Raw genomic sequence first — 56,965 nt, 5'->3', positions numbered from 1 at the left:
GTGGCGGAATTCACCTTTGGCCTGATCCTGGCCAGCGCGCGTTGCCTGTTGCAGGGCGATGCCTTCGTTCGCAGCGGCCGCTGGCAGGGCAACGCCGTCGAGCGCATGCCCCAGGTGCCGGGCCTGGCCGGGCGCCGACTGGGCATCTATGGCCTGGGCGAGATCGGTCGGCGCATCGCCCGGCGTGGCGAGGCTTTCGACATGGAGATCGGCTACTTCAATCGCTCGCCCCGTGCGGAACTGGACTACCTCTACCACGGCAGCCTATTGGAGCTGGCGCGCTGGAGCGATGTGCTGGTGGTAGCGGTACGCGCCAGCGCCGAAACCGTGGGCGCGGTGGATGCCGAGGTCCTGGCCGCACTTGGAGAGGAGGGCCATCTGGTCAACATCTCCCGTGGCAGCGTGGTCGACGAAGAGGCCCTGGCGGCGGCCCTGGAGCAGCAGGTCATCGCCGGTGCGGCGCTGGATGTCTTCGCCCGCGAACCCGAGGTGCCCGAACGCCTGCGCCAGCAGCCCAACCTGGTGCTCAGCCCCCATGTCGCGGCCAATGCGGCTTCGGCCCAACAGGCCCAGCAACAGGTGATGCTGGCTAACCTCGAAGCGATGGTGCAGGGAGGCGAATTGCGCAATCGCATCGCCTGAGCCGCCGGTCGGCTTGGGTTGTGGCCCCCGGTGGCCACTCCCATATTGAGCGCATGACCTCGAACTCGCCTGCCGCCGTCCTGGCGGACTTTCACGACGCGCCGCGCAGCTGGTTCACGACGCGCTTTCCCGCCCCGACCGAGGCGCAACTGCAGGCCTGGCCGGCCATTCGCGCCGGCGCCTCGGTACTGGTGGCGGCCCCCACCGGTTCGGGCAAGACCCTGACCGCCTTCTTTGCGGTGCTGGATGGCCTGGTGCAGGAGGCATTGCAGGAGGGTGGCCTGCCCGAGGCCTGCCTCTGGCTCTATGTGTCGCCGCTCAAGGCCCTGTCCAACGACATCCGCCTCAATCTCGAAGACCCCCTGGCTGGCATCAGCGCGGCGCTGGAGGCGCAAAACCTACCGCCCCTGGCGTTACGCACGGCGGTGCGCACCGGAGACACGCCACAAAAGGAGCGGGCCGCCATGCGCCGGAGGCCGCCGCATCTGTTGGTCACCACCCCAGAATCCCTCTATGTGCTGCTGGGTTCGGACTCCGGGCGGCGGATGCTGGCCAGCGTGCGTGGCGTCATCGTCGACGAGATCCATGCCATCGCCGACGTCAAGCGCGGCAGTCACCTGACCCTAAGCCTGGCGCGACTGGAGACCCTCACCGGGCGTCCGCTGCAACGCATCGGCCTATCCGCCACCCAGAAGCCGCTGGCCGCGGTGGCTGCCTTTCTGGTCGGCCGCGATGCCCAGGGGCAGGCCCGGCCCTGTACGGTGATCGACATCGGCCACCAGCGTGCTCGCGATCTGGCCCTGGAGGTGCCGCCCATTCCCCTGGAGGCAATGCTCTCCACCCAGGCCTGGGAGCTGGTCTACGACCGCCTGGCCGAGCTGGCCGAGGCACACCGCACCACCCTGGTGTTCGTCAACACCCGCCGCCTGGCCGAGCGCATGGCGCGCCTGCTCTCGGACCGCCTCGGCAACGCCCAGGTCGCCGCCCACCACGGCAGCCTGGCCAAGGAACAGCGACTGGACGCCGAACAGCGCCTCAAGCGCGGCGAATTGCGCCTGCTGCTGGCGACCGCCTCCCTGGAGCTGGGCATCGACATCGGCGATGTCGATCTGGTCTGCCAGATCGGCTCGCCAGGCTCCATCGCCGCCTTTCTGCAACGGGTCGGGCGGGCCAACCACCAGGTCGGCGGCCTACCCAAGGGCCGGCTGTTTCCCACCTCGCGGGACGACCTGGTCGAGTGCGTGGCGCTGCTCGACTGCGTGCGCCGTGGTGACCTGGATACCCTGCACATCCCGGTGGCGCCGCTGGATGTACTGGCGCAGCAGCTGGTGGCCGAGGTGGCCTGCCAGGAGTGGTCCGAAGCCGGCCTGCTGGCCGTGCTGCGCCAGGCCGAGCCCTATGCCGATCTGCGCGAAGCCGACTACCGAGCCGTGGTGGAGATGCTTAGCCAGGGCTATACGGATCGCCGCGGTCCGCGGGCGGCCTACGTCCATCGGGATGCGGTCAATGGGCTTCTGCGCGGCCGCCGGGGCGGCAAAGCGACTGCGGTGATGAGCGGCGGCACCATCCCGGAGAGCGGCGACTTCAGTGTGCTGCTCGAACCCCAGGGCCATACCGTCGGCAGCGTCAACGAGGATTTCGCCTTCGAAAGCCTGGTGGGCGACGTCTTCCAGCTGGGTAACACCGCGTATCGCATCGTCAAGATCGAAGGCAGCAAGGTGCGGGTGGAGGATGCCCAGGGGCAGCCGCCCAACATCCCTTTCTGGCACGGCGAGGCCCCAGGACGTAGCGATGAATTGTCTGCAGGCCTGGCGCGGCTGCGGGCGGAGCTCGAACCGCTGCTGCCCGGTGCCGAAGAGCCGCCGGAACCGGCCATCGTCCGCATCGGCGCGGCCTATGCGCTGGAGGAGGGCGCGGCCCGTCAACTGGTGGACTATCTGGGTCGGGCGCGCCAGGCGCTGGGCGCCTTGCCGACCCAACAGACCCTGGTAATGGAGCGCTTCTTCGACCAGGCCGGCGGGATGCAGCTGATCATCCATGCGCCCTTCGGCAGCCGCATCAACCGCGCCTGGGGCCTGGCCCTGCGCAAGCGATTCTGCCGCAACTTCAATGTTGAGCTGCAGGCGGCGGCCACGGAGAATGCCCTGATCCTCTCGCTGGCGACGAGCCACAGCTTCGTCCTCGACGAGGTCTGGCGCTACCTGCATCCGGCCACCGCCGAAACCGTGCTGATCCAGGCGCTGCTCGACGCCCCCTTGTTCGCCGTGCGCTGGCGCTGGAATGCCACCACGGCCCTGGCCCTGCCGCGCTTCAGCGCCGGGCGCAAGGTGGCGACCCAGGTGCAGCGCATGCGCAGCGAAGACCTCCTGGCTACGGTCTTTCCCGACCAGGTCGCCTGCCTGGAGAATCTCGCCGGCGAGCGCCAGGTACCTGATCACCCGCTGGTCCGCCAGACCCTCGACGACTGCCTCCACGAGTCCCTCGACAGCCGTGGCTGGCTGGCGCTGCTGGCGCGCATCGCCTCTGGCCAGCTGACCCTGCTCACCCGCGACCTGCCCGGGCCGTCACCACTGGCCGCCGAGGTGCTCACGGCCAAGCCCTATGCCTATCTGGACGATGCCCCGGTCGAGGAGCGGCGGACGCTCGCGGTGCAGAATCGCCGCTTCGGCGGCGCCGAGCCCGACGAGTTGGGCGCCCTGGATCCCGCCGCGATCGCTCTAGTGCGCGAAGAAGCCTGGCCACGGCTGGAAAGTGCCGACAACCTGCATGAAGCCCTGTTGGGCGTCGGCTTTCTCACCGAGGCCGAGTTGGCACCGCACCAGACCCAGGCCCGCCAGCTGGTCAAAGCCGGCCGAGCCGGGCGGCTGCGGCTGCCGGAGCTCACCCTGTGGATCGCGGCCGAGCGCCTGCCGCTCTTTCAGGTGCTGTTTCCCGATACCCCCACGGAGCCGCTGCTCAGTCCTCCGCCCGGATTCAAGGCGCCGGTGGATCCTGAGGGGGCGCTGGTGGAACTCCTGCGCGCGCGCCTGACCGCCCTCGGTCCGGTGGACCAGCACCAGCTGGCCGCCAGCCTCGGGCTCCTGCCGGCGCGTCTCACGCCGGCCCTGCTGGCCCTGCAGGGCGAAGGCTATGTGCTGCAGGGGCGCTTCACCGAGGCAGGCAGCGCCGTGGAGTGGTGCGAGCGCCATCTCCTGGCGCGGATCCATCGCTATACCCTGGGGCGACTGCGCAAGGCCATCGAGCCGGTGCCCCTGGCCGACTACCTGAGATTCTTGTTGGAGCACCACCATCTGACCGGTCCGGCGACCCTGAGAGGTAACGAGGGCCTTGAGCAGGTCATCGGCCTGCTGGAGGGCTTCGAGGTCGCCGCCGCCGGCTGGGAAGGGGAGGTCCTGCCCAGTCGTCTACCGGGTTACCAGTTTACCCACCTCGATGATCTCTGCCGCGCTGGTCGGGTCGTCTGGCTGCGCCTGCCGCAACCCGGACGCGGTGGCGGCGGCCCGGTCAAGGGGTCACCCATCGTCCTGCTGCCCCGGCGCCACCTGGCCGATTGGAACAGCCTCACCGCGCGCCCGTTGGCCGAGGCCCTGTCGCCCAAGGGGCAGCGGGTGCTGGAGGTGCTCACGCGTCGCGGTGCCTCCTTCTTCGATGAGCTGCTCGGCGAGGCGCGCCTGTTGCGCAGCGAGCTGGAAACGGCCCTGGGCGAGCTGGTTGGTAGGGGCGCGATCAACGCCGATAGCTTCGCCGGTCTGCGCGCCCTGTTGCTACCGGCAGCCAAGCGCGGCAGCCGCACCGGTCTGCGCCGCGGGCGAATGCCTCTTTATGGCGGCATGGACGACGCCGGGCGCTGGGCGGCCTTGCGACTAGCCGAGGCCCCTACCGAGGAGCGGTTGCCGGATGCCCTGCTGGAGCGGCTGGTCGGGCTGTTGCTGCGCCGCTATGGCGTGCTCTGCTGGCAACTGCTGCAGCGTGAGAGCGAGGTGTTGCCCCCCTGGCGCGATCTCTTGCGCGCCTGCCATCGTCTGGAGGCCCGTGGCGAGATCCGGGGTGGTCGCTTCATCGCCGGCTTGTCCGGCGAGCAGTTCGCCGATCCGGCCGCCATCGCACCCTTGCGGGAATGGCGCCAGCGGCCGCCGGAGGATCTGTGGGTATGCGTGTCGGCGCTGGATCCGCTCAATCTGGTCGGCACCTTGCTGCCGGGCGCCAAGGTGCCTGCCGTGGCCGGCAATCGCCTGCTCTATCGCGATGGCGTACCCATCGCCACCCGGGTAGGGGCGAAGATCAATTGGCTGGTCGAGCTGGAGGCCGGGGAACAGGTGCGGGCGCGGCAGGCCCTGCAGCAACTGGGGCGGGAACGTCCCCAGGTGGGGCTTGGGCGCAGTCTATTGCGGCAGTAGCGGACAGCTGTGGTGTTTAGAAGAAGGGGTGAGAGGCCTTGAGCATCAGGGCGCTGTCGCAATAGGTGTTGTGGCCCGAATACACCGAGCAGTCGGCGCCTCTCAGGCTGGTGCCGCTGTAGGTCAGGTTGAATAGGGTGTTCACCCATTTGCGACTCAGATTCACCGACCAGTCATTGAAGCTGCGTACCATGCCGCCGCTGTCGAGGGTGGTGGGCATGTCCAGCACATAGTTGGTGTACTTGAGCGAGACCCCGGTCTTGATCAACGGCAGGGTACCCAGGTCGGCGTAGAGCGAGGCGTTCTGGCGTCCAGGGTCATTGGCAAAGGCTGCGCCCAGGCGCTTGCCATAGACGGTCATGCCGGAATACAGCTCACGGCTGGGATCGACGTTCTGGATCAGGTTGCTGTAGTTGATCACACCCAGTTCGTAGCCGTAGCCGGGCGCGAAGCGATGCTTGTAGCCCGCATAGGTATCCATCTCCAGCAGGGGCGCTTCTGCGGACGAGGCGTTGTTGGTCGTCCACTGGCCGAAGTACAGACCGCTGTCATGGGTGAGATCGAAGCCGCCGCCCATGCCGGCGGAGTTCGGCGCGACCAGGCCCTGAGCCATGCTGCGGGACGGCGCCGTGCTCATCTTCAGAGCGAAATCCCCCACCTCGCGCTGCATGCCCCAACTGGCCGCCATCACCGGGCTGCCCAGGAGTCCGAGGACGAGAAATAGAGGTAAGGATCTGTTCATGGAAGCACTCCCGCCGTGCTGGTGACGCGCCTGATAGAAGTAATGGAGATAACAACAAGCAGGGAAAACATCGGAGTGCGAACACCCTGATGACATCGTTGTTATTGGATGAGGAACCGCGGCTAACCCGTTATCACTCTGGGATGATAACCAACGAAGGCAGTGTTTTTTCACCATTCGTCAGGTTTCGAGAGGTGGATTAAACTCGCCACGCAGATCAAGACAGACAGATTTGTTATGGGTTCCAATAACAATCGGCATCTGGCCAATCAGTGACGTCTGCTAGCTGACATCTCTGGCAGGCAGCCTAGAGACATACTTTCTGACAAAGCTCAGCCCTGTTGCGACGAACAACCGCAGCCCTGTGGATTGAATCGGTCGGTGAAGACTCAATATTGTGGAGGAGGGCAGCAAACCTTGCCCGCTGTAGCTGTCCCTGACTGAGCGCTGGCTCGAGGAGTTTCCATGAACGACCGTATACAAGCTCTGATGCTGGACCTGCTCGCCCGACTCGGCCTGGTGAAGGCCATCCCGATTCCCAGCCGCGAGCGCGAGCAGCTGGCTGCCCAACGGCGTCGCGCGCAGCAGCGTCGCTAAGCCTCCTCGGCAGCGGCGGGTGCGAACCTGGGTGGCTGGCGCCGCCTGGTTCGCACGGGGTCCCCAGGCAGGGACCCGAGGCCTACTTGAGATTGCCGCTGAGGAACTGGCGCAGACGTTCGCTCCGTGGACTCGCCAGTACCTCGCTTGGCGGACCTTCTTCCTCCACCACCCCCTGGTGCAGGAACAGCACCTGGGAAGACACCTCGCGGGCGAAGGCCATTTCGTGGGTCACCATGAGCATGGTGCGGCCTTCTTCCGCCAAGGCACGAATGACCTTGAGCACCTCGCCGACCAATTCCGGGTCGAGCGCCGAGGTGGGTTCATCGAACAACATGATCTCCGGTTCCATCGCCAGGGCGCGGGCGATGGCGACCCGCTGCTGCTGACCACCGGAGAGGAAGGCTGGATATTGGTCAGCCACGCGTGCCGGTAGACCGACCTTCTCCAGATAGGTGCGTGCACGGTCCTCGGCTTCCGCCTTGCCCACACCCAGGGCCTTGCGCGGGGCCAGGGTGATGTTGTCCAGCACGCTCAGGTGACTCCAGAGATTGAAATGCTGGAAGACCATGGCCAGGCGCGTGCGTAGATTCTGCAACTGGGCGGCATCGGCCACCCGGACGGCGCCGCGATCCTCGGCCATGCGGACGGGCTCGCCGTCCAGGGTCATGGTCACGGCGTTGGGCTGCTCGAGGAAGTTGATGCAGCGCAGGAAGGTGCTCTTGCCCGAGCCACTGGCGCCGATCAGGCTGACCACATCACCGGTCTTGGCCTTGAGCGAGACGCCCTTGAGCACTTCGTGGTCGCCGTAACGCTTGTGCAGGCCTTCGACGGTCAGTTTGTACATGGATAGGGATTCCACAGCTGAAAAGGGGTAGGGGTCACGGCGAGAGCAGGTAGCCGCTGCGATAGGCCTCGGTGCCCGCCACGTGGGCGATCACCATGCCAGCCGTGGCCATGCGGCGATTGGAGCGCGCATAGAGGATGCCAGCGACGGCGCTGCGGACCTCCTCCATGCGATCGCTGATGGGGTCGATGACCTGCGCCAGCACCTGACCGACCTCGATGCGCTCGCCTACCTGGGCCTTGAGTACCAGCACGCCCCCCTGGGCGCTCGCCACGGGCTCGACCGCCGCCAGGGGCGTGGCCGGTTGCAGCAGGGGCGGCAGCGGTGCGGCGACGCCGCTCAGGAAGCCCTGATGACGTAGGTAGTTGACGATGGCCTCGGCGTCCGCCGCGGCGAGTTCGTCGCGCACGTCCAGCTGGCCGCGCAGTTCCAGGGTCACCGACAGGCTGCCCAGCGGCAGCCGCTCGCCGAAGCGCTGATGGAGATTCCACCAGAGCAGGGTGAAGCATTCGTCGAAGGACTGGCCGCCCGAATCGGTGGCGAGCAGGCTGGCTTCGGAACCGAAGTAGCGTGCCAGCGGCTCGACCTGGGGCCAGGCTTCCGGGGTGGTGTAGAGATGGGCCACGGCGTCGAAGTCGCAGTGCAGGTCGAGTACCACCTCGGCGTCGCAGGCCAGGCGCTGCAGGGTCAGGCGCTGACTGTCGAGCTGGGTGGTGGCGGATTCCGCGGCCAGGGCCTCGCGGAAGGCCGCGCGGACCAGGGCCTGGTTGGCGGCCACGTCATCGCCGAGGCGCTCGGCGATGACCGTCTCTACTTGGGCGGTCATGTCGCGGAAGCGGCGATTGAAGTTCTGCCCCGTCTCCAGCTCGTAGCGACCGAGGTGGACGTCGGCGACCTGCTGGTCCTGGCCGATGGGGTTGGCTACCGGCACCAGCACCACTTCCGCCAGGAGTTCACCGGCGGCTTCCAGCGCCTTGAGGCGCTGCTTGAGGTGCCAGGCGGTGAGCATGCCGGGCAATTCATCGGCATGCAGCGAGGCCTGGATGTAGACCTTGCGACCGCTGTCGGCGGGGCCGAAGTGGAAGCTGTGGATGCAGCGCTCGGTGCCCGGGACCGGGGCGACCAGCGGATGGCTGAGATGGCGCATGACAACTCCGGGGCCGCGCCGGGCGCGGCCGCTTGGGTCAGTGGGTCGGGCCGAGGAAGGCCAGCCAGCGGCGCTCCGCCAGGCGGAACAGGCCGATCAGGATGAAGGACACCGCCAGGTACAGCAACGCGGCCAGGCCGAAGGCCTGGAAGGTCAGGAAGGTGGCGGTGTTGGCGTCGCGGGCGATCTTGAGCAGGTCCGGCACCGTGGCGGTAAAGGCCAGGGTGGTGGAGTGCAGCATCATGATGACCTCGTTGCTGTAGAACGGCAGCGAACGGCGCAGCGCCGAGGGCAGGATAACGTGCACATAGAGGCGCCAGCCGTCCAGGCCATAGGCCTTGGCCGCCTCGACCTCGCCATGGGGGGTGTTGCGGATGGCCCCGGCAAAGATCTCGGTGGTGTAGGCGCAGGTGTTCAGGGCGAAGGCCAGGATGGTGCAGTTCAGGCCGTCGCGGAAGAAGCTGCCCAGCATCGGCTGGTCGCGCACGAAGCCCAGGCTGTAGATGCCGGTGTAGCAGATCAGCAGCTGCAGATAGAGCGGGGTGCCGCGAAAGACGTAGGTGTAGAAGCCGATCGGCCAGCGCAGCCAGCGACGCTCCGAGACCCGGGCCACCGACAGCGGCACCGAGACGATGAAGCCGATCACCACCGAGGCCACCAGCAGCCAGAGGGTCATGGCCAGGCCGGTGATGTGGTAGCCGTCGGTCCACAGCAGCGGTTTCCAGTATTGCTGCAGGAGTTCGATCATCGCTTGGCCTCCCGCACGCCGACGTGATAGCGCCGTTCCAGCGCCCCGAGGATGGCGTTGGTCACGGCGGTGATGAGCAGATAGATGACGCCGGCGACGATCAGGAAGTAGAACAGCTTGAAGGTGCCCTTGCCGGCCTCCTGGGAGGCGCGGACCAGATCGGCCAGGCCGATGATGGAGACCAGCGCGGTGGCCTTGAGCAGCACCTGCCAGTTGTTGCCGATGCCGGGCAGGGCGAATCTCATCATCTGCGGAAAGGTGATCAGGGTGAAGGTCTGCCAGCGGGTCAGGCCGTAGGCCAGGGCCGCTTCGCCCTGGCCGCGTGGCACGGCGAGGATGGCGCCGCGAAAGGTCTCGGTGAAGTAGGCGCCATAGATGAAGCCGAGGGTGGCGATACCGGCGGCCATGGGATCGATGTCGATGTAATCCCAGCCCATGTAGTCGGTGAGGGCGCCCAGCCAGTTCTGCAGGCTGTAGAAGATCAGCAGCATCAGCACCAGATCGGGCACGCCCCGGATCAGGGTGGTGTAGCTCTGGGCAATGAAGCGCAGGGGCGCGAGGCGCGACAGCTTGGCCGAGGCGCCGAGCAGGCCGAGGATGACCGCCACGATCAGCGCGAAGCCGGCGAGCTTGAGGGTCGTCAGGGTGCCTTCCAGGATCAGCGGGCCGTAGCCATGCAGGCTGAGCGTGCCCAGTCCGATGGACTGCAAGAAGGAGTCGAAGGAATTCTGCTGCATGCGTCTTGGGAGAATCGCCTGGTGAGGCCGCGGGCGCCACGAGCGCCAGCGGTCATACGTAAAACGCCCCCGGTGGCACCGGGGGCGTCTGCCGAACCGACCTTACTTGGGATCGTAGAGGTTCAGGTCGCCGAAGTACTTCTTCTGGATCTTGTCGTAGGTGCCGTCGGCGTGGATGGCCGCGATGCCCTTGTTGACGAAGGTCTTGAACTCGTCGTTGCCCTTGCGGATACCGACGGCGGTATCGGCCGGCAGCAGCTCGTCGTGGATGGCGGTGTTGGTGTAGCCCTTGCCCTGGGGCGACTTCATGAAGCCACCTTCGGCCTGCAGCATGTCCTGCATGGCGACGTCGATACGACCGGACACCAGGTCGGCATAGACCTGATCCTGGTTCTGGTAGCTCTGGACGTTGACGCCGTTGGGCGCCAGCTTCTGCTTGGCGAAGGTTTCCTGGATGGTGCCCTGCTGCACGCCGACGGTCTTGCCCTTCAGGCTTTCCGCGGTGGCCTGCAGGTTGGCGCCTTCCTTGGTGACCATGGAGGAGGGACCCGACCACAGCAGGTCGGAGAAGTCGATCTGCTCGGCACGCGCCGGGGTCTTGGTCAGCGAGGACAGGATGCCGTCGAACTTGCGCGCGCGCAGGCCGGGGATCAGGCCGTCGAAGTCACTCACCACCCACTTGCACTTCACTTCCAGCTTTTCGCAGATGGCGTTGCCCAGCTCGATGTCGAAGCCGACGAAGCTGCCATCGACGGCCTGGGATTCGAAGGGCGGATAGGTGGTATCCACACCGAAGCGGATCTCTTTCCATTCCTTGGCCATCGCCGAACCGGCGGCCAGACACAGGGCGAGCGCAGAGAGAGTCAGCCAGCTTTTTTTCATGTCGGATCCTAGTGCGAATGTGGATGAAATCATGGCGCCAGTACGACGCCCGTGCCCTCGCGGGAGCAATAAGCTTACCAGTCGGCGAAGATCGTCCCAAATCTGTACGCGGTTGCCGCGTTGGTTACATCCTGTAGCAGCCGACCCAGCCAAACGGCGCGCATTATGCACCGGAAAGGCGCGGCTTTCCTGCCCGGGGCGGACGAACGCACTGCTTTGGGTCTAAAAAGATACGCGTGCGCCAAAGGTGGGCAGAAAGGTAGCAGAAGACCCGATTCGATAAGACATCGTATCTGCTCGGTAGCAATAGCGGCGTGCGGCTGTGTGCAAAGGAAACGGGAGCGAGGCGAGATGACCTGTCGGGAAAAGGCGATGACCGCTGGCGTGCTCTACCTGGTTGAGATCAACGACCGCCACGGTCTGCAAGACTGCGGCTTTCTGCCGCGACCGTTGGGAACGGGGCTGCACAGCTACCACAAGGCCCTGGGCTAGCCGGTGGCGAGCGGCCTGGGCAGGCTACTGGCGCTGATCGCCCTGGCCGCGCTCTATGGGGCGCTGCATGATCAGGTCAGCTATGGCCTGGGTCCAGATTACTTCACCTGCCTGAAATTTCCGCAATTCGGCCTGCTCGACACGGCGCTGGCGCCGCGTTGGCGAGCGGCCAGGGTCGGCCTGCAGGCCGGTGCGGTGGCCGGACTGCCGCTGGGCCTGGCGCTGCTCTGGCTGGCGCGCGGGCGGCCTGCCGGTGACCGCTATCTCTGGCGCGGCAGCGCGGCCGTGCTGCTCGGGGCACTGGGCTGCGCCCTGCTGGGCCTGGGCCTGGGCTGGCTCGCCGTGGAGCTGGGCAGCGTCCTGCGGGTGCCGGCCTGCGTACAGGACCGCGGAGGTTTCCTGCTGGCGGCCTGGATGCACGCTGGCAGCTACCTGGGCGCCTTGCTGGGGTTGCTGGTGTTCGCCTGGCGCAACCGACGTCGCCGCTGAAGGCGGGCGAGTCCTCGTTCGACGCCGGCTTCCAGCGCCAGAAAGAGCAGGGCGACCGCGCCGCCGAGCAGGGTGCTGCCGATCCGTTCGCGGGCGATGCTGGCCTCGGGCGCGCCGGCCAGGGCAACCATCAGGACCGTGGTGCCGGTGATGAACAGCGTCTGCAGCGAGTAGCGCCCGTCCTGCAATAGATAGGCGCCCGCCGCGCACAGCAGGCAGGCGCCGGCCAGGACGGCAGGGGTGTCATCGAGCCAGACCACCGCGCCTGCCAGCAGGCAGCCGGCTAGGGTGCCGACCAACCGGCCGAGGCCACGCCGCCAGGTGTCGCCCAGGCGCGGCTTGAGCACCAGCAGCGCGGTCATGGGCGCCCAGTAGCCGTGACCGTACTCCAGCAGGCCGGTCAGGGTCTGGCAGAGAGCGACCACGGCGGCGGCATAGAAGCCGTAGCGGCCAAGGCGAAACCTGTCCGCGAACAGCACCACGACCTCGTGGAGGTGGGCCTTCAGGGAGCCGGTGCGCAGCCGCCATTGGGAGCGGTAGAGCGCCTTTTGCACCAGGGCGAAGAGCAGCAGTTGCAGCAGCCCGCCGCCCAGTACCAGGCCGCCCCGCAGCAGCGCCTGCTGCAGGTCACCGGGAAAGCCGCCGGCCACCAGCAGGGCCACCGTCCATTGCTGGGTGATCCACCAGGGGCCGTTGCCGACGGCGAACAGCCAGGCGCAGCAGGCGGCCCAGAGGGCGCCGGCCATGACCAGCGCCGGCAGCTGATGGCCCAGCAGGGAGCCAACCACGGCAGAAAAGGCCATCCCCAGCGCCGCCACCAGCATGGGCGCCAGGGGTTCTGCGGCAAAGCTCTTGTAGGCGCCGAAGCCTACGGTATAGGCGCCACCCAGGGCTACCACGCAAGGCAGCCAAGTCCCCGTCCACCAGCCGGCAAGCAGGATCGCCGCCAAGGCCGGGAGGCAAGCGAGCGCCAAGGCCCAGCGGGGTTCCTGCGGCGCGCCTATGGCACCATCGGCTACCGGTGGCGGTGCCTGGCCGGTCATCCGCTAGGCCAGCAGCTGCTGCAGGATGTCGAGGGTATCGGCTTCGGCCACCGGCTTGTCGTGGCGCCAGCGCAGCATCCGCGGAAAGCGCACGGCGACGCCGCTCTTGTGGCGCTTGGACAGGGCGATGCCCTCGAAACCCAGCTCGAACACTAGGGTCGGCTCGACACTGCGTACCGGGCCGAACTTCTCCACCGTGGTGCGGCGGACGATGGCATCCACCTTGCGCATCTCCTCGTCGGTAAGCCCCGAATAGGCCTTGGCGAAGGGCACTAGGGTACGTTCGCTGCTCTCCGGCGGACCGTCCCAGACGGCGAAGGTGTAGTCGGAATAGAGACTGGCACGCCGCCCATGGCCGCGCTGGGCATAGATGAGCACCGCATCCACCGAGAAGGGATCGACCTTCCATTTCCACCAGGTGCCCATGTCCTTGGTACGACCGACGCCATAGAGCGAATCCTGGGCCTTGAGCATCATGCCTTCGACCCCCAGGGTGCGTGAGGCCTCGCGCTGGCGGGCGAGATCCTGCCAGTCTTTGCCGTGCAGCAGCGGCGAGGGGCGCAGCAGCGGACTGGCACAGCGCGCCACCACCCGTTCCAGCTCGGCGCGGCGCTGACGTTGCGGCTGGCTGCGCAGGTCGTGGCCCTGCCATTCGAGCAGGTCGTAGGCGAGCAGGATGACCGGTACGTCTTCGAGGATCTTCTTGCCCAGGGTCTTGCGGCCGATGCGTTGCTGCAGCAGGGCGAAGGGCTGCACGCCGAAGGGGATGGGCGCGGCCGGATCCTGGTCATCCTGGTGCTCGCTGACCTCCTCACTGCTGAGCAGGGTGTCGGGGGCGGCGTCTTCCTTCCAGACCACGATCTCGCCGTCGATGACGGTACCGTCGGGCAGCGATTCCGCGAGGGGATGCAGTTCGGGAAAGCGATCGGTGACCAGGTCTTCGCCCCGCGACCAGATCCACAGGCGACCGTCGCGCTTGACCAACTGGGCGCGGATACCGTCCCACTTCCATTCCACCTGCCAGTCTTCGGCCGGGCCCAGTTGCGCCTCGAACTGCTCCACCGGCAGTTGCAGGGCGTGGGCGAGAAAGAACGGATAGGGTTGACCACCCCGCTGGGCATGCTCATCCGGGCTTTCCGGAGCGACCAGTCGGGCATAGCCCTCGGCGGTGGGGCGATGGGAGAGATCGGTATAGCCCACCAGGCGCTGGGCGACGCGCTTGGGATCCAGGTCCGCCAGGGTGGCCAGGGCGCGGGTCACCAGCAGCTTGGAGACACCGACGCGGAATTCGCCGGTGATCAGCTTGATGCAGACCATCAGACTCTGGCGATCCAGCTCGCCCCAGAGCGGCGGCAGGCGCTCGGCCAGCTCTTCCGGCGGCAGCCCGCGCAGGGGGAGCAGGTATTCCTCCAGCCAGAAGGCCAAGCCTTCGGCATTGGCGGCATCGGCGGTGGGGATAAGCAGTGCCATGGTCTCGGCCAGGTCGCCGACCGCCTGGTAGCTCTCCTCGAACAGCCATTCGGGCAGGCCGGAGAGCGCCATGGTCAGCTCGCGCAGCTGGCGCGTTGGCACCAGGCGCCGGGGGCGGCCGCCGGCGAGGAAGTACACCGCCCAGGCGGCATCCGCGGCCGGGGCGCTGCCGAAGTAGTCCACCAGGGCGGCCAGCTTGGCGTTGCTGGAGGTGGTGGCGTCGAGACGGCCATAGAGTTCGGCGAAGGCCTTCATGCCTGGGCCTCCGTGGCGACTGGGGTGTCGTCTTCCTCACCGTATTCGGTGGTGAAGCCCTGGGCGTCCAGGCCCTGGTCGCGCAGGTAGCGCACCAGGGTGGCGACCGAGCCATGGGTGACCATCACGCGCTCGGCGCCGGTCTGCTCGATGGCCCACAGCAGGCCCGGCCAGTCGGCATGGTCGGAGAGCACGAAGCCGCGATCCACCCCGCGCCGGCGGCGGGTGCCGCGCAGCATCATCCAGCCGCTGGCGAAGGCGTCGCTGTGCTCGCCGAAGCGGCGGATCCAGGTACTGCCCCCGGCCGAGGGCGGGGCGATGATCAGCGCCTGGCGCAACGTGGGATCGCTCTTCTTGAAGTCGCCGGCGTAGTGGGTCTCGGGAATGCGGATGCCGGCCTCGCGATAGACCCGGTTGAGCGGCTCCACCGCGCCATGGGCGAGGATGGGGCCGATCTCCGGATCCAGGCCGTGCAGCAGGCGTTGCGCCTTGCCGAAGGCATAGCTGTAGAGGACGCTGGCCAGCCCCTGGGCCTGGTTGGCGCGCCACCATTGGTTGACCTCGGCAAAGATCTCGGCCTGGGGTCGCCAGCGATAGATCGGCAGGCCAAAGGTGGATTCGGTGATGAAGGTATGGCAGCGCACCGGCTCGAAGGGGGTGCAGGTGCCATCGGGTTCGACCTTGTAGTCGCCCGAGGCCACCCAGACCTCCCCGCGATACTCCAGGCGCACCTGCGCCGAGCCCAGCACATGGCCGGCCGGATGGAAGCTCAGCCTGACCCCGTGGTGGTCGATGACCTCGCCGTATTCCAGGGTCTGGAGGTTGATGTCGGCCCCCAGTCGGGCGCGCAGGATGCCGGCACTGCCCGATGTGGCGAGATAGTGACCGTTGCCTACCCGGGCATGGTCGCCGTGGCCATGGGTGATGACCGAGCGCTCCACCGGATGCCAGGGATCGATGTAGAAGTCGCCGGGCGGGCAATAGAGGCCGTCCGGGCGGGCGATGACGAGGTCCATGGGCGCCGCTCTGCTGGGGGATTACCCATAGGAACGGCGGCTGGGCTCCGGAGTTCGCCGCTCAGGCCTGGGCGGCGAAGCTCAGGGCCTGTTGCAGGGCGGCCTGGCCGACCACCTCGCCGATCACCAGGATCGCCGGACTGCGCAGCTGGAAGAGCGCGGCGTCCGCCTGCAGATCCTGCAGGGTCGAGCGGCACTCGCGCTGGCTGGGCAGGGAGGCGTTCTCGATCATGGCCACCGGGGTGGTCAGGGCCAGACCGCCGTCCAGCAGGCCCTGCTGGATCTCGGCCAGGCGGGCCACGCCCATGTAGACCACCAGGGTGGTGCCGGTGGCGGCCAGGGCCGGCCAGTTGGGCGCACTGTCGTCCTGGGTGTGGGCGGTGACCAGGGTCACGCCTCGGGCTACGCCTCTCAGGGTCAGGGAGATGCCGCAGGCGGTGGCGCCGGCCAGGCCGGCGGTGATGCCGTTGACGATCTCGCTGCTGACGCCACGGGCGGCCAGCCATTCGGCTTCCTCGCCGGCGCGACCGAAGATGCAGGGATCGCCGCCCTTGAGCCGGGCCACGCAACGGCCCTGGCGGGCATAGCGCAGCATCAGTCGATGGATGAAGGCCTGGGGCGTGGAGCGGCAACCGCCGCGCTTGCCGACGCGGATCACCCGGGCGTTCGGGCAGTGTTCGAGCACCGCCGGATTGACCAGGTCATCGATCATCACCACCTCGGCCTCGCCCAGGGCGCGCACGGCCTTGAGGGTCAGCAATTCGGGATCGCCGGGGCCGGCACCGATCAACCAGACTTTCCCGCTCATGTAGTGACCTCTCGTATCCAGGGTGGCGACTGTAACGCAAAAAAAAGGCGTCCCGCTGCAAGCAGCTGGGACGCCTTTGTCCGGAGGGTCTTTCCTCGCCGTTGAAGAAAGACCTATGTTGTCTGAGGATTTGCAGGCTTCGTGCCAGTTGCCGCAGCGAGACAAATCCGGGGTTTGCGCGCGCGGGAGACCGCAAAATCGCCCCGTTTCGAGGCGTGTTGCCTCGAAACGGGGCGAATCTTCAGGCTACGGCACCGGGGTGGCTGTGCTTCTCGTAGAGGAAGCTCAGCACCGCGTGGCGATAGCCGTTGTAGCGGGGATCGTCGACCAGGGTGATGCGATCGCGCGGCCGCGGCAGGTCGATGGTGAGGATCTCGCCGATGGTGGCCGCCGGGCCGTTGGTCATCATGACGATGCGATCCGAGAGCAGCACCGCCTCGTCCACGTCGTGGGTGATCATCATCACGGTGTTGCGCAGTTCGCTCTGGATGCGCATCACCTCATCCTGCAGATGCGCCCGGGTGAGGGCGTCCAGGGCGCCGAAGGGCTCGTCCAGCAAGAGCACCTTGGGCTCCATGGCCAGGGCCCGGGCGATGCCGACCCGCTGCTTCATGCCACCGGAAATCTCGCTGGGCCTTTTGTGCAGGGCATGGCTCATGTTGACCATTTCCAGGTTGTGCAGCGTCCAGGCATGGCGCTCGGCCTTGCTCTTGGCGCCCCTGAACACCTTGTCCACCGCCAGGGCGACGTTCTCGTAGACCGTCAGCCAGGGCAGCAGCGAGTGGTTCTGGAACACCAGGCTGCGCTCGGGACCGGGACCGCGGACCTCGCGGTTCTCCAGCAGGATGGAGCCGGAGGTGGGTTCGATCAGCCCGGCGACGATGTTGAGCACCGTCGACTTGCCGCAGCCGGAGTGGCCGATGATGGAGATGTACTCGCCGCGTTCGATCTTGAGGTTGACGTCGCGCAGCACCGTGGAGGTCAGGCCGTTGCGGGTGAAGCTCTTGTCGACGTGCTCGATGCTCAGGTAGGGCTGGGCCATGGTGGGAGTCCTCTAGTTCGCGGTGCCACGGGTGACCAGCCGGCCGATCAGGGCCACCAGCCGGTCGAGCAGGAAGCCGATGACGCCGACGTAGACCAGCGCCAGGATGATGTCGCTGATGCGCGAGGCGTTCCAGGCATCCCAGATGAAGAAGCCGATGCCCACGCCACCGATCAGCATCTCGGCGGCGATGATGGCCAGCCACGACAGGCCCACGCCGATGCGCAGGCCGGAAAAGATGTAGGGGGCGGCGGCCGGCAGCATGATCTTCTGGAAGTATTCCCAGCCATTCAGGCGCAGGACGCGCGCCACGTTGCGGTAGTCCTCGGGGATGTTGCGGATGCCTACCGAGGTATTGATGATGATCGGCCAGATGGCAGTGATGAAGATGACGAACAGCGCCGAGGGATGGCTGTCCTTGAAGCCGGCCAGGGACAGCGGCAGCCAGGCCAGCGGCGGCACGGTGCGCAGGACCTGGAACAGCGGATCGAGGCCGCGCATGGCCCAGGCCGACTGGCCCACCAGCACGCCCAGGGCGATACCCACCACGGCGGCCATCAGGTAGCCGTAGGCGACGCGTTCGAGGCTGGCCAGCAGTTGCCAGGCCATGCCCACGTCATTGCCGCCGTTGTCGTAGAAGGGCTGGGTGATCAGCTCCCAGGTGTCGTTGACCACCTGGCTCGGCGGCGGCAGGGCCGCGCCGGGGCGACTGCACAGCAGTTGCCAGACGATCAGCAGCAGGGCGCCCACCACCAGCGGTGGCAGAGCATTGCGCAGCACCTGCTGGCCGAAGCGACGCAGACGGGTTTGCGGACGAAAGGTCGCGAGGGCCTTGGGCGGCCGGGTGTGGGCGTTCATCGGCGGCACTCCTTGAGGGATGGGGGACGTCAGGCCTTGAGCGTCAGGCTGGCGAGATAGGCCTGGGGATCGGCGGGGTCGAATACCTTGCCGTCGAAGAAGCTTTCCTTGCCGCGCGAGTTGCCGGCGGGAATGTCCCCGGCCGGAACGCCGATGGCCGCCGCCGCTTCACGCCAGAGATCGGCGCGGTTGACCTTGGCGATCAGGCCCTGGGCATCCAGGTCGCCGGGCAGATAGCCCCAGCGCTGGTTCTCGGTGATGAACCAGAGGTCGTGGCTCTGGTAGGGGAAGGAGGCATGCTCGTTCCAGAACTTCATCAGGTGCGGACTGTTCTGCACCACCCGGCCGGTGCCGTAGTCGAAGGTGCCCTGCAGGCGGCCGACCACGTCCTCGGCGGGTGCGCCGATCCAGCGCCGCTTGGCGCAGATCTCGGCGACCTTCGGCTTGTTCGCTGCCACGTCGCAGTATTGCTGGGCCTCCAGCACCGCCTTGAGCAGCGCCACGGTGGCCTTGGGATTGGACTGGACATAGTCGCCGCGCAGGGCCAGGGCCTTCTCGGGGTGATTGGCCCAGAGCTCGCCGGTGGTCAGGGCGCTGTAGCCGATGTTCTGCTTGATCAGCTGGGCATTCCAGGGCTCGCCGACGCAGAAGGTGTCCATGTTGCCGACCTTCATGTTGGCGACCATCTGCGCCGGGGGCACCACCAGGGTGGTGATGTCCCTGTTCGGGTCGATACCGTTGGCCGCCAGCCAGTAGCGAATCCACAGATCATGGGTGCCGCCCGGGAAGGTCATGGCGGCCGAGGTCTTCTTGCCAGCGGCCTGGCGCGCGGCCAGGGCGGTCTTGAAGCCGCTGGCGTCAAGGCCGACCTGCTGCTCCTTGTAGTCGTTGGACAGGGAGATGCCCTGGCCGTCGACGTTCAGGCGGGCCAACAGCGCCATGGGCAACGGCTGGCCATTGGGGGTGATCTCGCCGGCGGCCAGCTGATAGACCATGGGCGTGAGGATATGGGCGCCGTCGATACCGTTGGCCGCCGAGCCCAGCACCAGGTTGTCGCGGGTGGTGCCCCAGGAGGACTGCTTGAGCACCTCCACCTCGGTCATGCCGTACTTGGCGAACAGTCCCAGCTCATCGGCGACGAACAGCGGGGCGGCATCGGTGAGGGCGATGAAGCCGAGCTTGGCCTTGGTCGTCTCCACGGTATCGCTGCCCGCTGCCCAGGCGGCGGATTTCAGACCGGGCGGCAGCAGACTGAGGGCCGCGCCCGCGCCCAGCATACCGAGTGACTGCTTGAGGAAACTGCGGCGGGGGAGTCCACGACCGGCCTGGTCATCGTTACGGGAGTTGTCGTCCATCGTCTGTCCTTAATGCGCGGGCATAAAAAAACGGCGCCCACGCTCGGCAGCCGTAGCTGCGAGGGTGGACGCCGTCGTCCGGGAGATGCTGTGGGAGCGAAACTCGCTCAGGAGGGTGATTGCAGAGACCGTGCCAAGCGCCGAATGGCGGCTTTGCTGGAGATGAGGTGCCGTCTGGCGCACAGTGGCGGGGCGAATCCCTGCCGATGTGCGCCGTCCGGGCGCACGCTGCGGTATCAGCCGGGCTGCGCCAGGATCCGGCGGACCACCTCGGCCAAGGCCACGCCGCTGCGCATCGCCAGGCGCTGCAGATGCTGATGAGCCTCGGCTTCGGGCAGCGCCAACTGCTCCATGAGACGCTGCTTGGCGCGCTCCAGCAGCTTGCGTTCGGCCAGCGCTTGGCGAGTCTCCTGCAATTCCGCCTCGACCTCGTGCAGCCGCCGGGTCTGGGCCTGCAGCAGGTCGAGGATGCCGGCGGGCGCCTCGCCCGGCCCAGCGTCGCTCACCGGATTGGCCGCCAGGCTGAACAGCAGCGGCTGACCCGGTTCGCGGTCGAGTTCGGCGAGCCGCCGCGACAGTTTGCGATGGCTGTCGAGATCGGCCTGGGCGTCCCTGATGCTGGCCGCGCACCGGGTCCGCAAGGCCGCCACCAGATGCTGGGCCACTGCCTGCATGGTATCCAGACGCCGGGTATTGAGCTCGAACCAGAGCTCGGCGAGGACCCCTGCCACCGGCGTGGTCGGTGAGGTGCGCCGGGCCATGGTGCGCAGCTGTTCGATCTGCTGCCGTGAGGCGCAGCCCTGGACCTCGTCCCAGATGGCGGCTGCCCGGGCGTCGGCGTGGTCGAGGAAGCCGGCGAAGCAGCGCAGCTGGCCACCGTCCAGTTCATCCAGGCGCGCCAGCAGATCCTGGTCGAAGTAGCCCTGGGCGAAGCCGACGACGCCCACCGCCCGAGCCTGGCCCGCCAGTTCCTTGCCCTGCATGAAGTTGAACAGGGCGACCAGCGCGCGGCTCAAACCTGGATCGCTGGCCGTGTCCGCCGCCTCGAAGATGACCGCCAGCAGGCTGCCGATAAGGTGCGAGAAGGTACCCGTGGCCTGCTGCATCTGCACCCGGCGTTCGACGATGGCGCGTCTCAGGCCGCTCAGGCCATCGAGCAGGTGCAGGACACAGGCGATGCGATTGAGCAGCCGGGGCCGTTCCTGGGTCACCCTGGCATCGAGGGCCTCCAGGCAGGCGCGCAGCCCGGCCTCGCTGTGACGCGCGGTCGTCGAATGCTGCTCCAGCGCGGTGCGGTAGCGATCGTTGCCGGTACCCAGCAGAACATTGCTGAAACCCCGCTCGCGCTGCAGGTCATGCACCAGTTCACTGGCGCGTTCCACCAGCTCGCACGTCAGGGCGAGCCCTTCCAGCTGCTGCAATTCGCAGCGCCGCGCCGCGAGCATAAAGCGCAGGGCGGGGGGCATCTGGTGATCGGACATGGCGCGGGCTCGGACAGGGTGCTGGCCAGTGGCCTGCAAAAGCTGCTCCACTTCGTCGCGCGATCAGTGCCGATAGAGCCAGAGCAGTATCAGCAAAAGATTCAGCGTCAGCGAACAGGTCGCCACGATCTGCCAGGTGCGCAGGGGATCGCGCTGCAGCAGCGGCAGGGGGCGGGTCAGGGGTTGGCGTTCGCCTTGTTCCAACAGCAGCAGGGCTTCTTCGGCGGTTTCGAAGCGATCGCCCGGCTCTACCGCCACGGCGCGTTGCAGCCAGTCTTCCAGCCAGGCCGGCGCATCCGGGCGCCGGCGCAGGACGCTGGCGGGCGCGCCGAAGCGTGGGCGCTGGAAGGGTTCTACCTCGCCGTAGGGATAGCCGCCGGTCAGCAGCTGGTAGAGGGTCACGCCAGCGGCATAGAGATCCTGGGTCGGACTCGGCGTAGCGCCCTCGAAGGACTCCGGAGCGCGGTAGCTGGGGGTGCCCGGGCTGTCCTGCAGATCCTGGGACAGTTGCGGGCAATAGGCCAGGCCGAAATCCAGCAGGCGCAGCTCACCGTCCTGGCCGCGATGCAGATTGTCCGGCTTGATGTCACGATGGAGGATGTTGCGTCGGTGCAGCTGGCCGAGGGCACGCAACAGGCGTGAGGCGACGTCCAGCCAGTCGGCCAGCGCCAGGGGTCCGTCGCTGGCCAGCTGTTGTGCCAGAGTGCGCCCGGGATACTCGCGCTGCACGAAATAGAGATGGGCGCGCCGGGGCAGCGGATGCACCTCGACGAAGGCGCGACCGGCGACGCGGCGCAGGAACCATTCCTCCATGAGCAGGGCATGACCGGCCAGGGTGTCGAATTGCAGCGCCGCCGGCAGGGTCTTGAGCAGCCAGGGGCGGCCAGCTTCGTCCCTGACCCTATAGAGCAGCGATTGCCGCGATTCGGCCAGACGCTCCACCACCGTCCAGCCTTCGAAGGCCTGGCCAGGCTTCAAGGCGGGCAGCGGCGGCCAGGTATCGGCATTGGCCAGGGTGTCGGCCAGGGAGATGTCCGGCAGGCGGTCGACCCGCACCAGCAGGGCGCTGGCGTTATCCTGGCCGCCGGCATGCAGGGCGCCGGCGACCAGAGCCTGGGCCGTAGCATCCAGATCCATGACGCCATCGACCAGGATATGCCTCATGCTGTCTTCGCCCAGTGCCGCCCAGACGCCGTCACTCACCAGCAGCAGGGTTTCGCCGGCGTCCAGCTCGCCTTCGCGAAAATCCACCACCAGGTGGTTCTCCAGCCCCAGGGCCCGAGTCAGCACATGCTGCATGCCGGCCTGCTGCCAGACGTGGTCGACGGTGAGACAGGTCAGCCGACCGCCATGCCAGCGATAGGCACGGCAGTCGCCGACATGGGCCAGGGTGTAGCGCCGCCCGCGGATCACCAGGGCGGTAAGGGTCGTCAGCAGTGGCTGGCCATTGCCGGCGGCCTGCAGCCAGCGATTCTGCGCCAGCAGCAGCCGTTCGAGGGCCTGGGCCACCGGCCAGGTCTCCGGCGTGGAGTAGTAGTCCTGGGCCAGGGCCTGGAGGGTCGCGCGCGCGGCCAGGCCACCGTCCGGACAGCCGCTGACGCCATCGGCCAGGGCGAACAGATGTCCCTTGGTCGCCGCCAGGGCCGCACTGGGCTGGACGCTACGCAAGGCGTCCTGGTTTTCCTTGCGCGGACCGGTCGCGGTGGCTTCGGCAAAGGCGAGTTCTAGGGGCATGGAAGGGGCGCCGGCAGGGAGGGGCGACAGCCAATGCAAAAGCGATACCCGTTCACCGGACGCCCCCGGCCACTCACCAGATTTCCACGCGTTTCTTGTCCGGTCGGACCATGGCATCGCCCGCCTTGCAGCTGAACGCCTGGGCAAAGGACGGCATGTTGGACGGCGCGCCGATGGCGCGGAATCTCATGGGCGCATGGGGATCGGTGTTGAGCGAGAGGCGTAGCTGTTCCTCACGCACGGAGCTGCGCCAGACCCGTGCCCAGTTGAGGAAGAAGCGCTGCTGCTGGGTGTAGCCGTCGAGGGTGCGGTTGGCTTCCTCCGGCTTCTTCGCCAGCGCCAGTTGCAGGGCGTCGTAGGCTGCATTGATGCCGCCGAGATCACCGATGTTCTCGCCCAGGGTGAGCTTGCCGTTGACGTGCAGGTCCGGGTGGTCCGGCAGCGGACGATAGTTGTCGAATTGGTCCACCAGCTTGCCGGTGCGGGCCTCGAAGGCCTTGCGATCGGCCGGGGTCCACCAGTCCACCTGGTTGCCGGCGCCGTCGAACTTGCTGCCCTGGTCGTCGAAACCATGGCTGGCCTCGTGGCCGATCACCGCGCCGATGCCGCCGTAGTTGATGGCGTCGTCGCCGTCCGGATAGAAGAACGGCGGCTGGAGGATGGCGGCCGGGAAGTTGATGGTGTTGTCGGTGGGGCTATAGTAGGCATTCACCGTCTGCGGGTACATGCCCCATTCCTGGCGGTCGGTGGGCTTGCCGATCTTGTCCAGGTCATGGCGATAGTTGAAGCGCGAGGCGGCTTCCAGGTTGGCGTAGAAGCCCTGGGGCTTGAGGGTCAGGCCGCTCCAGTCGCGCCAGCGCTCGGGATAGCCGATCTTGGGCAGGAAGCTGTCCCACTTGGCCAGCGCCTTCTGCTTGGTCTCGGGGCTCATCCAGTCGAGCTGCTCGATGCGCGCCTTGAGCGCCAGCATCACGTTGTCCACCAGCTCCTGGGCGCGGGCCTTGGCCTGGGGCGAGAAGTGCTCTTGCACATAGAGCTGGCCAAGGCCTTCGCCCATGGCACCGTTGACCGTGCGCAGCACCCGCTTCCAGCGTTCGCTCTGTTGCTGCTGGCCGCTCAGGGTCTTCTGGTTGAAGTCGAAGCTCTCCTGCTGGAAGGGTTTGGACAGCAGCGGCGCCGCATCGTCGATCACATGGGCGCGCAGATAGGCCTGCCATTGCTCGATGGGGGTCTCGGCCAGCATCCGGTCGAATTCGGCGAAGAAGCCGGGCTGGGACAAGGAAAAGCCCTGCTGGCCAGTGACGCCCTGGCTGGCGAAGAAGGCTTGCCAGTCGAAATGCGGCGTGACTTTGTTGGCTTCGGCGAAGCTCAGGTAATGATACTGGTTCTCCGGATTGCGCAGCTCCACCGGCTTGACCGAGGCGCGCGCCAGGCGACTTTCGAAGGCCAGTACCAGCTCGGCCTGGGCGGCCGCCTGGGCTTTGGGTACCCCGGTCAGGACCAGCAGTCGGGCGATGTGACCCAGATAGGCCTGGCGCAGCTTGGCGTAGTCGGCCTCGGTGTAGTAATCGGGGGTGGGCAGGCCCAGGCCGCCCTGGTAGGCATAGGCGATCTGCTGCTTGGCATTCTGGTAGTCGGCGCCGGAACCGAAGGAGAACACCTGCATGTCGCCGCGGGCGAAGCTCTGTTGCAGGTACTTCACCACGTCGGCCGTGGTGCGTAGCTCATCGATGGCGGCCAGTTGCGCCTGGATCGGCTGATAGCCGGCGCGCTCGATGGCGGCTTCGTCCATGCCCGAGCGATACAGCCAGCCGATCTTCTGTTCTACCGAACCCGCTTCCGCGCGATCCGCCGAGCGCGCGGCACGTTGCAGGATGGCGTGCTGGTCGTTGAGTGATTTTTCCCCCAGGGCCATGAAGGAACCCCAGCGCGACTTGTCCGGCGGGATGGGGTTGGCCGCCACCCACTTGGCATTGACGAAGGTGTCGAGGTCGGTACAGGCGGTTGCCGGGTCACCCAGTTCGGTGACGTCGAAGACAGGGGCGGCGAAAGCCTGGCTGCCAAGCAGCAGGCCGATGGTCAGGGCGAGGGGTTTCAACGCAGGCATGGGAGAAAGCGGTCTCCAGAAAAGGGCAGAAGAAGGCAGAGTAGGGGTCGAGGGTAGCGGTCACGGTGCGACCCTGCCAAGGGCGGGTGTTTCACCGGGGCCAGAAACGACGATCCCCGCCGAAGCGGGGATCGTGGGCGGCGTCTGGGATCAGAACACCGTCAGCTGCGCCAGTTGCAGCAGCGGCTGCGGATAGACACCCAGCACGAAGGTGGCGATGGAAATGGCGATCAGCATCACGCCACCGGCGCGCTGACCCCAGTTCATCGGCGCATCGTGGCGCTGCAGGCCCTGCTCGGTCAGGTACAGGGTGACCATCACGCGCAGGTAGTAGAACAGGCCGATGGCGCTGCCCAGCACGATGGCCGCGGTCTGCCACCACATGCCCGCTTCCACGCCCACGGTGATGACGTAGAACTTGCCGATGAAGCCGGCGGTGAGCGGGATGCCGGCCAGGGACAGCATCATCACCGTCAGCGCCGCGGTCAGGTACGGACGGCGCCAGAACAGGCCGCGGTACTCGAACAGGGCATCGGCGTCACGCTGGCCGTTGCTCGGGCTGGACATCAGGGTGATCACGCCGAAGGCGCCCAGGCTGGTGAAGACATAGGTCACCAGGTAGACCGCCACGGCTTCCATCGACAGGCCTTCGCCCGAGGCCACCGCCACCAGCAGGTAACCGAAGTGGGAGATGGAGGAGTAACCCAGCAGCCGCTTGAGGTTGCTCTGCATCAGCGCCAGCAGGTTGCCCACCAGCATGGAGGCGATGGCGATTAAGGCGATGGCATCGTGCAGCCAGCCGTCTTCGGTGGCCATGGGCATGGTCTGGAACACCCGTACCAGCACGGCGAAGACGGCGACCTTGCTGGCGGTGGCCAGGAAGGCACCGACCGGAGCCGGCGAGCCCTCGTAGACGTCCGGGGTCCAGAGGTGGAAGGGCACCAGCGACAGCTTGAAGCCGAGGCCGACGATCAGCATGCCGAGGCCGATTTCCATCAGCAGGCCGGTGCTGGCCGGGGCGTCCATCTGCATGCCGATGTCAGCGAAGTTCAGGCTGCCGGACTGGGCGTAGAGCAGGGCCATGCCGAACAGCAGGATGGCCGAGCCGGCGGCGGACAGCACCAGGTACTTCATGCCGGCTTCCAGGGAACGGCGATTGAAGTAGCTGTAGGCCACCAGGCCGTAGACCGGTACCGACAGCAGTTCCAGGCCGATGAACAGGCCGGCGACGTTCTGCGCCGCCACCAGCACCAGACCGCCGGTGGCGGAGATCAGCAGCAGCAGGTACAGCTCTTCACGGTTGCCCGGATAGCCTTCCATGTAGGCGTGCGACAGGGTCATGCAGGCCAGGGTGGCGATCAGGATCAGCGCCATGTAGAAGCAGCTGAAGCCGTCGATGCGCAGCAGCGGGGTGACGTCGATGGCGCCGACGCCCAGGGCCGGGATGCAGGACAGCAGGGCCAGGTTGAGACCGATCACGCCCAGGGTCGGGATGATGGTGTGATCCCGCCGCCAGGCGATGCCTAGCATCACCACCACGGCGGTGAGGCCGGTGATGATGATCGGCAGGAGGGCGATGAAGTGTTCGTAGGTAAAGGTCATGGCGCTCTTACCGGGCGGAAACGAGAGAGGAGAAGGCTTCGCCGAGCCACTGCTGGACACCGGCCATGCTCGCGGCCGAGGTATCCAGCACCGGCTGCGGGTAGACGCCGAGCAGCACCAGCAGCACGCCAAGCAACAGCAGCATCGACCGTTCCCGTGCATTCAGACCCGGCAGGGCACCCTCGGCCTTGGCTGGGCCGAAGTAGGCACGGTGGATCATGATCAGCGAATAGACCGAGGCGAACACCAGGCCGAAGGTGGCGATGACGGTGATCATCGGTACCACCGGGAAGGCGCCCATCAGGATCAGGAACTCGCCGACGAAGTTACCGGTACCGGGCAGACCCAGGGACGCCGAGGCGAAGAACAGACTCAGGGCCGGCAGGTAGGGCAGGCGTGCCCAGAGACCGCCCATCTCGCGCATGTCACGGGTATGCATGCGCTCGTAGAGCTGGCCACAGAGGATGAACAGGCCGGCGGCGGAAAGACCGTGGGCGATCATCTGCACCACCACGCCCTGCAGCGCCTGGGGGCTGCCGGAGTAGATGCCGATCAGCACGAAGCCCATGTGCGAGACGCTGGAGTAGGCCACCAGGCGCTTGATGTCGGTCTGGGCGAACGACAGGATGGCGCCGTAGAAGATGCCGATGATGCCCAGCCACATGGCGATCGGCGCGAATTCCGCCGAGGCGTTGGGGAACAGCGGGATGGCGAAGCGCAGCAGGCCGTAGGCGGCGGTCTTGAGCAGGATACCGGCGAGGTCGACGGAACCGGCGGTTGGCGCCTGGGCGTGGGCATCGGGCAGCCAGGAGTGCAGCGGCACCACCGGCAGCTTCACCGCGAAGGCGATGAAGAAGCCCAGCATCAGCAGGTACTCCAGCTTGGGGTCCAGCTGCAGCTGCAGCAGGTCTTCGTAGTCGAAGGTCAGGACGCCGGTCGCACCGTAGTTCACCAGTACCAGGGCGATGATCGCCACCAGCATGATCAGGCCGCTGGCCTGGGTGAAGATGAAGAATTTGGTGGCGGCGGTGATGCGGCTCTTCTTGCCGTCCGCGGAGCTATGGCCCCACAGCGCGATCAGGAAGTACATCGGCACCAGCATCATTTCCCAGAAGAAGAAGAACAGGAACAGGTCCAGCGCCAGGAACACCCCCACCACGCCGCCGATGATCCACAGCAGGTTGAGGTGGAAGAAGCCGACGTGGCGCTGCACTTCGCGCCAGGAGCAGGTCACCGCCAGCACACCGAGCAGGCCGGTGAGCAGGATCATCAGCAGCGACAGGCCGTCGAGGCCGAAGTGCAGGCTGATGCCGAAGCGCGGAATCCAGTCCATCTGGAATTCCGCGGTCCAGGCGGTTTCGGCACCAGGGGCCGGCGCCAGGCTGTAGTCGCCGTGGGCCCACAGCCAGAGGCCGAGCGCCAGCTCCAGCAGCATGGTGAACAGAGCGATCCAGCGGGGCACCAGCGGGCCGGTCTTTTCCGTGAGGAAACAGAGCAGGCCGCCGATGAAGGGGATCAGGATTAGCCAGGGCAGAAGCATGACGTGTACTTATCCTTAGTCAGGGGGTCAGGCCAGCAGCAGCGCGCCGAGCAACAGCACGGCGCCTCCCACGATGGAAGCCGCGTACCAGCGCAGACGGCCGTTCTCGGTGATGCTCAGTGCCAGGTTGCCACCGCGTGCCAGCATCGGGATCAGGCCGATGGCCTGGTCGAAGGGATCGCGACGCAGTAGGCGGGTCAGCAGCAGGTATGGCTTGACGAAGATCAGGTCGTACAGCCAGTCGAAGCCCCAGGCGTGATACCACCAGGTCCCGAAAAAGCGGCCCGGCGCGCTCTTGGCCAGACCGTTCACGAAGGAACGCTTGCCGAGGAAGAGCAGGGCGGCCAGGAGGATGCCGGCGATGGCGATGGCCCCCGAGGTGATCTCCAGCGAGTGCTTGGCTTCGCCACCGGCATGGCCGACGGATTCCGGCAGCACACCGGCCAGCGGCGGCACGATCATCGCGCCGACGAAGGTCGAAAGCACCAGCAGTACCGCCAGCGGCAGGTTGTGGGCGATGCCGTGGCCGGCATGAGCCTCGGTGTGCGACTCGCCATGGAAGGTGATGAAGATCAGGCGGAAGGTGTAGATCGAGGTCAGGAAGGCACCGGCCAAGCCTGCATAGAGCAGGTAGGTGTGACCGCTGGCCATGGCTTCCCAGAGGATCTCGTCCTTGGAGTAGAAGCCGGCGGTTACCAGCGGCAGTGCCGCCAGGGCCGAACCGCCCACCACGAAGCTGGCGTAGGCCAGGGGGATCTTCTTCCACAGGCCGCCCATCTTGAAGATGTTCTGCTCGTGGTGGCAGGCCAGGATCACCGAACCCGAGGCAAGGAACAGCAGCGCCTTGAAGAAGGCGTGGATCATCAGGTGGAAGATCGCCGGCTGCCAGGCGCCTACACCCAGGGCCAGGAACATGTAGCCGATCTGGCTCATGGTCGAATAGGCCAGGATGCGCTTGATGTCGGTCTGCACCAGGGCGGCGAAACCAGCCAGCACCAGGGTCACGGCACCGACGATGCCGACCAGGTGCAGGATCTCCGGCGCCAGCAGGAACAGGCCGTGGGTCCGGGCGATCAGGTAGACGCCCGCGGTCACCATGGTCGCCGCGTGGATCAACGCCGAGACCGGGGTCGGACCGGCCATGGCGTCCGCCAGCCAGGTCTGCAGCGGCAGCTGGGCCGACTTGCCGACGGCACCGCCGAGCAGCGCCAGGGTGGCCAGTACGATCAGCGGATCACCGCTGGCGAAGACGTCAGGGGCCTTCTGCAGCAGCTCCTGGATGTCCAGGGTGCCGAGGGTCATGAACAGGATGAACAGACCGAAGGCCATGAAGACGTCGCCGACGCGGGTGACGATGAAGGCCTTCAGCGCTGCGTTGCCGTTGGCGCGCTCGCTATAGTAGAAGCCGATCAGCAGGTAGCTGCACAGGCCCACGCCTTCCCAACCGAAGTACAGCAGCAGCAGGTTGTCGCCGAGAACCAGCAGCAACATGCTGAAGATGAACAGGTTGGTGTAGGCGAAGAAGCGCGAATAGCCCTCTTCACCGCGCATGTACCAGGAGGCGAACAGGTGGATCAGGAAGCCGACGCCGGTGACCACGCCGAGCATGGTCAGCGACAGGCCGTCCAGGTAGAGCGCCATGTTGGGCGCGAAGCCCTCCACGTTCATCCACTGCCAGAGGACGATGGTCAGGTGGCCGTCAGCGGGCGGTGTGACGTGGAAGTTCCAGCCGACCCAGGCGGCGACCAGCGCCGCCAGGCCTACCGAACCCACGCCGATCAGCGCGGAGAGATTCTCCGACAGCCGACCGCGGGAGAAGGCCAGCAGGAAGTAGCCGACCAGGGGAAAGGCGAAGGTGAGGGGTAGCAGGTTCATCCGTGCATCTCGCTGGCGGCATCGACGTCGAGGGTGTGGAAGCGGCGATAGAGCTGCAGCAGGATCGCCAGGCCGATACTGGCCTCGGCGGCGGCCAGACTCAGCACCAGGATGAACATCACCTGGCCGTCGGGAGCGCCCCAACGGCTACCCGCGACCACGAAGGCCAGGGCGGCGGCGTTCATCATGATTTCCAGACTCATGAGCACGAAGAGGATGTTGCGGCGGACCATCAGGCCCACCAGGCCAAGGGCGAACAGGGCGCCGGCGAGGGCCAGGCCGTGTTCCAGAGGTATGGCGTTCATTGGCTGTTCTCCAGTCCTTGGCGACTCACTCGCCGATCCCGTCTTTGACGTCGCTGCGGCCCAGGTGGTAGGCCGCGACCAGGGCACCCAAGAGCAGCATGGAGGCCAGTTCGACCGCCAGCAGATAGGGTCCGAACAGACTGATACCCACGGCCTTGGCCTCTACCGAGGTGTGACCGATGGTGGCGCCACCCGGGGTGCGTGCCAGCACCACCAGCAGTTCCACCAGCAGGGCACCGGCGAGGATCGAGGGACCGATCCAGACCTTGGGGGTCAGCCACTTGCGTTCCTGGTCGGCGACGACCGGCCCGAGGTTGAGCATCATCACCACGAAGACGAACAGCACCATGATGGCGCCCGCATAGACGATGATCTCCAAGGCGCCGGCGAAGGGCGCGCCCAGGGCGAAGAACACCATGGACACGGCCAGCAGCGAGATGATCAGGTACAGCAGCGCATGCACCGGATTGGTGTTGGTGATCACCCGGAAGGTGGCCAATACGGCCACCCCGGCGGAGAAATAGAAGGCGAATTCCACGACAGCTCCTTAGGGCAGCAGGCTCTTCACGTTGATCGGCTCTGCCTCGCTCTGCGCGGCACCCTTGGGCTTGCCCGCGATGGCCATGCCGGCCACGCGGTAGAAGTTGTATTCCGGATACTTGCCCGGACCCGAGATCAGCAGGTCCTGCTTCTCGTACACCAGCTCCTGGCGCTTGAACTCGGACATCTCGAAGTCCGGGGTCAGCTGGATGGCGGTGGTGGGGCAGGCCTCCTCGCACATGCCGCAGAAGATGCAGCGCGAGAAGTTGATGCGGAAGAACTCCGGATACCAGCGACCATCTTCGGCCTCGGTCTTCTGCAAGGAGATGCAGCCGACCGGGCAGGCCACGGCGCACAGGTTGCACGCCACGCAGCGCTCCTGGCCATCAGGGTCACGGGTGAGCACGATGCGGCCGCGATAGCGCGGCGGCAGGTACACCGGCTCCTCGGGGTATTGCAGGGTGTCGCGCTTGCGGAAGGCGTGGCCGAAGACCATCACGATGCTGCGCAACTGGGTGTAGGTGCCATGCAGGACGTGCAGGATTTCCTTGATCATGACGGATACCTCACTGGCCGATGGCCGGCGTGGCGGTGTAAAGCACCACCGCGCCGGTCACCAGCAGGTTGATCAGGGTCAGGGGCAGGCAGAACTTCCAGCTGAAGGCCATTACCTGGTCGTAGCGCGGACGCGGAATGGACGCGCGCAGCAGGATGAAGATCATGATGAAGAAGGCGGTCTTCAGGGCGAACCAGAAGAACGACAGCCAGGGCAGGGTGTCCAGGAAGGGACCGTGCCAGCCGCCGAAGAACAGGGTCACCAGCAGCGCCGAGATCAGCACGATGCCGATGTACTCGCCGACGAAGAACATGCCCCACTTCATGCCCGCGTATTCGATGTGGTAACCGTCGGCGAGCTCCTGCTCGGCTTCCGGCTGATCGAAGGGGTGACGGTGGGTGACGGCGATGCCGGCGATGAAGAAGGTACAGAAGCCGAAGAACTGGGGAACGATGAACCACCAGCCCTGGTGCTGCGCCTCGACGATGTCCCTCATGTTGAAGGAACCGGTCACCGCGACGATGCCCATCACCGACAGACCCATGAACACCTCGTAGGAGAGCGTCTGGGCCGAGGCGCGCATGGCGCCCAGCAGCGAGAACTTGTTGTTGCTCGCCCAGCCGGCGAAGAGCACGGCATAGACGTTGACGCCGGCCATGGCGAAGAAGAAAAGCAGGCCGACGTTCAGGTCAGCCACGCCCCAGGTGGGGGTGATCGGAATGACCGAGAAGGCCACCAGCAGCGAGCCCATGGCGATCACCGGTGCCAGGGCGAAGATCATCTTGTCGGCGAACGGCGGTGTCCAGTCCTCCTTGAAGAACATCTTCAGCATGTCGGCGCCGAGCTGGAAGGCACCGAAGGGGCCGACCCGGTTGGGACCATGACGGTCCTGCCAGAGACCCAGCAGGCGCCGTTCGACAAAGCTCAGCAGCGCCCCGCAGATGACCACCGCCAGGAGGATGACGATGGCCTTGAGGACGCCGATCACCACGGCGATGAGGGTAGGGGTGAGCCAGGTCATGCCGCGGCCTCCTGCAGTCCTTCCACGGTAAGGCCGGCGAAGTCCACCGGAATCCCTTCGAAGCCGGCGGGCAGGCCGACCAAGCCAGCGGACAGCTCGGCCTTGATCTGCAATGGCAGGCGCAGTTCCTGACCGGCGACCTGCAGGCGCAGCAGGACACCTTCGTTGACGCCCAGGCGGTCGGCATCGGCCTTGGCCAGGGCCACGTAGGCCACCGGGATGCGCTCACGCACCGGCTCGGCGCGGGAAGAGGTCTCTTCGCTGCCGAACAGGTGGTACAGCGGTACGGCCTGGAAGCCGGACTCGGCGCCGCGCACGGCAGCGGTCGGCACGGCGAACCAGCTCAGGCGATCACCCTGGGACTCGATCAGGCGTACGCCCGGATCGCCAGCGCGCAGGTGACCACCCACCTCGTCCTGGAACTTATTCCAGGCCTGGGGCGAGTTCCAGCCCGGCGACCAAGCGAAGGGGATCTGCTGACGCGGCTCGGCGCTGCCGGCATAACCTTCCATGGAAAAGGCAAAGGCGGTGTCGGCGTCCTGGGGCGCACGCGGCTCGTGCACGCTGAGGTTGGCACGCATGGAGGTACGGCCACTGTAGCGGTGCGGTTCACGAGCGAGCTTGAGGCCCTTCACCCGGAAGCTGGCGTTGGGCGCGGCATCGCGGATGCCGTCCAATTGCGGTGCGGCGGTGGCCACGGCGTCGGTGACATGGTCCAGTTGGGTCCAGTCCACCGGGCGGTTGTCCAGGGTGTTGCGCAGGGCGTGCAGCCAGCGCCAGCCCTCGCGGACCAGGCTGGAGGGATCGTAATAGCTCGGTTCGTAGACCTGGAAGAAGCGCTGGGCGCGACCTTCCTGGCTGACCAGGGTACCGTCGCCTTCGGCGAAGCTCGCCGCCGGCAGCACCAGGTCGGCGCGCTGGGCGGTGGCGGTACGCTGGTGATCCAGCACCACCAGCACCTGGGCGCGGGCCAGGGCCTGATCCACCCGCTGGGCCGGGGCACGGCGATAGAGGTCGTTCTCCAGCACTACCAGGGCATCGGCCTGGCCATTTTCCAGGGCGGCGAAGGCGTCTTCGACGGACTCGCCGCCGTAGAGCGCCAGGCCCAGGCTGTTGGCTTCGGGCACCACCAGACTCAGGGAGCCGGCCTTGCCCTTGGCGGCCAGGGCCTTGGCCAGGTTGGCGGCGGCTTCGATCAGCGCCGGTTCACCCAGGGAGGTACCGGATACCACCAGCGGCCGTTCGGCGGCCAGCAGGGTTTCGGCGAGCAGGCGCGCCTGCTCGGCGACTTCGCTGGTCAGGCCGTCGACGGCCGGGGCGCTGGCGTCGATGGCGTGGGCCACGGCGTGGCCGAAACGGGCCAGTTCCAGCGGCGAGCCATGCAGACGGGCGTCGGCGACGTCGTCCAGGCGGGTGGCGGCGACGCTGGCGATGAACAGCGGATTGCGCTCGCTCTGGCCGATGTTCTGCACGGCCGCATTGAGCCAGGGCTGGATTTTCTGCGCCGCGGCCATGGCCTCGGGCTTGCCCTTGACGGACTGCCGCAGGGACAGCGCCAGGCGGGCGGCGGTCTGGGTCAGATCCTCGCCGAGGACGAAGACGGCATCGTGCTTCTCCATGGCGCGCAGGGTCGGGACGGGCAGGGGGCTGTCCTTGAGGACCTGCAGCACCAGGCGCACGTTAGCCAGGTCACGAGCGCTCATGCCGCTGGAGAAATTCTCGGCGCCGACCAGTTCGCGCAGGGCGTGGTTGCTTTCCAGGCTGGCGCGGGGCGAACCGATACCGATCACCTTCTTGCCGCGCAGCAGCAGGGCAGCGCGATCCAGGGCGGCGTCGATGCCGGTTTCCAGGCTGCCGTCCTTCAGCAGGGCCTGACGCGGGCGGTCCTTGCGATTGACATAGCCATAGCCGAAGCGGCCACGGTCGCAGAGGAAATACTGGTTCACCGAGCCGTTGAAGCGGTTCTCGATGCGGCGCAATTCGCCATAGCGCTCGCCGGGGCTGATGTTGCAGCCGGAGGAGCAGCCATGGCAGATGCTCGGAGCGAACTGCATGTCCCACTTGCGGTTGTAACGCTCGGAGTGGGTCTTGTCGGTGAACACCCCGGTGGGGCAGACCTCGGTCAGGTTGCCGGAGAATTCGCTCTCCAGGGCACCGTCCTCGACGCGGCCGAAGTAGACGTTGTCGTGGGCACCGTAGACGCCCAGGTCGGTACCGCCGGCGTAGTCCTTGTAGTAGCGCACGCAGCGATAGCAGGCGATGCAGCGGTTCATCTCGTGAGCGACGAACGGGCCGAGGTCCTGATTCTGGTGGGTACGCTTGGTGAAGCGATAACGGCGCTTGTTGTGACCGGTCATCACCGTCATGTCCTGCAGGTGGCAGTGGCCGCCTTCTTCGCAGACCGGACAGTCGTGGGGATGGTTGGTCATCAGCCATTCGATGACCGAGCTGCGGAATTCCTTGGCTTCGGCGTCTTCGATGGAGATATAGGTCTTGTCGCTGGACGGGGTCATGCAGGACATGACCAGGCGCCCGCGGGTGTCATTCTCGTCGGCGAACTGCTTGACCGCGCACTGGCGGCAGGCGCCGACGCTGCCCAGCGCCGGGTGCCAGCAGAAATAGGGGATGTCGAGCCCCAGGGACAGGCAGGCTTCGAGGAGGTTGTCCGCCCCGTCGACCTCGTACGTCTTGCCGTCTACATGGATAGTGGCCATAGGGTTTTCTTCTCACCCGCGCAGGGCGGGTCTGGCTAATGGGAAAACGTTCGCGCCGCCCTGGCGGTCGCCAGTGGCAGCGCCGGCCGGGTCGAGCCCGGCCAGAAAGCGATGGGAGCGGCCCCGAGGGGCCGGTCCTCAGATCACGGTCGCGGAAGCAGTCGGACGAGGTTCGCTGGGCGCCTTGCGCACACCGGCCTCGAACTCCTCGCGGAAATACTTGATGGCACTACCCAGAGGCTCGACGGCGCCTGGTGCGTGGGCACAGAAGGTCTTGCCTGGGCCGAGGAAGTTGACCAGCTGCAGCAGGGTATCGAGATCGCCCTGCTGGCCTTCGCCTTTCTCCAGGCTGCGCAGGAGCTTGACGCTCCAGGGCAGGCCGTCGCGGCAGGGGGTGCACCAGCCACAGGATTCGCGGGCGAAGAACTCTTCCATGTTGCGCAGCAGCGAAACCATGTTGACGCTGTCGTCCACGGCCAGGGCCAGACCGGTGCCCATGCGGGTACCGACCTTGCCGATGCCGCCGGCGTACATCTGCGCCGAGAGGTGCTCGGGCAGCAGGAAGCCGGTACCGGCGCCACCGGGCTGCCAGCATTTCAGCTTGAAGCCATCGCGCATGCCGCCCGCATAGTCCTCGAACAGCTCCTGGGCGGTGATGCCGAAGGGCAGTTCCCAGACGCCGGGATTCTTCACCTTGCCGGAGAAGCCCATGAGCTTGGTGCCCATGTCTTCGCTGCCTTCGCGGGCCAGGCTCTTGTACCAGTCCACGCCACCCGCGACGATGCCCGGCACGTTGCACAGGGTCTCGACGTTGTTGACGCAGGTCGGCTTGCCCCAGACGCCGACGGCGGCGGGGAAGGGCGGCTTGGAGCGCGGGTTGGCGCGGCGACCTTCCAGGGAGTTGATCAGCGCGGTCTCTTCGCCACAGATGTAACGACCGGCACCGGTGTGGACGAACAGCTCGAAGTCGAAGCCGCTGCCGAGGATGTTCTTGCCGAGCAGACCGGCGGCCTTGGCCTCTTCCACCGCGCGCCGCAGGTTGGCGGCGGCGTCGACGTATTCGCCGCGCAGGAAGATGTAGCCACGGTAGGCCTTGAGTGCCCGGGCGCTGATCAGCATGCCTTCCACCAGCAGGTGCGGCAGCTGCTCCATGAGCAGGCGGTCCTTCCAGGTGTTGGGCTCCATCTCGTCCGCATTGCACAGCAGGTAGCGGATATCGAGGGATTCGTCCTTGGGCATCAGGCCCCACTTCACGCCGGTAGGGAAGCCCGCACCGCCGCGGCCCTTGAGGCCGGAGTCCTTGACTTCCTGGACGATGGCGTCGGGTGCCAGCTCGGTCAGCGCCTTGCGCGCCGCGGCGTAGCCGTCCTTCGCCTGATATTCCTCCAGCCAGACAGGGGCGCCGTCTTCACGCAGGCGCCAGGTCAGGGGATGGGTCTCGGGGGTACGGGCGATGCTGTTGGCAGGCCCGAAGGAGGTCAGTCTCATGCGTATCCCTCCAGCAGTTTGGCCACGCCCGCAGGTTGGACATCGCCATGGGTGTCGTCGTCGATCATCAGCGCCGGGGCCTTGTCGCAATTGCCCAGGCAGCAGACCGGCAGCAGGGTGAAGCGGCTGTCGGTGGTGGTCTGGCCCAGACCGATGCCCAGCTGACGCTGGATCTCGCCGACCACGGATTCGTGGCCGCCGATGTAGCAGGTCATGCTGTCGCACACGCGGATGATGTGGCGACCGACCGGCACGCGGAAGATCTGGCTGTAGAAGGTCGCCACGCCCTCGACGTCGCTGGCGGGAATGCCCAGCACCTCGCCGATGGCGTAGATGGCGCCGTCCGGCACCCAGCCACGTTCCTTCTGGACGATCTTCAGGGCTTCGATGGACGCCGCGCGCGGGTCCTCGTAGTGATGCATCTCGTGCTCGATGGCCGAGCGCTCGGTGTCGCTCAGGACGAAACGGTCGGTTTGGATCAGGGTTTCGGTGCTCATGCTCAGCGGTCCACGTCGGCCATGACGAAGTCGATACTGCCCAGATAGGCAATCAGGTCGGACACCATGCTGCCGCGGATGACGGCCGGGATCTGCTGCAGATGCGGGAAGCTCGGCGTCCGGATGCGGGTGCGGTAGCTCATGGTGCTGCCATCGCTCGTCAGGTAATAGCTGTTGGCGCCCTTGGTCGCCTCGATCATCTGGAAGGCTTCGCCCGCCGGCATCACCGGACCCCAGGACACTTGCAGGAAGTGGGTGATCAGGGTCTCGATGTGCTGCAGGGTGCGCTCCTTGGGCGGCGGCGTAGTGAGCGGGTGATCCGCCTTGTACGGGCCTTCGGGCATGTGCTGCAGGCACTGCTCGATGATGCGCAGGCTCTGGCGCATCTCCTCGACGCGCAACATGCCGCGGTCATAGCAATCGCCGTTGTGGGCGATGGGCACCTCGAATTCGAAGTTCTCGTAGCCGGAGTAGGGGCGGGCCTTGCGCAGGTCGAAGTCCAGACCGGTCGCGCGCAGGTTGGGACCGGTGACGCCCCACTCGAGGGCTTCCTTGGTGTTGTAGACGGCGACGTTCTTGGTCCGGCCGATGAGGATGCTGTTCTTCATCGCGGCCTTTTCGTACTCGTCCAGGCGCTTGGGCATCCAGTCGAGGAATTCGCGGACCAGCTTGTCCCAGCCACGCGGCAGGTCATGGGCGACGCCGCCGATACGGAACCAGGCCGGGTGCATGCGGAAGCCGGTGATGGCCTCGATCACCTTGTAGGCCCGCTGACGGTCGGTGAAGGTAAAGAACACCGGGGTCATGGCACCGACGTCCTGGATATAGGTGCCCAGGTACAGCAGGTGGCTGTTGATACGGAAGAACTCGGCCATCATCACTCGGATGAAGTCGACCCGCGACGGCACCTTGATGCCAGCGAGCTTCTCTACCGAGAGAACGTAGGGGAGGTTGTTCATCACCCCACCCAGATAATCGATCCGGTCGGTGTAGGGGATGTAGCTGTGCCAGGACTGGCGCTCGGCCATCTTCTCGGCGCCACGGTGGTGGTAGCCGATCTCCGGCACGCAGTCGACGATTTCTTCGCCGTCCAGTTGCAGGATGATGCGGAAGGCACCGTGGGCGGAGGGGTGGTTCGGGCCCAGGTTGAGGAACATGAAGTCGGAATTTTCCGCATGCTCCTTCATGCCCCATTCCTCGGGCTTGAATCTCAGGGTTTCCTGTTCGAGATCCTGCTTGGCGGCGTTCAGCGCATAGGGATCGAACTCGGTGGCCCGCGCCGGATAGTCCTTGCGCAGGGGGTGCCCCTGCCAGTTGTCGGCCATCAGCATGCGCTTGGGCAGCGGGTGACCGTCGAAATGGATGCCGTACATGTCCAGCACTTCCCGCTCGTACCAGTTGGCATTGGGGAAGATGCCGGTGGCGGTGGGCAGGCGCAGGTCGTTGGCGGACAGGGCTACCTTGAGCATCACATCGCTGTTACGGTCGATGGACAGCAGGTGGTAGAAGACCGTGAAGTCCGCGTTGGGCAGGCCGCGGCGATGGGTCCGCAGGCGTTCGTCCACGCCATGCAGGTCATAGAGCATGACGTAGGGGCGGGGCAGGTTGCGCAGGAAGCGCAACACTTCGATGATTCGTTCGCGCGCCACCCAGATCACCGGCATGCCGGTACGGGTGTCTTGCAGGGTCAGGGCGTCGGCGCCGAATTGGCCCTGGAGTTCGCCAACCACCGACGCTTCGCCGGCAGGGGCGAGCGCAGAGGCGGACAGAGCGGTATCTGCGGTCATGATGTTCCGTCGCTAATCGATCGTCGTCAGCGTGCAGGTCCTGGAAGGGACTTACACTTCGTCTGGGCTGCGCAGGTTGGTGACCTGGATGCGGCGCTCGCGGTTCTGCTCACGCTGCGAAGGCATCTCGGCGCGGTAGATACCCTGGTCGCCCACTACCCAAGAGAGGGGGCGGCGTTCTTCACCGATGGAGTCCTGCAGGAGCATCAGGCCCTGGAGGAAGGCTTCGGGGCGAGGCGGGCAGCCGGGCACATAGACGTCAACGGGCAAAAACTTGTCCACGCCCTGTACGACCGAGTAGATGTCGTACATACCGCCGGAGTTGGCGCAGGCGCCCATGGAGATCACCCACTTGGGTTCCAGCATTTGCTCGTACAGGCGCTGGATGACCGGGGCCATCTTCATGAAGGGGGTGCCGGCGATGACCATGAAGTCGGCCTGACGCGGCGAGGCCCGGATGACTTCGGCGCCGAAGCGGGCGATGTCGTGGGGCGCCGTGAAGGCGGTGGTCATTTCCACATAGCAGCAGGACAGGCCGAAGTTGTACGGCCAGAGGGAGTTCTTGCGCCCCCAATTGACCGCGCCCCGCAGGACATCTTCGAGCTTGCCCATGAAGATGCTGCGGTTGACCTGACTTTCGACGGGGTCGGCCACGGTTTCCCGCTGGCCGGCCGGATAGCGGTCTACTGCCGCATCGGGATCGATCCGGGTGAGATTGTATTGCATTGCCAAAGCCTCATTGTTTCGACTTCGCCTGCCGCTCGCGACGGCTCGCAGGCGCCCAATCGAGCGCTCCGATTCGCCACAGGTAGACAAGACCCGCCAACAGAATTGCTATGAAAATGGAGGCTTCCACGAAGCCGGCCCATCCCGATTCACGGATGGAGACCGACCAGGCGAAGAGAAAGAGGGCTTCGACGTCGAAGATCACGAAGAGCATCGCGACCAGATAGAACTTGGCAGAGAGACGGAGACGAGCACCCCCGGTGGGGACGATGCCGGACTCGAAGGGATCGTTCTTGCTACGGCCCACGGCTTTGCTGCCGAGCAGGCTCGAGACTCCGAGCATGAAGGCAATCAGACCGACCACGCCCAGGAGAAATACCGCGAAGCTCCAGTTGTGGGTCAGTAGGCTGATCGACTCAGACATGCTTTGAATCCTTAATTATTGGGTATCAGGCGCTATCAGTGCGACACGGTGTCGCAACACAGACAGATTTTATGCTCTATCGATTCATTCTGTAAATTTATTGGCTTAAAAAGATTCTATTGGACTGCTTTGAATCAAACTAAACGGAACTTCAGGTTTATTTGAGAATGAATATAAGAATTATTCTCAAATAAGTTTCTTTTGCTTCCTGTGTCCTAGATTGCCAGTTGCCGCCAGAGTTCTGCCGTTCGCCGATTCGCTAGTCGATGAGGTCGGCGCGAATGCTCAGTTGTCGGTCGTCACGACCCTCGGTCGAGTAGTAGCGGGTGAGGCCGTTCTGGTCGCTCTCGACCTGTTGGCGAAAGCCGCCCAGATCCAGCCATTGCCCCAGCGGGCCGCTGATGCGAGTGGCGGCGCTCTGGGTCTGCACCGTGCCCGGGCGCATGGCCGCGGCGCGATCATCCACGCTGTTGATGTCCAGATGGACTAGGTTGCCGCTCAGACGGGCGGTGACCTGAAAGCCGCGTTCGAGCCGGCGGTAATCGGTCTGGGCGTAGCTCTGGCCATAGGGCGAGGTCTGGTAGGTGGTCACCGGCACGTCTGCGCCGAAGCGGATGAAGGCGGGATAGCCCTCGGTGACCTGGACGCGCTGGGCGCCATCCTCCTTCTGGTCGGTGCTGTCCTCGATGATGCGCACCTGGGGCGAGCGCACATCGCCGTTTACCGAATAGCCCTGACTGGCGCCCGAACTGCCGGCGCGGGTAGCCAGGGTGATGAGCAGGCGCCGCGGTTGGGTATCCAGCTGGGCCAGCAGATTCTTGATCTCGGCCAGCTTGGCCGGCTCGGCGTTGACGATCAGCTGATTGCCATAGACGTTGACCTTGCCTTCGCCGCCGAGGACGGCTTGCAGGGTAGGCAGCAGGTCGTCGGCGGTGCGGTATTGCAGCGGAATGACTTCGGTGCGGGGGGCGGCCCAAACGGTGGCCGTCAACAGCAGCAAGAGCGCCAGCAGGCCTTTCACAGCAGCATCCTCCGCAATTCCTGATCCGGTTGGCTGATCGCCCAGAGGCGATCGAAGACCTGTTGTTGCACCTTGACCGCAGCGCGGTCGCCATAACGGACGAAGCCGGTGGGTGCGCTGCCCGTGCGGCGCAGCAGGGCCTGGTCGTCGACGATCAGGCAGGCGCCTTCCGGTTGCTGGTCGGCCGGTGGTCGCCGAATCAGCAGGTTGCTGGTCAGGCGCTGCGCCAGGGCGATGAGGCGATGGCCCTGGCGCATCGCGAGGGCGCTGTCGTTGATCAGGAGACGTACCTGATGCCGTGGATGGCCCAGCAGCAGGCGCTTGATCGCCGTCTCGACGTCCCGGTTGTCGTAGAGGGGCGCTTCCAGGTCAGGCGTCTGGATACACAGCTGGCGGCTGGCTTGAGCGATGAGGCGGACGCTGTGCTCACGCAGGGCGTCCAGGCCTTCGAGGCGCAGGGCGAGATCCTGGCCGAGCTGAGGTTCGGGCAGGGCGTCCAGGGTCAGATCGGCAAAGGACTCGTCCACAGCGGCTCCCTCTCACTCGTCGTCGTCTTCTCCGGCGAAGATCAGGCTGCCCTGCTGGAGCAGTTCGCGGATCAGGCGCATGGCATCGTCGTCCTGCAGCCAGGGCGCGAGATTGGCCTCGTGCAGGACCTCCGCCGAGCATAGCAGGTCGAGCAGCGGTTGCAGTCGCATGGGCAGCAGGCGGCTCTGGCCGCTGGCGAAGACCATCACCTCGTCTTCCAGGCGACTCCAGGCGATGCGGCCACTGGGATTGCGCATCAGCAGGGCGCCTTCGTCGAGTTCCTTGCGCAGCTGCTTGGCGCTGAGGTTTTCCCCGGCGACCCGCTCCGGATAGCGTGGCTCGGTCATGTGCTGGCCGAACCAGGCCAACAGCAGGCGATCGTCGCTCAGGTGGCGTTTCATCAGGCCGCGCAGGCGCTCGATGGCCTCGGGCGGGATCTCGGCCGGATGCTCGCTGGCCGGCGCGCAACCGGCGTCGCTGTAGCGCTCGTCCTCGGGGATGAACTGGGCGAGGAAGTCGGTGAAGTGGGTGAGCACCTCGCCAGCACTGGGGGCGCGGAAGCCGATGGAGTAGGTCATGCACTCGTCTTCGGCGATGCCGTCGTGGGCCAGACCCGGCGGCAGGTAGAGCATGTCGCCCGGTTCCAGGACCCATTCGTCGGTCTGCTGGAAGTCGGCGAGGATCTTCAGCTCCAGGCCGTCGATCAGCGGGCTGTCGGCGGTGCATTGCTGGCCGATGCGCCAGCGGCGGCGACCATGGCCCTGCAGCAGGAAGACGTCGTAGTGATCGTAGTGGGGGCCGACACCGCCACCGGGGGCGGCATAGCTGACCATGATGTCGTCGACGCGCCAGTTGGGCAGGAAGCGGAAGGACTCCAGCACCTCGGCCACCTCGGGGACGAACTGATCGACCGATTGCACCAGCAGGGTCCAGTCCCGCTCGGGCAGGCTGGCGAAGGTGTCTTCCGGCAGGGGGCCGCGGCGCAGTTCCCAGGTACGGTCCTGGCCGATGATCAGGCGGGATTCGATTTCCTCTTCCAGCGACAGGCCGGCCAGTTCGTCGGGCTCCAGGGGATTCTGGAAGTCCGGGAGGGCCTGGCGGATCAGCAGGGGTTTGCGCTGCCAGTAGTCGCGCAGGAATTCACGGGCGGTCAGGCCGCCGAGCAGTTGCAGGGGTTGATCCGGGTTCATGCACACCTCGCGCAATGAAAAACGCCCGGCAAGGCCGGGCGTAGAAAAGTAGGCAGCCTCAGAACCTGTTTACGATCTTGCGAGCTAGAGTCAAACAAGGCGAAAAGGCCTGAGGAAGCGGAGTTTACGAGTGGTAAATGAGCATTCCGAAGGCATTTTCAACGCCGTTTGGCCGACGCGCAGCAGATCGTGGGCAGGTTCTCAGACCCGACGGGCCTGTTCGGCAGCGTTGCCGATATAGCCGGCCGGAGTCAGTTGGCGCAGCTCGGCCTTGGCGGCCTCGGGGATTTCCAGGCCGTCGATGAAATCCTGCAGGGCGCTGGCACTGATGCCCTTGCCACGGGTCAGCTCCTTGAGCTTCTCGTAGGGGTTGGCCACGCCATAGCGGCGCATCACGGTCTGCACCGGCTCGGCCAGAACTTCCCAGCAGGCGTCCAGGTCTTCGGCGATGCGGGCGGCGTTGAGTTCCAGCTTGCCGATGCCCTTGAGGGTGGCTTCGTAGGCGATCACGCCGTGGGCTAGGCCGGTGCCCAGGTTGCGCAGCACGGTGGAGTCGGTCAGGTCGCGCTGCCAGCGGGAGATCGGCAGCTTGCTGGCCAGGTGCTGGAGGATGGCGTTGGCGATGCCCAGGTTGCCTTCGGAGTTCTCGAAGTCGATGGGGTTGACCTTGTGCGGCATGGTCGAGGAGCCGATCTCGCCGGCCACGGTCTTCTGCTTGAAGTAGCCGAGGGAGATGTAGCCCCAGATATCCCGGTCGAAGTCGATCAAGATGGTGTTGAAGCGAGCGATGGCGTCGAACAGCTCGGCGATGTAGTCGTGCGGCTCGATCTGGGTGGTGTAGGGATTCAGGGTCAGGCCGAGGTCGTCTTCGATGAAGGTGCGCGCATTGGCTTCCCAGTCGACGTCGGGGTAGGCGGACAGGTGGGCGTTGTAGTTGCCCACGGCGCCGTTGATCTTGCCCAGCGGGCGGATGGCGGCGATCTGCTCGATCTGGCGTTCCAGGCGATAGACCACGTTGGCCAGTTCCTTGCCCAGGCTGGTAGGGGAGGCGGGCTGGCCGTGGGTCCGCGACAGCATGGGCACGTCGGCGAAGCGATGGGCCAGCACGCGGATCTCGCCGGCGATCTGGCGCATCAGCGGCAGCAGCACCTGGTCACGGCCTTCGCGCAGCATCAGGGCGTGGGACAGGTTGTTGATGTCCTCGGAGGTGCAGGCGAAGTGGATGAATTCGCTCACCGCAGCCAGCTCCGGCAGGTTGGCGACCTCTTCCTTGAGCAGGTACTCGATGGCCTTGACGTCGTGGTTGGTGGTGCGCTCGATGTCCTTGACCCGCTGCGCCTGCTCGACGCTGAACGCGGTGGCCAGCTTGTCCAGCAGGGCATTGGCTTCGGCGGAGAAGGGCGCGACTTCGGGAATGCCCGCGTGGGCGGCCAGGCGCTGCAGCCAGCGGACCTCGACCTGGGCGCGGAAACGGATCAGGCCGAATTCGCTGAAGATGGGGCGCAGGGCGGCGGTCTTGCCGGCGTAACGGCCGTCGATGGGCGATACGGCGGTGAGCGAGGAGAGCTGCATGGGCATTCTCTTGGTAGCGGGGGAGAAAGGGGCCGAATTCTACACGCAAAGGCCGGGGCTGTAGTACAGCCGCCGGCCTGGGATCAGCCGTTGCGCAGGGAGTAGAGGTTATCGAGCAGCTTGCGACGATTGAGCACCAGCTGCCAGCGATGGCCGCCGAGCTGGCGCCAGAGGCGCGCCGAGCGAATCCCGGCCAGCAGCAGGGCGCGTACCCGCGAGGCGGTGGCGGATTGCTGCAGGTAGCGCATCTCGCCGTGCACCTGGATGCGCTGCTTGAAGGTGCTCAGGGTGTCCTCGTAGAGACCACCGCAGGCGGCGATGACGTTCTCGTGGGCCACACCGAAGTGTTCCACCTGGGACTGGATCTGGGTGAGGCGCCGGCCGATGAGGTCGAGCAGGTCGCCGCGCTTCTCCAGCTTGCGTTCCAGGGCGGTCATCGCCAGGGCATAGCGCAGGGGCTCCCGCTGCAGGCTGTTGGGATTGCGCTCCAGGGTGCTGGAAAGGGCGCCCAGGCCCTCGCGCAGCGGCACTACGCTGCCGCCGTAGACGTCCAGGGTGCTGCCCGGATCCCGGACCAGCAGGCTGCCGAGCAGGCAGGCCAGGGGTTCTTCGGGCACCTGGCCGGTGCGCGCCAACTGGTCCACCAGCACAGCGGCCTGGAAGACGCCGCCCAGGGCGATGAGTTGTTCCTGGGTGCGATTCATGCGGCGGGCGCCTCGGCGCAGGCAGGTTGATAGTGTTCGATCACGCCACCGCCCAGGCAGACATCGCCGTCATAGAAGACCACCGATTGACCCGGGGTCACGGCGCGTTGGGGCTCGTCGAAGACCACCCGGTAGCCGCTGCCCTGGCGTTCGATCCGGCAGGGCTGGTCCTGCTGGCGATAGCGGACCTTGGCGGTGAGACGGCGCGGCTGGGTGAGGTCCAGGCCATTGACCCAGAACATCTCGCTGACGGTCAGGGCCTCGGCGAACAGCCAGGGGTGGGCGTTGCCCTGACCGACGATCAGCACGTTGCGGGTCAGGTCCTTGCTCAGCACGTACCAGGGATCGTCACCGGCATCCTTCATGCCGCCGATGCCCAGGCCCTGGCGCTGCCCAATGGTGTGGTACATCAGGCCGTGGTGGCGGCCGATGACCTCGCCGGTGGTGGTCTCGATGTCACCCGGCTGGGCCGGCAGGTACTGCTTGAGGAAGTCGCTGAAGCGGCGTTCGCCGATGAAGCAGATGCCGGTGGAGTCCTTCTTGCGCGCGGTGGCCAGGCCATGCAGCTCGGCGATGGCGCGGACCTCGGGCTTTTCCAGTTCGCCCACCGGGAAGAGGGTGCGCGCCAGTTGCTCGCCGCCCACGGCGTGGAGGAAGTAGCTCTGGTCCTTGTTGGCGTCGAGGCCCTTGAGCAGCAGGGTCTGGCCGTCGACGTCGCGACGGCGCACATAGTGACCGGTGGCGATCAAGTCGGCGCCCAGGGCCAGGGCGTAGTCGAGGAAGGCCTTGAACTTGATCTCGCGGTTGCAGAGGATGTCCGGATTCGGCGTGCGACCGGCCTTGTATTCGGCGAGGAAGTGCTCGAAGACGTGATCCCAGTACTCGGCGGCGAAGTTGGCCGTGTGCAGCGTGATGCCGATGCGGTCGCAGACCGCCTGGGCGTCGGCCAGGTCTTCCTTGGCGGTGCAGTACTCGGTGCCGTCATCCTCGTCCCAGTTCTTCATGAACAGGCCCTCGACCTGATAGCCCTGCTCCTTGAGCAAGAGGGCCGAGACCGAGGAATCCACTCCGCCGGACATGCCGACGATGACGCGGGTGCCGTTCACTTCAAAAACCTCTCATATCTACGATCATCGACAGGGGGTAGCGGTGTCCGTCCAGGTATTTCTCGATGGCGTCCAGGACCAGGGGGCTGCGCAGCCGTGCCTGTTCGGCGCGGATCTCGTCGAGAGTCAGCCACACCGCGCGGGTGATGTCGGCGTCCAGGGCGCGCCCGGGCTCGTGGGCCAGGGGGCGGGCATGGAAGGCGGTGCGGTAGTAGGTGACGCCATTGCCCGGCGCGACATAGAGGCCGATGCCGATCACGCCCTGGATCTCCACCTGCCAGGCGGTTTCTTCCAGGGTCTCGCGGCGTGCCGCCTCGATCAGGCTCTCGCCCGGCTCCAGGTGGCCGGCCGGCTGGTTGAGCACCAGGCGACCCTGCTTCTCTTCTTCCACCAGCAGGAAGCGACCGGCGTCTTCCACCACGGTGGCCACGGTGACGTGGGCGTGCCAATCCATCTCGGACTCCGCTATCGGTAATCGCGCAGTATACGCCTTAAGTTTTGTCGGTCCCAAATGCAGAAAACCCCGGCCAGGGCCGGGGTTCGCTGAATCAACCTATCAGGCTGCGGGCGCAGCCCTCAGGTTCAGCCCTTGAGCTGTTCCAAGGCGGCGTTGAGCGTGGCGCTCGGACGCATGGCCTGGCGGGTCTTGGCCTGGTCGGGGTGGTAGTAGCCACCGATGTCCACGGCTTGGCCCTGGACGCCGTTCAACTCGGCGACCACCTTGGCTTCGTCGGCGGTCAGCGACTTGGCCACCGGCTCGAACTGGGCCTTGAGCTGGGCGTCGTCGCTCTGCTCGGCCAGAGCCTGGATCCAGTACAGCGCCAGGTAGAAGTGGCTGCCGCGGTTGTCCAGTTCACCGGCCTTGCGCGACGGCGACTTGTTGCTGTCGAGGAACTGGCCGTTGGCCTGGTCCAGGGTCTTGGCCAGGATCTTGGCCTTGGCGTTACCGGTGGTCTCGCCCAGGTGGTTGAGGGACTCGGCCAGGGCCAGGAACTCGCCCAGGGAGTCCCAGCGCAGGTGGTTTTCCTGCACGAACTGCTGGACGTGCTTGGGCGCGGAGCCGCCGGCACCGGTCTCGAACAGGCCGCCGCCGTTCATCAGCGGGACGATGGACAGCATCTTGGCGCTGGTGCCCAGTTCCATGATGGGGAAGAGGTCGGTCAGGTAGTCGCGCAGGACGTTGCCGGTCACCGAGATGGTGTCCTCGCCCTTGCGGATGCGCTCCAGGGACACGCGGGTGGCTTCCTCGGGCGCCAGGACGCGGATGTCCAGACCGTTGGTGTCGTGATCCTTGAGGTAGCGCTCGACCTTGGCGATGACCTGGGCGTCGTGGGCGCGGTTCTGGTCCAGCCAGAAGATCGCCGGAGTGCCGCTGGCGCGGGCACGATTGACGGCCAGCTTTACCCAGTCCTGAATCGGCGCGTCTTTGGTCTGGCACATGCGCCAGATGTCACCGGCCTCGACCGGATGCTCGAAGACCACCTTGCCCTGGTCGTCGGTCACGCGCACGGTACCGTCGGTGGGGATCTGGAAGGTCTTGTCGTGGGAACCGTATTCCTCGGCCTTCTGCGCCATCAGGCCAACGTTGGGTACGCTGCCCATGGTGCTGGGATTGAAGGCGCCGTTCTGCTTGCAGTCCTCGATCACCACCTGGTAGACGCCGGCATAGCAGCGGTCGGGGATGATGGCCTTGGTGTCCTGCAGGTTGCCTTCGGCGTTCCACATCTTGCCGGAGTCACGGATCATGGCCGGCATGGAGGCGTCGACGATGACGTCGCTCGGCACATGCAGGTTGGTGATGCCCTTGTCGGAGTTGACCATGGCCAGTGCCGGGCGCTGGGCGTACTGGGCGTCGAAGTCGGCCTTGATGGCGGCCTGGGTGGCTTCCGGCAGGCTGGACAGACGGGCGTAGAGGTCGCCGATGCCGTTGTTGCGATCGAAGCCGGCTTCTTTCAGGGCGGCTTCGTGCTTGGTCAGCACGTCCTTGTAGAACTCGCCGACGATGATGCCGAACATGATGGGGTCGGAGACCTTCATCATGGTGGCCTTCAGGTGCACGGAGAACAGCACGCCCTGGGCCTTGGCGTCTTCGATCTGGGCGGCGATGAAGCTCTGCAGGGCCTTGCGGCTCATGGTCGAGGCATCGACGATCTCGCCGGCCTTGACCGCGGTCTTCTCTTTGAGGACCTTGCTGCTGCCGTCCTTGCCGATCAGTTCGATCTTCAGGCTGCCGGCGTTCTCGACGGTGGCCGAGCGCTCGCTGCCATAGAAGTCATGGGCGTCCATATGGGCGACGTGGGACTTGGAGTCGGCACTCCAGGCGCCCATGCGATGGGGGTGCTTGCGGGCGTAGTTCTTGACCGACAGCGGCGCGCGGCGGTCGGAGTTGCCTTCGCGCAGGACCGGGTTCACGGCGCTGCCCTTGACCTTGTCGTAGCGCGCCTTGACGTCCTTTTCCTTGTCGTCCTTGGGCTCATCCGGATAGTCCGGCAGGGCGTAACCCTGGCCCTGCAGTTCCTTGATCGCGGCCTTGAGCTGCGGCACCGAGGCGCTGATGTTAGGCAGCTTGATGATGTTGGCTTCAGGAGTGGTGGCCAGTTCGCCGAGTTCGGCGAGGTGGTCGGAGATGCGCTGCTCTTCCTTCAGGTACTCGGGGAAGAGGGCGATGATGCGGCCGGCAAGGGAGATGTCACGGGTTTCGAGGGCGACGCCGGAAGAGGCGGTGATGGCCTCGACGATGGGGAGCAGCGAATAGGTCGCCAGGGCGGGCGCTTCGTCGGTCAGGGTGTAGATGATCTTCGACGTGGTGGACATGTCTTGCTTTAACTCCTCTTTATCACAGCTGTGGCGCGAAGCCGGGCGAGCGAGGATCGACCCTTGAGTCGATAGACGCCCCAAGAAGGCGTTATCGGACCGCGCGACAGGCGCGGCGGCGATGGACGTGCGATGCGACAAAGCGTCGCTGCGGAAGTTGCAGGATCGGCCGATACAGCCAGCGGAACCGGCAGGGCCTGCAGCGACCCGTCAGTCGGCGGAGTATACCAGCGCGGCGCCTGGCGTGCATTCGTGCCACTACAGCTTGGCTGTGGGGGGAAGTCGCCGACCCGGAAGGGCCGTCGAACTTGGGCAAGTTCGTCACGGTGTCAGGTCAACGAACTTGACCAATCGACGACTGGCGCTGCACGGAAGTTGCTTAAGGGACTAAACTATTGCCCCTCTAAATTTCACGAGGTCGTTATGAAAACCAAGGACAATGCGTCCAAGAGTCGTTCCTGGGCTATCGTCGGGCTGGAAACGCTCGTCATCGTCGCCCTATCGCTGTACGTCGCCTTTGGCGCCGGGCTGTTCATCAAGCACCACTGCTGGGACACCCTGACCCCGCAACAGCAAGACCAGATTCTCGAGCAGATGAGCCGCAGCGCTCAGGAAAACACCCTGCTCACCTGATTCGCTTTCGCTCGAATCCCTTCTTCTCAAACAATAAGAATCCTTCCTTTTTCTCCCGCGCACCGCTTAGGTGTCGAGGTGGCTTCGTCACGTCCAGAGCTCTAGCAGACCAGGTGTTTGCCTGGACTCACGGGGACGGTGGGGGTTGCCTTTGGCAGCACCCTGGGCGAGGGCATCGCCGCGGGGCGGGCGCGCCGCGCCAGGCGCAGCATGGCCCAGAGTATGGCCAGCGATAGGGCTAGCCAGCCAAGTATCAGAAGAAGGATGTAGGTCGCAGGAGTCATTGACGTTCACCGTACGGCTGTCTCGGAAAGGTGTCTTTGCTGGGACACATTTCTCTAGACTCGTCAATAGCTATCCTGTTCAGGCTTTCCCGACGAGGGGTCCAACCGGGCACCGCTCGCGCGGAGCCCGGTGGATGGGGATCACAGGAACAGGTGCGCCAGCCAGAACAGGCCGGCGGAGAGGGCCATGGAGGCCGGCAGGGTCAGGACCCAGGCCATGAGGATGTTGCGCACCGTGCTGCCCTGCAGGCCGCTGCGGTTGGCGACCATGGTGCCGGCCACGCCCGAGGACAGCACGTGGGTGGTGGAGACGGGCAGGGCGAAGACGTTGGCCATGCCGATGGCCGCCACCGCCGTCACCTGGGCGCTGACGCCTTGGGCATAGGTCATGCCCTGGCGGCCGATCTTCTCGCCCACGGTGAGCACCACGCGGCGCCAACCGACCATGGTGCCGATGCCCAGGGCCAGGGCGACGGCGATGATGACCCAGAAGGGGGCGTATTCGGTGGTGCTGGTGAGGTCCTTGCGCAGGCGGCTGAGATCGTCGCGATCGCGCGCGGTCAGCACCGGCAGCTTGCTCACCTTCTTGGCGGTGTCGTCCAGGCACAGCAGGTAGCGGCGCACCTGCTGGCGATGGTCGTCGCTCATGGCACGGTAGTCGGTGACGCCTTCCAGGTCGGCCAGCAGCGCCTGCAGCGTTGGTACGGTCATGTGCGGGGCGCAGCGGAATTCCTGGGGCAGGTCGCGATTGCCGGGTACTTCGGCAAGGAAGTCCTTGAGGTTGTCGCCCTGGCGCTCATAGAACTGGCCCAGGTGGATGGCGGCGTCACGGGTCCGTTCGATCTGGTAGGTGGTGCTGTCCAGATCCAGCACGAACTTGGCCGGGACGATACCGATGAGCACCAGCATGATCAGGCCGATGCCTTTCTGGCCGTCGTTGGATCCATGCACGAAACTCATGCCCATGGCCGAGAGGACCAGCATCAGGCGATTCCAGAAGGGTGGGTGCTTCTTGGCATCCAGTTCGCGGCGCTGTTCCGGGGTCTTGTGCATCTTCGACAGCGGTCGCCAGCGCTTGAGCGCGAGCAGCAGCAGACCGGCGACGGCGAAGCCGGCCAGTGGCGAGAAGATCAGCGACAGGCCGATGTCGATCGCCTTCTGCCAGTTCACCCCTTCGCTCACCGGGATACCGGTCAACAGGGCGTTGGTCACGCCGACGCCAAGGATGGAGCCGATCAGGGTGTGGGAGCTGGAGGCGGGGATACCGAAGTACCAGGTGCCCAGGTTCCAGGTGATGGCGGCGGCGAGCAGCGAAAACACCATGGCCAGGCCGTGGCCGGTGTTGACGTTGATCAGCAGCTCCACCGGCAAGAGGTGGACGATGGCGTAGGCGACGCCGACGCCACCGAGCAGCACGCCGAGGAAGTTGAAGATGCCGGAAAAGAACACCGCGAGGTGCGGGGGCATCGCCTTGGTGTAGATCACCGTGGCGACGGCGTTGGCGGTGTCGTGAAAGCCGTTGATGAATTCAAAGGCCAGCACAAAGGCCAGGGCCAAGACGAGGCTGATGGCGACCCAGGCGTGGAGTCCGCTGAAAAGTTCGAACATGGGAATACGTCGACAGTTGGCAGGCGCGAATTATGGCAGAAAAATGACTGCCGCCATCGGCACCTTGAATGGGAGGGAAAAATTAAGGCTTGTCTGAACAGCAGCCGAGCGAAGGTCAGGCAAGGCGAAAATCAGCGAGGAAGCGGAGTTTACGAGGGGTAAATGAGCATTCCGGGATGATTTTCAACGCAGTATGGCCGAGCGCAGGCGCTTTTCCGACAAGCCTAGTCGCCGCGGTAGATGCAGCCACAGGTGCAGGTCTCATGGACGCGAACCTGGCTGAGTTCGGGGAGCAGGGGCTTGAGCTGTTGCCAGATCCAGCGCGCGAGCACTTCGCTGGTAGGGTTCTCGAGACCCGGGATGTCGTTCAGATAATGGTGGTCGAGACGCTCGTACAGGGGTTTGAAGGCGGCCTTGATATCGGCGAAATCCCGGACCCAGCCGGTATGGGGATCGACAGCACCTTCGATGTGCAGGCCTACCTTGAAGGAATGCCCATGGAGACGTCCGCACTTGTGGCCTGCCGGAACATTGGGCAGGAAGTGCGCGGCTTCGAAAATGAATTCTTTGAAAATTTCCACGATAACCACTCGCGTTGGGCCACGGGGTGTGGCGGCTGCGGGGCGGCAGTCTATCAGCTCGACACCGCCTTGCCGAACCTCGCGGTCGCCGACCAGGGGCGGCGGTCTAACCCGGCATCGACCAGGGCTCCAGCAGGTAGCCATCGCGTGCCAGCTCCAGGCGAGTCTGCTCGATCAGGGCGGCGAGGTGGCCGGCATGGCTGTATTGACTGCGCGCGACATGGGCGATCGAGGCCAGTACCCGGGCGCCGTCGGTCACCTCAAGGGAAAAGCTGGCGTCGCTGGGATCTTCGCGGACGTTGCCGCGCAGGGGCAGAAAGGCCTTTTCGACGATGTGGACGGCACGGGCGAGATCGATGGACATGGGCGGACTCCTCGGCAGGGGGCTTTCAATAGAGGGCCAGGGTCAGGAGAAATTCGGATTTGCCTTCACCGGCGGGCTTAGGCAGTCTCCCGGTCTTTGTCTGGACGATTCCCCATGCGCAGCAGCAATCCTCGTACCTTCTGGGCTCTGGTCGGCCTGGCCGCCGCCTTTGGTCTCGCCGGCCTGATCGGCAATCGAGTGGGCTGGGAACGATTGGAGATCGGCTATCGAACGGTACCGTCGCCCAGCGGGCTGGACATCGGCGTGGCCGGTCAGGTCATCACCGGCCTGCCGTCCCTGTGCATCGCTCTGGCGCTGGTCACCGTGGTGACGGCGCTGATCATCCGGGGTGGGCGCCGCTTTCGTTCGCGGCTACCCCTGCCGGTGACGGCGGGCATTCTCTGGGTGCTGCTGGCGGGCCTGCTGGTGCTTTTCTATCCCAGCACCCTGGCGTTCCAGTGGGAGAATCATCGCGGCGCGGCGGAGATCGACTTCTATGTCCTGCAGGATCGCCCCGGTCCCTTCCAAGGCACGGCGCAAAAGAGCCAGCGACTGACCTACTACCGCGACTGCGGCGGTACCGGGCAGGCGGCCTGCCCGGTGTTCGAGTGCGTGGTGGAGCGGCGCAGCTGGCTGGGTGGCCTGCAGAAGATCGAAGGCTTCTACCCGGGCCTGGACCAGGAACGTCAACTGGAGCTGCTGCGTACCCGTTGCCTGCCCGGCACGCCGTGACCGACGAAACCGCCGGTCTGGTGACGCCATAGGCGGGCATAGAGGCCATTGTAGGCGATCAGTTCGTCGTGGGAACCCATCTCGACGATCTGGCCACGTTCCATGACCACCAGGCGGTCCATGCGCGAGATGGTCGACAGCCGGTGGGCGATGGCGATCACCGTCTTGCCTTCCATCAAGGTTTCCAGGCTTTCCTGGATCGCGGCCTCCACCTCGGAGTCGAGGGCGGAGGTGGCTTCGTCCAGCAGCAGGATGGGCGCGTCCTTGAGCAGGGTGCGGGCGATGGCGATGCGCTGGCGCTGACCGCCGGAAAGCTTGACGCCGCGTTCACCCACCTGGGCATCCAGCCCGGTACGACCATGGGCGTCGGTGATACGGGCGATGAAGTCGTCGGCCTTGGCCTTGCGCAGGGCGGCGTGCAGCTCTTCATCAGTGGCCTCGGGACGGCCGTAGAGCAGATTCTCGCGGATCGAACGGTGCAGCAGCGAGGTGTCCTGGGTGACCACGCCGATCTGGCATCTCAGGCTTTCCTGGGTGACATGGGCGATGTCCTGGCCGTCGACCAAGATGCGACCGCCTTCCAGGTCATAGAGGCGCAAGAGCACATTGATCAGTGTCGACTTGCCGGCGCCCGAGGGGCCGACGAGGCCAATCTTCTCGCCCGGGGCCACGTCCAGGGTCAGGCCTTCGATGATGCCGGCGCCTTTGCCGTAGTGGAAGGCGATGTCCTCGAACAGCACCGCGCCACGGGTCACCTGCAGCGGCTTGGCGTCCGGAGCGTCGCCGACCTGGCGCGGCTTGGCGATGGTGCTCATGCCATCCTGCACCATGCCGATGTTCTCGAAGATGCCGTTGACCACCCACATGATCCAGCCGGACATGCTGTTGATGCGGATCACCAGGCCGGTGGCCAGAGCGATGGCGCCGACGCTGATGACGCCCTGGTGCCAGAGCCAGAGGGCCAGGCCCGTGGTGCCAGCAATGAGGAAGCCGCTGAGGATGGCGATGGTCACGCCCATGGCGGTGATCAGGCGGGCGGCGCTCTCGGCTTTCTCGGTCTGCTCTTCCATGGCCTGGCGGGCGTATTGCTCCTCCTGGGCCGAGTGGGAAAAGAGCTTGAGGGTGGAGATGTTGGTGTAGCCGTCGACGATGCGCCCGGAAAGCTGCGAGCGGGATTCCGAGGCGATGGCCGAGCGCTCCTTGGTCTGGGGCACGAAATACCAGAGGGCGATGACGTAGCCGATGATCCAGAGGACCAGCGGGACCATCAGCCAGACGTCGGCCTGGGCGAACAGGATCAGCGAGGTGACGGCGAAGATCAGCACGTGCCAGATGGCGTCCACTGCCTGCACCGCCGAATCGCGCAGGGAGACGCCGGTCTGCATGATGCGGTTGGAGATGCGCCCGGCGAAGTCGCTGTGGAAGAAGCCCAGGCTCTGCTTGAGCACGTAGCGATGGTTCTGCCAGCGGATCAGGGTAGTGAGGCTGGGGGTGATGGTCTGGTGCACCAGCAGATCGTGCAGGCTGATGAACAAGGGGCGGATGACCAGGGTGACCACCGCCATCCAGATCAGGGTGCCGCCGTGCTCCTGGAAGAACACCGTGCTGTTGGGCGCGCTGCCCGCCAGGTCGACCAGTTGGCCGATGAAATTGAAGAGGGCGACCTCGATGAGGGCGCCGATCAGGCCGACCACCAACAGCAGGGCGAAGGCCGGCCAGGCTTGCTTGAGGAAGTGGAGATAGAAGGCGCCGACCCCAGTGGGCGGCATTTCATCGGGGGCTTCCCGGAACGCATCGATGATGCGTTCGAAGCGGCGAAAGATCATGCGGGGTCCTTGTAGAGAGGAGACAGCGTATCGCGTCGCCGGAAGGGGGACCTCGCCGTTGGGACTGGATGACCGACGCGCGGCATCCAGCCGGACGGGTCGGCTTACAGCCGTTTGGCAGCGAGAATCATGACCGGTTCACGGGGAATGTCGCGCAGCATGCCTTGGCGGGTGGTCTGGACGCCGGCGATCTGGTCGACGACTTCCATGCCGCGCACGACCTTGCCGAATACGGCGTAGCCGAAGTCGCGCGAACCGTGGTCGAGGAAGGCATTGTTCTCGACGTTGATGAAGAATTGACTGGTGGCGGAGTTGACGTCCGAGGTGCGCGCCATGGCCAGGGTGCCGCGCAGATTCTTCAGGCCGTTGTCGGCTTCGTTCTTGATCGGGGCCTTGGTGCGCTTCTCCTGCATATCGCGGGTGTAGCCGCCGCCCTGGATCATGAAGCCGGGAATCACGCGGTGGAACAGGGTGCCCTTGTAGAAGCCGCTGTCGACATAGCCCAGGAAGTTTTCGGTGCTGACCGGTGCCTTGGCCGCATCCAGTTCGACCTCGATGTCACCCTTGTTGGTGCTGATGAGCACGTGCGGATTGTCTGCGGCCCAGGCGGTGGAGGCGACGAACAGGGCGCAGGCGGCAAGCAGGGCTTTGAACATGATGGATCCTTGAGTGGCGGGGACGACTGGCGAACGATAGCAACCCGGTTGGCACCCCGCCACGGTTAGCGTGGCAGGGCATGTTTGCGCAACAGGTTCATGAGGATCTGTGAGGCCGGGCCCAGCTCGTGCTGGCGCGTCTTGTAGAGCTGGAAGGGATGGAAGCGCTGGGCGCCCTGTTCCAGCGGCAGCGGCTTGAGCAGGCCGGCGTCGAGATCGGTCTGGATGGCGTCCCGGGGCAGCCAGGCGAAGCCCAGTCCGTCACGCAGGAAGGTGGCGGCGGTACTGATGCTGCCTACCGTCCAGCGCTGTTCGGCGGCCAGCCAGCCGGCATCCCGCGGCTGAGCGCGGCCACTGTCGCGGATGACGATCTGCAGCTGCTCTTCCAGATCGGCGGTCACCAGGGTGCGCTGCAATTGATGCAGCGGATGCTCGGGATGGGCGACGGCGACGAACTCCACGGTGCCCAGGGAGGCGCCCAGGTGGGCCGCGATCACCAGGCCGGTGATCGCCAGGTCCGCCGAGCCGTCGAGCAGGGCCTCCTCCACCCCGGACAGGACCTCTTCGCGCAGCCGTACCCGGCAGCCACGACTCTGCGGCATGAATTCGCGCAGGCACAGCAGCAGGGGGCGAGTGGGATAGGCGGCGTCCACCACCAGCCGCACCTCGGACTCCCAGCCCTGCTCCATGTGATAGGCCAGTTCCTCCAGCTGGCTGGCCTGCTGCACCAGGCGCCGCGAACGGCGCAAGAGCACGGCGCCGGCATCGGTCAGCACGGCGCGGCGGCCCTCCAGGCGCAGCAGCGGCACGCCGAGCTGCTCCTGCATGCGGGCGACGGTATAGCTGACCGACGACTGGGAGCGATGCAGCACCTCGGCGGCCTGGGCATAGCCGCCGTGATCCACCACCGCCTGCAGGGTCCGCCACTGATCGAGGGAAACGCGAGGAGTCTTCATCGAGCGCTCTGGGGCCACGAAAGGGCGCATGTTAGTGCCTGCGGGGGTGATGGGAAAACGCGGCGGCCATCACGACCTGAAAAAATGTCGGACGCCGGGTCAAATGTCCCGCCGGCGCTGCGCTCCAAGCCAGCCGATGAGTGTCCCTCTCTAGGCAAGACAAGGAGTCTCCATGTCGTCATTCAAGGCGTTGCTGGGTTGTTGTCTGGTCATCGCGCCGCTGCTGGTCCAGGCCGAGGAATCCGTCGCGGCGGTCGTCGAGTCCATCGATATCGACGGCATGAACATCAGCCGGACCCTCGACTGCGAGGGGCGAGACGTGTCCCTGTCCGGTGAGGGCAATACCCTGACGTTGAAAGGTCAGTGCGGCACCGTGACCGTCTACGGCAGTCATCATCGGCTGGTACTCGACGGCGCCCAGGCGCT

At 65.9% G+C, this 56,965-nt stretch carries 51 protein-coding genes (2 of these 51 cut by a window edge); 8 read left to right on the top strand and 43 right to left on the bottom strand.

Annotation, left to right across the window (positions count from 1 at the left end):
* Positions 1–642, top strand: the 3' portion of a protein-coding gene (locus BMZ43_RS08485) for an NAD(P)-dependent oxidoreductase (protein WP_093252402.1). 303 nt of this gene lie to the left of the window's left edge; only the last 642 of its 945 coding nucleotides appear in the window; its start codon lies beyond the left edge, outside the window; the stop codon is at positions 640–642.
* Positions 643–695: 53 nt separating this feature from the next.
* Positions 696–5,039, top strand: a complete 4,344-nt coding sequence (locus BMZ43_RS08480; RefSeq protein ID WP_093252400.1) for a DEAD/DEAH box helicase — start codon at positions 696–698, stop codon at positions 5,037–5,039.
* Between the two features lie 16 nt (positions 5,040–5,055).
* Here the strand turns inward: BMZ43_RS08480 and BMZ43_RS08475 are convergent, their stop codons facing one another.
* Complete coding sequence (locus tag BMZ43_RS08475; protein ID WP_026083989.1) at positions 5,056–5,781, bottom strand: TorF family putative porin; 726 nt, start codon at positions 5,779–5,781, stop codon at positions 5,056–5,058.
* A gap of 465 nt (positions 5,782–6,246) precedes the next feature.
* On the opposite strand from BMZ43_RS08475, the gene BMZ43_RS26860 reads away from it, so the two are divergent.
* Entirely contained in the window at positions 6,247–6,378 is a 132-nt protein-coding gene (locus tag BMZ43_RS26860; protein WP_256204554.1) for a hypothetical protein, read from the top strand.
* An 82-nt stretch (positions 6,379–6,460) separates the two neighbouring features.
* On the opposite strand, the gene BMZ43_RS08470 is transcribed toward BMZ43_RS26860, so the two are convergent.
* From BMZ43_RS08470 to BMZ43_RS08450, 5 genes are all read right to left on the bottom strand, one after another.
* Positions 6,461–7,225, bottom strand: a complete 765-nt coding sequence (locus tag BMZ43_RS08470; protein WP_017642288.1) for an ABC transporter ATP-binding protein — start codon at positions 7,223–7,225, stop codon at positions 6,461–6,463.
* A 34-nt stretch (positions 7,226–7,259) separates the two neighbouring features.
* Complete coding sequence (locus BMZ43_RS08465; protein WP_017642289.1) at positions 7,260–8,372, bottom strand: succinylglutamate desuccinylase/aspartoacylase family protein; 1,113 nt, start codon at positions 8,370–8,372, stop codon at positions 7,260–7,262.
* 37 nt (positions 8,373–8,409) lie between these two features.
* Positions 8,410–9,120, bottom strand: a complete 711-nt coding sequence (locus BMZ43_RS08460) for an ABC transporter permease (protein WP_007158912.1) — start codon at positions 9,118–9,120, stop codon at positions 8,410–8,412.
* A complete protein-coding gene (locus BMZ43_RS08455; protein ID WP_007158911.1) occupies positions 9,117–9,857 on the bottom strand; it encodes an ABC transporter permease in 741 nt (246 codons plus the stop codon). The genes BMZ43_RS08460 and BMZ43_RS08455 overlap by 4 nt, the downstream gene beginning before the upstream one ends.
* 102 nt (positions 9,858–9,959) lie before the next feature.
* Positions 9,960–10,739 carry a transporter substrate-binding domain-containing protein gene (locus tag BMZ43_RS08450; RefSeq protein ID WP_093252397.1) on the bottom strand — a complete coding sequence of 260 codons (780 nt, stop codon included), beginning with the start codon at positions 10,737–10,739 and terminating at the stop codon, positions 9,960–9,962.
* Positions 10,740–11,090: 351 nt separating this feature from the next.
* On the opposite strand from BMZ43_RS08450, the gene BMZ43_RS26480 reads away from it, so the two are divergent.
* Positions 11,091–11,231: a hypothetical protein gene (locus BMZ43_RS26480; protein ID WP_017642291.1), complete on the top strand. Its 141-nt coding sequence runs from the start codon at positions 11,091–11,093 to the stop codon at positions 11,229–11,231.
* Between the two features lie 3 nt (positions 11,232–11,234).
* A complete protein-coding gene (locus BMZ43_RS08445) occupies positions 11,235–11,720 on the top strand; it encodes a hypothetical protein (RefSeq protein ID WP_017642292.1) in 486 nt (161 codons plus the stop codon).
* On the opposite strand, the gene BMZ43_RS08440 is transcribed toward BMZ43_RS08445, so the two are convergent.
* From BMZ43_RS08440 to BMZ43_RS08290, 31 genes are all read right to left on the bottom strand, one after another.
* Positions 11,660–12,694: an FUSC family protein gene (locus BMZ43_RS08440; protein WP_256562896.1), complete on the bottom strand. Its 1,035-nt coding sequence runs from the start codon at positions 12,692–12,694 to the stop codon at positions 11,660–11,662. The two genes, BMZ43_RS08445 and BMZ43_RS08440, sit on opposite strands and share 61 nt — an antisense overlap.
* 72 nt (positions 12,695–12,766) lie before the next feature.
* Positions 12,767–14,488 (bottom strand): ATP-dependent DNA ligase, encoded by a 1,722-nt coding sequence (locus tag BMZ43_RS08435; protein ID WP_093252391.1) that lies wholly within the window; start codon positions 14,486–14,488, stop codon positions 12,767–12,769.
* Positions 14,485–15,504, bottom strand: a complete 1,020-nt coding sequence (locus BMZ43_RS08430) for a ligase-associated DNA damage response exonuclease (RefSeq protein ID WP_017642294.1) — start codon at positions 15,502–15,504, stop codon at positions 14,485–14,487. Before BMZ43_RS08430 ends, BMZ43_RS08435 begins: the two co-directional genes overlap by 4 nt.
* 61 nt (positions 15,505–15,565) lie before the next feature.
* A complete protein-coding gene (gene cobA, locus BMZ43_RS08425) occupies positions 15,566–16,312 on the bottom strand; it encodes a uroporphyrinogen-III C-methyltransferase (RefSeq protein ID WP_026083990.1) in 747 nt (248 codons plus the stop codon).
* Between the two features lie 241 nt (positions 16,313–16,553).
* Positions 16,554–17,354 carry an ABC transporter ATP-binding protein gene (locus BMZ43_RS08420; protein ID WP_017642296.1) on the bottom strand — a complete coding sequence of 267 codons (801 nt, stop codon included), beginning with the start codon at positions 17,352–17,354 and terminating at the stop codon, positions 16,554–16,556.
* A 12-nt stretch (positions 17,355–17,366) separates the two neighbouring features.
* On the bottom strand, positions 17,367–18,212 hold the full coding sequence (ntrB, locus tag BMZ43_RS08415) for a nitrate ABC transporter permease (protein ID WP_093252387.1): 846 nt from the start codon (positions 18,210–18,212) through the stop codon (positions 17,367–17,369).
* Between the two features lie 29 nt (positions 18,213–18,241).
* Positions 18,242–19,567, bottom strand: a complete 1,326-nt coding sequence (locus BMZ43_RS08410) for a CmpA/NrtA family ABC transporter substrate-binding protein (protein ID WP_093252382.1) — start codon at positions 19,565–19,567, stop codon at positions 18,242–18,244.
* Between the two features lie 236 nt (positions 19,568–19,803).
* Positions 19,804–21,048, bottom strand: a complete 1,245-nt coding sequence (locus BMZ43_RS08405; protein ID WP_093252378.1) for a nitrate- and nitrite sensing domain-containing protein — start codon at positions 21,046–21,048, stop codon at positions 19,804–19,806.
* A gap of 63 nt (positions 21,049–21,111) precedes the next feature.
* Complete coding sequence (locus BMZ43_RS08400) at positions 21,112–22,782, bottom strand: bifunctional protein-serine/threonine kinase/phosphatase (RefSeq protein ID WP_093252371.1); 1,671 nt, start codon at positions 22,780–22,782, stop codon at positions 21,112–21,114.
* A 73-nt stretch (positions 22,783–22,855) separates the two neighbouring features.
* Positions 22,856–24,889: a M13 family metallopeptidase gene (locus BMZ43_RS08395; RefSeq protein ID WP_256562895.1), complete on the bottom strand. Its 2,034-nt coding sequence runs from the start codon at positions 24,887–24,889 to the stop codon at positions 22,856–22,858.
* Positions 24,890–25,039: 150 nt separating this feature from the next.
* Positions 25,040–26,491 (bottom strand): NADH-quinone oxidoreductase subunit NuoN, encoded by a 1,452-nt coding sequence (gene nuoN, locus BMZ43_RS08390; protein WP_093252366.1) that lies wholly within the window; start codon positions 26,489–26,491, stop codon positions 25,040–25,042.
* A gap of 7 nt (positions 26,492–26,498) precedes the next feature.
* Positions 26,499–28,031: an NADH-quinone oxidoreductase subunit M gene (nuoM, locus tag BMZ43_RS08385; protein ID WP_093252352.1), complete on the bottom strand. Its 1,533-nt coding sequence runs from the start codon at positions 28,029–28,031 to the stop codon at positions 26,499–26,501.
* 27 nt (positions 28,032–28,058) lie between these two features.
* Positions 28,059–29,906: an NADH-quinone oxidoreductase subunit L gene (nuoL, locus tag BMZ43_RS08380; RefSeq protein WP_017642304.1), complete on the bottom strand. Its 1,848-nt coding sequence runs from the start codon at positions 29,904–29,906 to the stop codon at positions 28,059–28,061.
* Positions 29,903–30,211 (bottom strand): NADH-quinone oxidoreductase subunit NuoK, encoded by a 309-nt coding sequence (gene nuoK / locus BMZ43_RS08375; RefSeq protein ID WP_007158894.1) that lies wholly within the window; start codon positions 30,209–30,211, stop codon positions 29,903–29,905. Before nuoK ends, nuoL begins: the two co-directional genes overlap by 4 nt.
* A 25-nt stretch (positions 30,212–30,236) precedes the next feature.
* Positions 30,237–30,749 (bottom strand): NADH-quinone oxidoreductase subunit J, encoded by a 513-nt coding sequence (nuoJ, locus tag BMZ43_RS08370; RefSeq protein WP_017642305.1) that lies wholly within the window; start codon positions 30,747–30,749, stop codon positions 30,237–30,239.
* Between the two features lie 9 nt (positions 30,750–30,758).
* A complete protein-coding gene (gene nuoI, locus BMZ43_RS08365) occupies positions 30,759–31,307 on the bottom strand; it encodes an NADH-quinone oxidoreductase subunit NuoI (protein WP_017642306.1) in 549 nt (182 codons plus the stop codon).
* Positions 31,308–31,317: 10 nt separating this feature from the next.
* Positions 31,318–32,328, bottom strand: a complete 1,011-nt coding sequence (gene nuoH, locus BMZ43_RS08360) for an NADH-quinone oxidoreductase subunit NuoH (RefSeq protein WP_017642307.1) — start codon at positions 32,326–32,328, stop codon at positions 31,318–31,320.
* Positions 32,325–35,042 carry an NADH-quinone oxidoreductase subunit NuoG gene (nuoG, locus tag BMZ43_RS08355; RefSeq protein ID WP_093252349.1) on the bottom strand — a complete coding sequence of 906 codons (2,718 nt, stop codon included), beginning with the start codon at positions 35,040–35,042 and terminating at the stop codon, positions 32,325–32,327. Before nuoG ends, nuoH begins: the two co-directional genes overlap by 4 nt.
* A gap of 138 nt (positions 35,043–35,180) precedes the next feature.
* Positions 35,181–36,530, bottom strand: a complete 1,350-nt coding sequence (gene nuoF, locus BMZ43_RS08350) for an NADH-quinone oxidoreductase subunit NuoF (RefSeq protein WP_093252346.1) — start codon at positions 36,528–36,530, stop codon at positions 35,181–35,183.
* Positions 36,527–37,027, bottom strand: a complete 501-nt coding sequence (nuoE, locus tag BMZ43_RS08345) for an NADH-quinone oxidoreductase subunit NuoE (RefSeq protein WP_017642310.1) — start codon at positions 37,025–37,027, stop codon at positions 36,527–36,529. The genes nuoF and nuoE overlap by 4 nt, the downstream gene beginning before the upstream one ends.
* Before the next feature lie 2 nt (positions 37,028–37,029).
* Entirely contained in the window at positions 37,030–38,814 is a 1,785-nt protein-coding gene (gene nuoC, locus BMZ43_RS08340; RefSeq protein ID WP_017642311.1) for an NADH-quinone oxidoreductase subunit C/D, read from the bottom strand.
* A 51-nt stretch (positions 38,815–38,865) separates the two neighbouring features.
* A complete protein-coding gene (locus BMZ43_RS08335; protein ID WP_007158886.1) occupies positions 38,866–39,540 on the bottom strand; it encodes a NuoB/complex I 20 kDa subunit family protein in 675 nt (224 codons plus the stop codon).
* Positions 39,541–39,550: 10 nt separating this feature from the next.
* Positions 39,551–39,964, bottom strand: coding sequence for an NADH-quinone oxidoreductase subunit A (locus BMZ43_RS08330; RefSeq protein ID WP_007158885.1), 414 nt, complete (start codon positions 39,962–39,964; stop codon positions 39,551–39,553).
* A 259-nt stretch (positions 39,965–40,223) separates the two neighbouring features.
* A complete protein-coding gene (locus BMZ43_RS08325; RefSeq protein ID WP_064308994.1) occupies positions 40,224–40,985 on the bottom strand; it encodes a secretin N-terminal domain-containing protein in 762 nt (253 codons plus the stop codon).
* Positions 40,982–41,512, bottom strand: coding sequence for a DUF7931 domain-containing protein (locus tag BMZ43_RS08320; RefSeq protein ID WP_093252342.1), 531 nt, complete (start codon positions 41,510–41,512; stop codon positions 40,982–40,984). The genes BMZ43_RS08325 and BMZ43_RS08320 overlap by 4 nt, the downstream gene beginning before the upstream one ends.
* 12 nt (positions 41,513–41,524) lie before the next feature.
* Positions 41,525–42,703 carry a ribosomal protein uL16 3-hydroxylase gene (locus tag BMZ43_RS08315; protein ID WP_093252337.1) on the bottom strand — a complete coding sequence of 393 codons (1,179 nt, stop codon included), beginning with the start codon at positions 42,701–42,703 and terminating at the stop codon, positions 41,525–41,527.
* Between the two features lie 201 nt (positions 42,704–42,904).
* The gene (gene purB, locus BMZ43_RS08310) at positions 42,905–44,275 is read right to left on the bottom strand and encodes an adenylosuccinate lyase (protein WP_017641462.1); all 1,371 of its coding nucleotides are present in this window, start codon (positions 44,273–44,275) and stop codon (positions 42,905–42,907) included.
* An 83-nt stretch (positions 44,276–44,358) separates the two neighbouring features.
* On the bottom strand, positions 44,359–44,979 hold the full coding sequence (gene hflD, locus BMZ43_RS08305; RefSeq protein ID WP_093252331.1) for a high frequency lysogenization protein HflD: 621 nt from the start codon (positions 44,977–44,979) through the stop codon (positions 44,359–44,361).
* Positions 44,976–46,085: a tRNA 2-thiouridine(34) synthase MnmA gene (mnmA, locus tag BMZ43_RS08300; RefSeq protein WP_017641460.1), complete on the bottom strand. Its 1,110-nt coding sequence runs from the start codon at positions 46,083–46,085 to the stop codon at positions 44,976–44,978. The genes hflD and mnmA overlap by 4 nt, the downstream gene beginning before the upstream one ends.
* Position 46,086: 1 nt before the next feature.
* Positions 46,087–46,539, bottom strand: a complete 453-nt coding sequence (locus BMZ43_RS08295) for an NUDIX hydrolase (protein WP_017641459.1) — start codon at positions 46,537–46,539, stop codon at positions 46,087–46,089.
* Between the two features lie 128 nt (positions 46,540–46,667).
* Complete coding sequence (locus tag BMZ43_RS08290) at positions 46,668–48,899, bottom strand: NADP-dependent isocitrate dehydrogenase (RefSeq protein ID WP_093252326.1); 2,232 nt, start codon at positions 48,897–48,899, stop codon at positions 46,668–46,670.
* A 423-nt stretch (positions 48,900–49,322) separates the two neighbouring features.
* Here BMZ43_RS08290 and BMZ43_RS08285 point away from each other — a divergent pair, with 423 nt between their 5' ends.
* A complete protein-coding gene (locus BMZ43_RS08285; RefSeq protein WP_007158876.1) occupies positions 49,323–49,532 on the top strand; it encodes a hypothetical protein in 210 nt (69 codons plus the stop codon).
* A 425-nt stretch (positions 49,533–49,957) separates the two neighbouring features.
* On the opposite strand, the gene BMZ43_RS08280 is transcribed toward BMZ43_RS08285, so the two are convergent.
* The 3 genes from BMZ43_RS08280 to BMZ43_RS08270 form a co-directional block, all read right to left on the bottom strand.
* Complete coding sequence (locus tag BMZ43_RS08280; RefSeq protein ID WP_017641457.1) at positions 49,958–51,424, bottom strand: inorganic phosphate transporter; 1,467 nt, start codon at positions 51,422–51,424, stop codon at positions 49,958–49,960.
* Between the two features lie 224 nt (positions 51,425–51,648).
* A complete protein-coding gene (gene queD / locus BMZ43_RS08275) occupies positions 51,649–52,005 on the bottom strand; it encodes a 6-carboxytetrahydropterin synthase QueD (protein ID WP_017641456.1) in 357 nt (118 codons plus the stop codon).
* Positions 52,006–52,111: 106 nt separating this feature from the next.
* The gene (locus BMZ43_RS08270; protein ID WP_093252321.1) at positions 52,112–52,369 is read right to left on the bottom strand and encodes a hypothetical protein; all 258 of its coding nucleotides are present in this window, start codon (positions 52,367–52,369) and stop codon (positions 52,112–52,114) included.
* A 114-nt stretch (positions 52,370–52,483) separates the two neighbouring features.
* On the opposite strand from BMZ43_RS08270, the gene BMZ43_RS08265 reads away from it, so the two are divergent.
* Positions 52,484–53,101, top strand: coding sequence for a hypothetical protein (locus BMZ43_RS08265; RefSeq protein WP_064308999.1), 618 nt, complete (start codon positions 52,484–52,486; stop codon positions 53,099–53,101).
* Here the strand turns inward: BMZ43_RS08265 and BMZ43_RS08260 are convergent.
* From BMZ43_RS08260 to BMZ43_RS08250, 3 genes are all read right to left on the bottom strand, one after another.
* A complete protein-coding gene (locus BMZ43_RS08260) occupies positions 53,056–54,927 on the bottom strand; it encodes an ABC transporter ATP-binding protein (protein WP_017641453.1) in 1,872 nt (623 codons plus the stop codon). The two genes, BMZ43_RS08265 and BMZ43_RS08260, sit on opposite strands and share 46 nt — an antisense overlap.
* Before the next feature lie 104 nt (positions 54,928–55,031).
* Positions 55,032–55,586: a peptidylprolyl isomerase gene (locus BMZ43_RS08255; protein ID WP_026083888.1), complete on the bottom strand. Its 555-nt coding sequence runs from the start codon at positions 55,584–55,586 to the stop codon at positions 55,032–55,034.
* A 62-nt stretch (positions 55,587–55,648) separates the two neighbouring features.
* Complete coding sequence (locus BMZ43_RS08250; RefSeq protein ID WP_064309000.1) at positions 55,649–56,539, bottom strand: LysR family transcriptional regulator; 891 nt, start codon at positions 56,537–56,539, stop codon at positions 55,649–55,651.
* 172 nt (positions 56,540–56,711) lie between these two features.
* Between BMZ43_RS08250 and BMZ43_RS08245 the strand changes: the two genes are divergently transcribed.
* On the top strand, positions 56,712–56,965 hold the start of the coding sequence (locus BMZ43_RS08245) for a DUF3060 domain-containing protein (protein WP_093252316.1). The gene runs 337 nt beyond the window's last position; only the first 254 of its 591 coding nucleotides appear in the window; its start codon is at positions 56,712–56,714; its stop codon lies beyond the right edge, outside the window.

The sequence above is a fragment of the Pseudomonas sp. Snoq117.2 genome (assembly GCF_900110545.1).
In the GTDB taxonomy this organism is placed as follows: Bacteria; Pseudomonadota; Gammaproteobacteria; order Pseudomonadales; family Pseudomonadaceae; genus Chryseomonas; species Chryseomonas benzopyrenica.
Note: the sequence above shows the minus strand (reverse complement) of the source record. Positions and strands in the feature narration are given on the sequence as shown.

Excerpts from the sequence above, each read along its gene's own strand:
- BMZ43_RS08335 (WP_007158886.1), bottom strand. The coding sequence starts at position 39,540 with ATGCAATACAATCTCACCCGGATCGATCCCGATGCGGCAGTAGACCGC.
- nuoG (WP_093252349.1), bottom strand. The coding sequence starts at position 35,042 with ATGGCCACTATCCATGTAGACGGCAAGACGTACGAGGTCGACGGGGCG.
- nuoE (WP_017642310.1), bottom strand. The coding sequence starts at position 37,027 with ATGAGCACCGAAACCCTGATCCAAACCGACCGTTTCGTCCTGAGCGAC.
- BMZ43_RS08430 (WP_017642294.1), bottom strand. The coding sequence starts at position 15,504 with ATGGACCTCGTCATCGCCCGCCCGGACGGCCTCTATTGCCCGCCCGGC.
- BMZ43_RS08410 (WP_093252382.1), bottom strand. The coding sequence starts at position 19,567 with ATGGACGACAACTCCCGTAACGATGACCAGGCCGGTCGTGGACTCCCC.
- BMZ43_RS08480 (WP_093252400.1), top strand. The coding sequence starts at position 696 with ATGACCTCGAACTCGCCTGCCGCCGTCCTGGCGGACTTTCACGACGCG.
- BMZ43_RS08420 (WP_017642296.1), bottom strand. The coding sequence starts at position 17,354 with ATGGCCCAGCCCTACCTGAGCATCGAGCACGTCGACAAGAGCTTCACC.
- nuoF (WP_093252346.1), bottom strand. The coding sequence starts at position 36,530 with ATGAGACTGACCTCCTTCGGGCCTGCCAACAGCATCGCCCGTACCCCC.
- BMZ43_RS08405 (WP_093252378.1), bottom strand. The coding sequence starts at position 21,048 with ATGTCCGATCACCAGATGCCCCCCGCCCTGCGCTTTATGCTCGCGGCG.
- cobA (WP_026083990.1), bottom strand. The coding sequence starts at position 16,312 with ATGAGCGGGAAAGTCTGGTTGATCGGTGCCGGCCCCGGCGATCCCGAA.
- BMZ43_RS08290 (WP_093252326.1), bottom strand. The coding sequence starts at position 48,899 with ATGTCCACCACGTCGAAGATCATCTACACCCTGACCGACGAAGCGCCC.
- BMZ43_RS08260 (WP_017641453.1), bottom strand. The coding sequence starts at position 54,927 with ATGATCTTTCGCCGCTTCGAACGCATCATCGATGCGTTCCGGGAAGCC.
- BMZ43_RS08400 (WP_093252371.1), bottom strand. The coding sequence starts at position 22,782 with ATGCCCCTAGAACTCGCCTTTGCCGAAGCCACCGCGACCGGTCCGCGC.
- ntrB (WP_093252387.1), bottom strand. The coding sequence starts at position 18,212 with ATGAACGCCCACACCCGGCCGCCCAAGGCCCTCGCGACCTTTCGTCCG.
- BMZ43_RS08250 (WP_064309000.1), bottom strand. The coding sequence starts at position 56,539 with ATGAAGACTCCTCGCGTTTCCCTCGATCAGTGGCGGACCCTGCAGGCG.
- BMZ43_RS26480 (WP_017642291.1), top strand. The coding sequence starts at position 11,091 with ATGACCTGTCGGGAAAAGGCGATGACCGCTGGCGTGCTCTACCTGGTT.
- BMZ43_RS08470 (WP_017642288.1), bottom strand. The coding sequence starts at position 7,225 with ATGTACAAACTGACCGTCGAAGGCCTGCACAAGCGTTACGGCGACCAC.
- BMZ43_RS08450 (WP_093252397.1), bottom strand. The coding sequence starts at position 10,739 with ATGAAAAAAAGCTGGCTGACTCTCTCTGCGCTCGCCCTGTGTCTGGCC.
- nuoH (WP_017642307.1), bottom strand. The coding sequence starts at position 32,328 with ATGACCTGGCTCACCCCTACCCTCATCGCCGTGGTGATCGGCGTCCTC.
- BMZ43_RS08315 (WP_093252337.1), bottom strand. The coding sequence starts at position 42,703 with ATGAACCCGGATCAACCCCTGCAACTGCTCGGCGGCCTGACCGCCCGT.
- BMZ43_RS08285 (WP_007158876.1), top strand. The coding sequence starts at position 49,323 with ATGAAAACCAAGGACAATGCGTCCAAGAGTCGTTCCTGGGCTATCGTC.
- BMZ43_RS08465 (WP_017642289.1), bottom strand. The coding sequence starts at position 8,372 with ATGCGCCATCTCAGCCATCCGCTGGTCGCCCCGGTCCCGGGCACCGAG.
- BMZ43_RS08475 (WP_026083989.1), bottom strand. The coding sequence starts at position 5,781 with ATGAACAGATCCTTACCTCTATTTCTCGTCCTCGGACTCCTGGGCAGC.
- nuoN (WP_093252366.1), bottom strand. The coding sequence starts at position 26,491 with ATGACCTTTACCTACGAACACTTCATCGCCCTCCTGCCGATCATCATC.
- nuoC (WP_017642311.1), bottom strand. The coding sequence starts at position 38,814 with ATGACCGCAGATACCGCTCTGTCCGCCTCTGCGCTCGCCCCTGCCGGC.
- BMZ43_RS08295 (WP_017641459.1), bottom strand. The coding sequence starts at position 46,539 with ATGGATTGGCACGCCCACGTCACCGTGGCCACCGTGGTGGAAGACGCC.
- BMZ43_RS08455 (WP_007158911.1), bottom strand. The coding sequence starts at position 9,857 with ATGCAGCAGAATTCCTTCGACTCCTTCTTGCAGTCCATCGGACTGGGC.
- BMZ43_RS26860 (WP_256204554.1), top strand. The coding sequence starts at position 6,247 with ATGAACGACCGTATACAAGCTCTGATGCTGGACCTGCTCGCCCGACTC.
- BMZ43_RS08280 (WP_017641457.1), bottom strand. The coding sequence starts at position 51,424 with ATGTTCGAACTTTTCAGCGGACTCCACGCCTGGGTCGCCATCAGCCTC.
- hflD (WP_093252331.1), bottom strand. The coding sequence starts at position 44,979 with ATGAATCGCACCCAGGAACAACTCATCGCCCTGGGCGGCGTCTTCCAG.
- BMZ43_RS08460 (WP_007158912.1), bottom strand. The coding sequence starts at position 9,120 with ATGATCGAACTCCTGCAGCAATACTGGAAACCGCTGCTGTGGACCGAC.
- BMZ43_RS08330 (WP_007158885.1), bottom strand. The coding sequence starts at position 39,964 with ATGTCTGAGTCGATCAGCCTACTGACCCACAACTGGAGCTTCGCGGTA.
- BMZ43_RS08270 (WP_093252321.1), bottom strand. The coding sequence starts at position 52,369 with ATGTCCATCGATCTCGCCCGTGCCGTCCACATCGTCGAAAAGGCCTTT.
- BMZ43_RS08435 (WP_093252391.1), bottom strand. The coding sequence starts at position 14,488 with ATGAAGGCCTTCGCCGAACTCTATGGCCGTCTCGACGCCACCACCTCC.
- BMZ43_RS08265 (WP_064308999.1), top strand. The coding sequence starts at position 52,484 with ATGCGCAGCAGCAATCCTCGTACCTTCTGGGCTCTGGTCGGCCTGGCC.
- nuoL (WP_017642304.1), bottom strand. The coding sequence starts at position 29,906 with ATGAACCTGCTACCCCTCACCTTCGCCTTTCCCCTGGTCGGCTACTTC.
- purB (WP_017641462.1), bottom strand. The coding sequence starts at position 44,275 with ATGCAGCTCTCCTCGCTCACCGCCGTATCGCCCATCGACGGCCGTTAC.
- nuoI (WP_017642306.1), bottom strand. The coding sequence starts at position 31,307 with ATGATCAAGGAAATCCTGCACGTCCTGCATGGCACCTACACCCAGTTG.
- nuoM (WP_093252352.1), bottom strand. The coding sequence starts at position 28,031 with ATGCTTCTGCCCTGGCTAATCCTGATCCCCTTCATCGGCGGCCTGCTC.
- BMZ43_RS08395 (WP_256562895.1), bottom strand. The coding sequence starts at position 24,889 with ATGCCTGCGTTGAAACCCCTCGCCCTGACCATCGGCCTGCTGCTTGGC.
- nuoK (WP_007158894.1), bottom strand. The coding sequence starts at position 30,211 with ATGAACGCCATACCTCTGGAACACGGCCTGGCCCTCGCCGGCGCCCTG.